The sequence below is a fragment of the Bosea sp. F3-2 genome (genome assembly GCF_008253865.1).
Classification (GTDB): Bacteria; Pseudomonadota; Alphaproteobacteria; order Rhizobiales; family Beijerinckiaceae; genus Allobosea.
The window spans coordinates 4,647,312-4,703,793 of the sequence record NZ_CP042331.1; the positions used below are offsets into that span (position 1 = coordinate 4,647,312).

A 56,482-nucleotide genomic window follows, 5' to 3' on the forward strand; every position below is an offset into this window, starting at 1 on the left:
AGGCGGCGCCGAAGAAGGAGCCGATCAGCGAGCCGAGGCCGCCGATGATGACCATGAACAGGATATTGAAGGAGAGCCGGATCGAGAACACGTCCGCTGCTTCGCCGCCACCGTACCAGAAGAAGATCATCATCGCCCCGGCGACGCCGGCGAAATAGGAGGAGACGGCGAAGGCCATCAGCTTGGCGTTGAGCAGCTTGATGCCCATGAGCTCCGCCGCGATGTCCATGTCGCGCACGGCCATCCAGGAGCGCCCCAGCTTGCCATGAACCAGGTTCGAGGCGAACCAGGTCAGCACCACGACGAGGCCGAGGCAGACGAAATAGCGCGTCTCGGGCGTCGCGGCGGCGCCGGTGACGGGCAGGCCGAACAGCGTGCGCTGCGGCACCTCGATCGCGCCCGAGGCGTTGTAGTTGAACAGCCAGGGCACGCGCACGAAGGCCCATTGCAGGAAGAACTGCGCGGCGAGCGTCGCGACGGCGAGGTAGAAGCCCTTGATGCGCAGCGAGGGCAGGCCGAAGAGCACACCGATGCCGGCCGAGAACAGCCCCGAGAGCAGGATCAGGACGATGATGTTCACGTTCGGGAAGAAGGTGGTCAGCTTGTAGCAGGCATAGGCGCCGACGCCCATGAAGGCGGCGGTGCCGAGCGAGATCAGCCCGGTGTAGCCGGTGAGGATGTTGAGCCCGATCGCCGCCAGCGAGAAGACGAGGAAGGGGATCATCACCGAGGCGATGAAGAAGTCGCTGCCGAAAAAGGGGATCGCGACCAGGGCGGTCGCCAGGATGACGGCGATGCCGATCCTGTCTTCCCGGAGCGGGAAGACGGCCATGTCGGCGGAGTAGGTCGATTTGTACTGGCCGGCCTCGCGGTAGAGCATGGCTACACCGTCATTCCGGGGCGGCGCGAAGCGTCGAGCCCGGAATCCATGAACATTGTCGCTTGCGAAGAGGTCGCGCCGTTTCCGGCACTGCCTGCGGTTATGGGTTCCGGGCTCGATCCTGCGGATCGCCCCGGAATGACGGCGAGGTTCATTGGCGCAAGCATCAGATCCTCTCGATGATCTTGTCGCCGAACAGCCCCTGCGGCCTGAACAGCAGGAAGCCCAGCGCGATGAAATAGGCGAGCCAGCTCTCGATGCCGCCGCCGACCAGCGGGCCCCAGTAGAACTCGCCGAGCTTCTCGCCGATGCCGATGATGAGGCCGCCGACGATGGCGCCGGGGATCGAGGTGAAGCCGCCGAGGATCAGCACCGGCAGCGCCTTCAGCGCCACGATCTCGAGCGCGAAGGAGACGTCCGAGCGCGCGCCCCACATGATGCCGGTGATCAGCGCGACGATGCCGGCGGTGAACCAGACGATCACCCAGATCTGGTTGAGCGAGATGCCGACCGAGAGCGCCGCCTTGTGGCTGTCGGCCACTGCCCGCAGGGCCCTTCCGATGCGGGTGTATTGGAAGAACGCTGCGAGCGCCGCGATCATCAGGGAGGCGATGACCGCCGCGGCGATGTCGATCTTCTGCAGCGAGACCAGCCCGCCGAGGATCTGCAGATCGAGCGCACCCTTTGGCAGGAAGAGCTGCTCGGCGATCATCTGCTTGGGATTGCCGCCGAACAGGGCTTCGCCGAAGCCGATCAGGAAATAGGTGATGCCGAAGGTCGCCATGAACAGGATGATGTCCGGCTGGTTGACCAGCGGCCGCAGCACCACCCGCTCGATGGTGACGGCGAGCGCGAACATGACGCCGAGCGTGATGATGACGGCGAGGAAGGCCGGCACGCCCTTCTCGTAGAGGCCGACCAGGGTCAGCGCCGCGAACACCACCATGATGCCCTGGGCGAAGTTGAACACGCCCGAGGCCTTGAAGATCAGCACGAAGCCGAGCGCGATCAGGGCGTAGAGCACGCCGGAGACGAGCCCTTCCCAGATGGTCTGCACCAGCAGGTCCGGTGCCTGGGCCATCTGCTGGAACGGGTCGACCAGGATGGCGTAAAGGGTGTTGGAGGAATCGAGCCGGATGCCGACGACCGCTGCGACGATGATGGCGGCGAGGATCAGGCCGGTCCGGATCAGCGGGCTGGCGAGCGGGCTCGGGGCGGGCCTGGTGGCGACGTCGCTCATGGCCGTGCTCCTGCTTGACCCGTCATGGTCGGGCTTGTCCCGACCATCCACGACTTCGCGGATCGAATGTCGTGTCCAAGACGTGGATGCTCGCCACAGGGGCGAGCATGACGGCTCGCCACATCGCTCGGGCGGGATGAATGGATCGCGGTCATCAGTGCGCCACTCCCAGATAAGCGTCGATCACCGTCTGGTTCGCCTTGACCTCGTCCGGCGTGCCGTCGGCGATCTTGCGGCCGTATTCGAGCACGACGACGCGGTCGGAGAGGTCCATGACCACGCCCATGTCGTGCTCGATCAAGGCGATGGTCGTGCCGAACTGCTGGTTCACGTCGAGGATGAAGCGGCACATGTCCTCCTTCTCCTCGAGGTTCATGCCGGCCATCGGCTCGTCGAGCAGGAGCAGCTCCGGTTCCATGGCGAGCGCGCGGCCGAGCTCGACGCGTTTCTGCAGGCCGTAGGGCAGCTTGCCGACCGGCAGCTTGCGGATGTGCTCGATCTGCAGGAAGTCGATGATGTCCTCGACGACGCGGCGATGCGCGATCTCCTCCTGCATCGCCGGGCCGTGGCGCAGCGCCTGCCAGAACAAGCCCTTCTTCATCTTGAGCGTGCGGCCGGTCATGATGTTGTCCAGCGTCGACATGCCCTTGAACAGCGCGACGTTCTGGAAGGTGCGGGCGATGCCGCCGGCGGCGGCGCGATGCGGGCGCATCTTGGCGCGGCGCTCGCCCTTGAAGACGATCTGGCCTTCCTGCGGCTGGTAGAAGCCGTTGATGCAGTTGAGCATCGAGGTCTTGCCGGCGCCGTTGGGGCCGATGATGGCGCGGATCTCGCCCTTGCGGATGTCGAAGGAGACATCGGTGATCGCCTTCACGCCGCCGAAGCGCAGCGAGATGTTCTCGACCGAGAGCAGGACTTCGCCCTTGCCGCGGATGGGAGTGCCGGTCACGTTCATCGGCTCCGCGTTCATGCTGCCTTCGCCGCTGCCGGCGCCTCCTGCCCGGTGACGGGATAGATCTTGGCGTCGCGCACCTTGACGCGGGCCGAGATCACGCCCTTGCGGCCGTCCTCGAAGGTGACTTCCGTCGAGATGTCGGCGGCCTCCGAGCCGTCATAGAGAGCCGCGACCAGCGGGGCGTAACGCTCGGCGATGAAGCCGCGGCGGACCTTCTGGGTGCGAGTGAGCTCGCCGTCGTCGGCATCGAGCTCCTTGTGCAGGATGAGGAAGCGCTTGATCTGCGCACCGCCCATCATCGGCTCGGTGGCGAGCGAGCGGTTCACCTCGTCGACGTGCTTGGCGATCATGTCGTAGACGAGATCATGGCCGGCGAGCTCCTGATAGGAGGCGTAGACCACGTTGTTGCGTTCGGCCCAGTTGCCGACGGCGGTGAGGTCGATGTTGAGCGCGACGGTGGCGTAGTCGCGGCCCTGGCCGAAGGCGACGGCTTCCTTGATGTTCGGATAGAACTTCAGCTTGTTCTCGATGTACTTGGGCGGGAAGAGTTCGCCGCTCGCGAGCTTTCCGACGTCCTTGGCGCGGTCGATGATCTTGAGGTGGCCGCCCTCGTCGAAGAAGCCGGCATCGCCCGAGCGGACATAGCCGTCGGCAGTCATGGTCTCGGCCGTCTTCTCCGGGTCCTTGTAGTAGCCGCCGAAGATCGAGGGCGAGCGATAGAGCACCTCGCCATTGTCGTCGATACGGATATCGACCAGCGGCGCCGGCTTGCCGACCGTGTCGGCCTTGATCTCGCCATTGGGCTGCATGGTGATGTACACGCCGGCTTCGGTCTGGCCGTAGAGCTGCTTCAGGTTGACGCCGATCGAGCGGTAGAAGCGGAAGAGCTCGGGGCCGATCGCCTCGCCGGCGGTGTAGCCGACCTTGATGTTGGTCAGGCCGAAGCGGTTGCGCAGCGGGCCGTAGACCAGGAGATCGCCGAGCTTGTAGAGCAGCCGGCCCTTCAGCGGCACGCTCTCGCCATTCAGGATCTGCTCGCCGTAGCGCTTCGCGACGCCGAGGAAGTAGTGGAACATCTTCCGCTTGAGTGCGCCGGCATCCTCCATGCGCACCATGGTCACGGTCAGCATGTTCTCGAAGACGCGCGGCGGGGCGAAGGCGTAGGTCGTGCCGACCTCGCGGCGGTCGTCGATCACTGTGTCCGGGCTTTCCGGGCAGTTGACGCAGAAGCCGGCCAGCATCGCCTGGGCATAGGAGAAGACGTGGTCGCCGACCCAGGCGATCGGCAGATAGGCGATGACCTCGTCGCTCTCGTTGAGCCCGTCGAAGCCGCAGCCAATCTCGGCGGCGACGATGACGTTGTAGTGGCTGAGCATCACGCCCTTGGGCCGCCCGGTGGTGCCGGAGGTGTAGAGGATGATGCCGAGGTCCGAGCCCTGGCCTTGTTCCATCTCGCGGGCGAGCGCGGCCTCGACTTGGGGATCCTTCAGCGCCTTGGCGCCGGCCGCGATCACCGTCTCGATGGCGTGGAGCTTGCTGTGGTCGTAGTCGCGCAGGCCGCGCGGCTCGTCATAGAGCATGTGCCTGAGATGCGGCAGGCGGTCGGTGATCGAGAGCAGCTTGTCGACCTGCTCCTGGTCCTGCACCACGGCGAAGACGGCCTCGGCATGGTCGAGGACATAAGCCATCTCCTCAGCGACACCGTCGGCATAGACCGGCACCGGGATCGCGCCGATCCATTGCGCGGCGCACATCGACCAATAGAGCTTCGGCCGGTTGTAGCCGATGATCGCGACCTTCTCGCCGCGCTTCAACCCGAGATCCTGCATGCCCTTGGCGAAGTTGCGGACATGGTCGGCGACCTCCGCCCAGTTCCAGGACTGCCAGATGCCGAGATCCTTGTGGCGGAAGGCGACGCGCGCGGCGCGCTCCCTGGCGTTGCGCAACAGCAATTTCGGAAAGGTGTCCGCCTGAACGGCGGTGCCGCTTGCCACGATTGCGTTCTCCCTGACGAGCTGCCATGCGTCGTGGCAGCCTCCTGTGAGCCGGTTCCCGGTCTCGTTGTCATGCAAGACTTGCAGCCTGGCACCATCTTCGCAAGGAGGGGCTTGACAGACAATTCTCCTTTTAGTGAGTATCATCCCGCCGAGGTTCGATCATTGGCGCGCGGCGCCGATTCTCGCTCGGATTTCCCTCACATTTCCACGGTTCCTGGGCGGTTTTCAACCGGTGTCGCGGCGTCAATCTTGCGCATGAGACGAAAGTCTTACGCAAAAAATCGGCCCGCAACTCGCATGAGCTGCGGGCCGATCCGGAACCGTCGCGAAACGGTCAGTAGCGGTAATAGTGGTTCCGGCGGTAGCCATGGGCCGGCGCCCAGGGTGGCGGGCCACCATGGCGGCGACCATAGCCGTAGCCGCGATCATAGCCGCGGCCGTGACGGTAATAGTCGCGCCTGTGCTGCCGCTCCATGTTCCGCTGGATTTCCCATTCGCGATGCTCGCGGGTGTGGCGGGTATATTCGGCGGGCAGCCTGTCCAGCGCCTCGGCCTGCGGAATGGATTGCGTTGTAGCGCTAGCCGGCGTGGCCGCGATCGCGGCGAGGGCGAGGCCGGCGGCCATCAAAATTCTACGCATGGTCGTCTCCTTCAGTCGATGGCCGTATTGGATCAGGGGTGGACCCAATGAAGCCTGAACGGGCGGGTTGGCTGCCGTTCAGAAACGCTGACGGTGATAGCTGGCTTCGCGACGAGGCGTCCGACCATGCGCACGGCGATCGACCGTGGCTTTCGCCGGCTGGAGAACGTGGAGGGGATCGACCCATTCGCCCCAAACGCGCCGAGCGATGTCCGATTGGGCGGTAGCGTATTCGGTCGCCTGGTCGTTGACCCGCCTTATGAATACATCGAAGAAGCCAAACATATCGAAAGTTCCTTTCCCAGCTCTGGGCTGTTCGGGAAAGGCAACGCGCGAGACGCGATTTGGTGCCATTCGAGAAACATCAACCTTCGTAGCGGGCAAGCTTGTCGAGGTCGCGGATGGTAATGCTGCCATGTCCCAATTCGATCAGGCCGAGGTCGGCGAGCTTCGCCAGACCCTGATTGGCCATCTGGCGTGAGATGCCAGCGAGCATGCCGAGCTCTTCCTGCGAGATCGCCAGCGTGCGGCCAAGATCGGGGTAGAGGATCGGGTTGAACAGCCAGGCGAGGTTGCGGGCGAGGCGACCGGTCGAATCGAGCGTGCGCTCGGTCTCGGCCAGTGCGATGAACTGGGCGAGGCGCTCGTTGAACTGGTGGACGAGGAAGCGGTTGAACGCGGCCGAATGCTCGAACAGCCACAGGAAGGTCGAGCGGCGCATCAGGGCAAGCCGTGTCTCGCGCAACGCTACCAGCTCGTAGCGCCGCGGCTCGGCCTTGATCACCGTACCCTCGCCGAACCAGGCGCCGGCGCGCATGCCCGCGAGCGTCGCCGTTTTGCCGGATTTCGAGGTGGTGGCCATCTTGACCAGCCCCTCGGCCACGCCGGTCCAGGACTCCAGCCGGTCGCCGACATGGCAGATCGAAGCGCCCTTGCCGTAACTCTTGAAGGAGATGCCGCGCCGCGCTTCCTCGAACTCGTCGTCCGACAGGTCGCGGGACCAGGAGGCGATGGCGCGCAGTTCCTCGGGGGTGATCAAGATGGGGATGGTCCCGGCAATGGAGCGGCTCGCGGGGTAGTATGGGCTGCGACGGGACCCTGACTCAAGTTGAACGAAAGAGGCGTAGTTGAAACGAAAGGGCGCGGGGAACCCTCTCCCGGAGGGAGAGGGCAGGGTGAGGGGATGGCCGCTACCCGACATTGCTGTGAGGTGGTCGCCGGGGCGGTGAGGTTGGCGCTGCGCTGGTCCAACGGCCTACACCTCACCCCTGCCCCTCTCCTTAGAGGAGAGGGGTTTTCCGCGCCTTACTCCGCCGCCTGGGGCAGAGTTGACGCGGTGGAAGCTCCGCCTCGCAACTGTCCGAGCAACACCGCCTCTTCCGCCTTCGCTGCCTTCAGATGCCGTTCCTTAACGTGGCCGAAGCCGCGGATCTTCTCGGGGATGGCGGTGAGGGCGATGCAGACCGCATGGTTCTCAGATGAGAACCGGGTCAGCAGCTCGTTCAGCAGCGTCTCGTACTCCGCGATCAAGCGGCGCTCGGTGCGGCGCTCCTCAGTGTAACCGAAGAGGTCGAAGGCCGTGCCGCGCAGGCCCTTGAGCTTCGCCAGCACGGCGAAGGCGCCCATCATCCAGGGACCGAAGCTGATCTTGCGCGGCAGGCCGGTGTTGGGATCGCGCCGCGCCAGCAGCGGCGGGGCGAGGTGGAACTCGTAGCGCAACGGCTTGCTCTCGCTACCTTCGGTCTCGAAGGTCGCTGCGACCTGCCTGCGGAAGGCGCCGTCGCTGTAGAGGCGCGCGACCTCGTATTCGTCCTTGTAGGCCATCAGCTTGAAGAGATTGCGGGCGACGGCCTCGCTCAGCACGGTTTGGCCGGGCGTGACCGCAGCTTCCCGCGTCTGCACGCGTGCGACGAGATGGCGGTAGCGCGCCGCATAGGCGGCGTTCTGGTAGGCGGTGAGGAAGGCGACGCGACGCTCGATGATCTCGTCGAGCGTCTGGGAGAGTTGGCGGGCCGGCGTCGCCGCCTTGCTCCGCGAGAGGAGCCCGGCCAGTGCTTCGGGATCATGCGCGGCGCGGCGGCCGAGCTCGAAGGCCTGCCTGTTCATGGCGACAGCTTCGCCGTTGAGCTCGATGGCCCTGAGCAGTGCCTCGCGGGAGAGCGGGACCGTGCCGAGCTGCCAGGCATGGCCGAGCATGAACATATTGGCAGCGATGGCATTGCCCAAAAAGGCGACGGCGGCGGCGGTCGCGTCGATGAAATGCGTCTGGTCGCGGCCGGCCGCCGACAGGATCGCGCGCTTCAGCCGCTCGGTCGGCAGCGAGAAATCGGCGTTGCGGGTGAAGTCGCCCGGCAGACTCTCGGCGGTGTTCACGATGACCGTGCCGCGTTCGGCCCGGATCGCGCCGAGCACCTTCTTGGAGCCAGTGACGGTCAATTCGCAGCCGAGCACGAGATCAGCCTGTCCGGCGGTGACGCGGATGGCGTGGATGTCGTCGGGGTGCGGCGCGAGCTTGACGTGGCTGAAGACGGCGCCGCCCTTCTGGGCGAGGCCGGCCATATCGATCATGCCGCAACCCTTGCCCTCGAGATGGGCGGCCATGCCGAGGATGGCGCCGATGGTGACGACGCCGGTGCCGCCGACGCCGGTGACGATCACCGCGAAGCTGCGATCAAGCGCCGGCACGGCTGGTTCGGGAATCTCGCCCTCGCCGAGGGCCACGGTATCGAGCCTGAGGGGATCGGCCTTCTTCGGTTTCGCGCCGTGCACGGTGACGAAGGAGGGGCAGAAGCCCTTGAGGCAGGAGAAATCCTTGTTGCAGTTGGACTGGTCGATCTGGCGCTTGCGGCCGAACTCGGTCTCGAGCGGCTGCACCGAGACGCAGTTCGACTGCACGCCGCAATCGCCGCAGCCCTCGCAGACCAGCTCGTTGACGATCACGCGCTTGTCGGGATCGGGATAGGCGCCCCGCTTGCGCCGCCGGCGTTTCTCGGTGGCGCAGGTCTGGTCGTAGAGCAGCAGCGAGACGCCGGAGGTGGCCGCCAGCTCGCGCTGGACGGCGTCGAGTTCGTCGCGGTGATGCAGGGTCGCGCCCGCTGGCCATTGCGTGCCGGGCGGATATTTGCCGGGGTCGTCGCTGACGACGGCGATGCGCTTCACGCCTTCGGCCGCGACCTGCCTCGCCATCTGGTCAGGCGAAAGATGGCCTTCCGCCTGCTGGCCGCCGGTCATGGCGACGGCGTCGTTGTAGAGCAGCTTGTAGGTGACATTGACGCCCGAGGCGACGGCCCAGCGGATCGCGAGCGAGCCGGAATGGGTGTAGGTGCCGTCGCCGAGATTCTGGAAGACGTGGCCGCGCGTCGAGAATGGCGCTTCGCCGACCCAGTTCGCGCCCTCGCCGCCCATCTGGGTGAAGCCCGCCGTGTCGCGGTCCATCCACTGCACCATGTAGTGGCAGCCGATGCCGGCATAGGCGCGCGAGCCTTCCGGCACGACGGTCGAGGAGTTGTGCGGGCAGCCCGAGCAGAAATAGGGCGTGCGCCTCGCGATCTCCTGCGCTTCAGCGAGGCGGCCCTGCGCTTTCGCGATCTCCTCCAGCCGCGCGCGCAGGGCGGGATCGTCGCAGTATTGCAGGAGGCGGCCGCCGAGGGCGATCGCGATGTCGTTGGGGTCGAGCGCGCCATGGACCGGGAAGAGCCAGTCGCCCTTCTCGTCCTTCTTGCCGATCACCATCGGCTGGTGCGCAGCGCCGTAGAGCTCCTCGCGGACCTGCACCTCGATCAGCGAGCGCTTCTCCTCGACCACCATGATCAGGTCGAGGCCCTCGGCGAAGGATTTCAGCTCGGCCGGGTCGATCGGCCAGGGGCAGGCGAGCTTGAACAGGCGGATGCCGAGATCATTGGCGCGGACCTCGTCGATGCCGAGGTCTTCGAGCGCCTGCTTCACGTCGAGATAGGATTTGCCGACGGTGGCGATGCCGATGCGCGGCTGCTTGCCACCATGGGTGACGATACGGTTCAGCCGGTTGGCGCGCAGATAGGCCAGCATCGCATCGCGCTTGTAGAGATGCATCCGGCGTTCCTGCTCGACGAAATCAAGCTCGCGGCGGATGGCGAGGCCGCCGGGCGGCGGGACGTAGTCCGTCGGCGTGACGATCGCGACGCGATCGAGCGAGCCGTCGATCGAGGCCGTCGATTCGATGTTGTCCTTCACGCATTTGATGCCGACCCAGACCGAGGCGAAGCGCGAGAGCGCGATGCCATGCAGGCCGTAGTCGATGATCTCCTGCACGCCGGCCGGATTCAGGATCGGCATCATCCGGTCGACGAAGACGAACTCGGTCTGGTGGGCGTTGGTCGAGGATTCGGCGGTGTGGTCATCGCCCATCAGGCAGATGACGCCGCCATGGGGATCGGTGCCGGCCATGTTGCCGTGGCGGAAGACATCGCCGGAGCGGTCGACGCCCGGCCCCTTGCCGTACCAGAGCGCGAAGACGCCATCATGCTTGCCTTCGCCGCTCAGCCCCGCTTGCTGCGTGCCCCAGACGGCGGTGGCGGCGAGGTCCTCATTCAAGCCAGGCTGGAAGACGATGTTCGCCGCTTTCAGCGCCTTGCCGGCGCGCATCAATTGCTGGTCGAGCCCGCCGAGCGGGGAGCCGCGATAGCCGGAGACGAAGCCGGCCGTGTCGAGCCCGGCGCGACGATCGCGCTCGCGCTGCATCAGCAGCATGCGGGCAACGGCCTGTGTGCCGGTGAGGAAGACCTCTCGCTTGTCGAGATCGTATTTGTCGTCGAGCGCGACGCTGCGCAGCGCTCCCGCCTGGGTGCCGGATATGCGCGGTGTCTCGGCCATGGTGGCCTCCCGGATCGTCGTTTCCGCCGACGGGCCGGTTGTCCCGGCCTCATGCTCCGCCGTCTTTGCGGCAAATATGTCAGTGATGCTGACATATCGACCGGAGGCGGTCAATTGATCTGGTATCATTCCAGTTTTCGAGGCCCGGTCCAGAGGTTTGCGGGAATGCCCGGCGCGCGCGTGGGGAGGCGCCGCGATTTGGCCCCGTTTGGCGAGGATGGCTGTTGGGGCCGTCGCACGCTCGTCGTCACGGCCGTTGACGATCGCTTAACCATGATCCACGCAAGCGTGCCGGGACTGTGGAGGATTTCGCCTGTGACGCGACGCGTATGTCTGACGGCCCTGTCGGGACTCCTGCTGGCCGCCCTAGCGGTGGGGCCGGCGGCTGCGCATCCGCATGTCTTCGTCAATGCGAAGGCCGAAATCGTCTTCGCGCCGGACGGCTCGGTGCAGGCGATCCGGCATCACTGGAGCTTCGACGAGGCCTATTCCGCCTACATCACCCAGGGCCTCGACAAGAATGGCGACGGCAAGCTGACCTCGGACGAGCTCGCCGAACTCGCGAAGATCAATGTCGAATCTCTGCCCGACGTCGAGTTCTTCACCGTCGCCAAGATCAACGGCCGCAAGCAGGAATTCGGCACGCCCGGCGAGCAGGTCATGTCCTATGACAACAAGGTTCTGACGCTGACCTATACTCTGCCGCTGAAGAGCCCGCCGCGGGCGCGCTCCTTCGGCATCGAGATCGGCGACCCCACTTATTTCGTCGCCTTCACCATCGTCGATGCGCCCGATGCGGTCGTCACCAAGGGCGCGCCGGAGGGCTGCGTGGTGCGGGTGAACCGCCCGCCCAAGCTCGACGACGCCACGCAGAAGCGCCTGGCCGAGGCCGACATCACCGCGACGCCCGATGTCAGCGGGCTCGAGGTGACGACGCGGGCGCTGGTGGCATGTCCGTGACGCCGGCGGATACGGCGCGCCCGGCCGGCGTGTCACTCTCGCGGCGACTCCTCGCCTGCGCGCTGGCGCTGCTCCTTGTCGGGGGCGCGGTCACGCTTCTCGCCGTGCTGATCGCGAGCGTGAGCCCGCCGCCACCGCCACCGTCGCGCAACCCCTTCGGCACGGCTCTGCCGCGCGAGGCGCTGCCGTCCACCACCGGCTTGGGCGCGCTGCTGATCGCCTGGCAGTCGAGCTTCTACCGCGAGCTGACGGCGGCGCTGAAGGCGATCGCGACGGCGCCGGGCGCGCTCTGGGGGCTGCTCGGGCTCTCCTTCGGCTATGGCATCTTCCACGCGGCCGGGCCGGGCCACGGCAAGGCCGTGATCTCCGGCTATATCGTCGCCGACAACCGCAGCCTGAAGCGGGGCCTGGGTCTGAGCTTTGCCGCCGCTTTCCTGCAGGCGCTGGTCGCCATCGCGATCGTGACGGTCGCGACGCTGCTGCTGCGGGTCACGGCGATCCAGTTGAATGCCGCAACCACCGTGATCGAGCAGGGCAGTTTCCTGCTGGTGGCGCTGGTTGGCCTGCTGATGCTCTGGCGCAAGTCGGGGACCTTGATCGCGCTGGAGACGGGCGCGGCACATGATCCGGCGGCTTGCGATCACGTTCATATGCCGGATGCCGATCAGGTCTCGCGGCTCGCTGGCTGGCGGGACATGGCCGGCGTCGTGCTGGCGGCCGGCGCACGGCCCTGCGCCGGCGCGCTGATCATCCTCGTCTTCGCCGCCTCGCAGGGGCTGTTCTGGGCCGGCGTCGCCGCGACCTTCGCCATGGCGCTCGGCACCGCGATCACTACCGGAGCGCTTGCCGCCTTTGCGGTCTTCTTCAAATTCGCGGCGCTGAAATTCGCCGGCGGTGGCAGCCTGCGCTCGGCACGGCTGATCGCCGGGCTCGAGCTTCTCGCCGCCGCCTTCGTCGCCGTGCTGGGCGCGGCGCTGTTCACCGGCCTCTGGCTCGGCGGGATGGGGAGCTAGAGCATTGTGCTTTAAGCTGGAATCGTAAGGCGCAGGCTGGCGCGACGCTTCCCCTCCCCCTTGTGGGGAGGGGATGGGGCGGGGGTCGAAAAGCAAGGGCGATCGACGGGGACGTGTTTTCGGCGCTGCTGCCACGGCGCGATCCTGCAGCCGGTCACCAAGCGGCGCCACCCCCACCCCTATCCCCTCCCCACAAGGGGGAGGGGAAGAGTACGCATCGCCGGCATGGCGGTTCAATTTATCGCATTTTCTTTACGCGAACCGGTATCCACTTCGCTCGAAAATGCTCTATAGCATCGGACCGAAAAGTGGATTCCACTTTTCGGAAAAATCCGATGCGATAACAAATACATAGATCGCCGTCATCGCGTCCGATTGGACGCGCGGCGATCTAGGCTCAGCGAGCCTCGGCCTCGTAGGTGAACAGGGTCGACTTGTCGTCGTCCGGCATGAAATAGGCACGCACGCCCTGTCCGGCCGGCTCGACCCAGAAGGGATTCTGCGTCATCGGCAGCCCGGAAGGCGACCAGAGCTCGACCGGAAGCTGGTAGACGGGCCGGTTGTCGCGCAGATCGACGATCTCGAAGCCGCCGAGACGGAAGATCGGCGCGTCGGGCGCGACACGATAATTGTTGAGGCCGGAGCAGAGCATCCGGCTGCGGCCGATGAAGTGGCAATCCTGATAGTCGATGTAGAGCGCCGGGTTGATGACGCGCAGCTGCTCCGGGGCGGTGCCGGCATTGGTGACCTTGCCCTCGGCGTCGAGCGGCCATTTGTAGAAGCGCCGCGAACCCCAGCTGACGCCGTGCAGCGACTTGTCGTCGGTGTTGTGGACGATGCCGCCGATATGGTCCTTGAAGCGGAAGACTTCGGTCGCCTTCATCGTCGCCGGATCGACCTTGTAGATGATCGACTGGCTGTTGGGCCGGTACTCGGCCACGGGAACCCAGATGTGCTGGCCGTCGAAGTCGATGCCGCCGGGGTGGTAGACCGAGCCCTCGCCGAGCGTGAGATCGCCCAGCAGGCGCCCCTCGGCGTCGAACTTAAAGAGATGGCCCACGCCCTCGCCGGTGTCGCGGTCATAGCCGCCCTGCGGGCTCGGGAAGCGGGTCGTCGGCTTGCGGATATCGACCGAGGAGACGAAGAAGGCGTCGCCGATCTTGACCATGCCCTGCGGGTGGAAGGTCGGGAACTGCAGCGTCACCGCCGCCTTCTGCTGCCACTGCGTCGCGCGGGTCAGCTTCGGGATCGTATCGTTGAGGGCCGGGTCGGCGGCGCGGGCGGAGCCCGCGGCGAGGAGGACGGTGCAGATCAGTCCGGTTGCGAGGCGCGTCTTCATCGGGATTCTCCCAGGTTGTGACGACGCCTTGCCGGCGTTCTTTTTCAGGGTGATGACAGGCTACCCGATCGACGCTGCCTCCGTCGGGCGCAGCGGATCGTTCTCCAGCCGGATCGGCTTGCCATGCGGCGTCGCCTCGGCAGCGCGCGCCCAGGAGGCGGCGAGCGCGTCGACGCCGTCATCCGAGGCGATGCCCTTTTCGATCAGCAGGTGCTCCAGCGCCTCGCACCAGCGCTCGTAATAGTCGGAGCCATCACGACAGCCGCCAGCAGCGAGCGCTTCGCGGATCTCGGCACCGAGCGCCTGCGCCCATTCCTCGGCCGTGAAGACGCCCTTGTTCTGCAGCGCGACGACGAGGGCGAAGGCCTGGGCCTGCCAGGGCTCGGCGAAGATCGGTCCCTCGGCATCGCGCGGGATCGGCGTGTCGGCCGCGAGCGCTAGAGCATTGCTCGAAAAAGTGGCTTCCGGTTTTTCGGAAGAGCAATGCTCCAAATTTTGGACATCGATCACATTGTGATCGATGGGCAGATCGGTTTCAGGCCGGCTCAAGATAGCTCTCCCACGCCTCGATGCTGACGGTGGAGCTCGGGTCGCCGTCGCGGCCCCAGAGCTCGCGGCCGGCGAAGACCACCCTGTAGAGCCACTGCGCCGTCTCGGGCTGTCCCTGCGAGCCGGTATCGGGGAAGACGTGGCAGCCGACGATGCGTTCGATCACGCCCTGCTTGCCGCGGGCATAGCGCGGCAGGCGGGTGTGGTGCTGCGGATGCATGACGATGGTGCGGACCTTGTCGCCCACGGCGAAACGCGCCGGTGTCTCGGCGTTGCGCTCATAGGGAAAGCCGCGGCGCAGCACGCCGGCGACCTCCTCGCCCTCGAGCACGCGCTTTGGCTCGCGGCGCTCAGCCGAAGGCTTGCCGGTCGCGAGCTCGTCCGCTGTCAGGAAGCCGTGCTTGACCAGCACCTTGTCGAGTGCGGCGAGCCAGATCTCGTAATAGGTCGAGGAGAGATATTCCGCCGGCGGCAGGCTCTCGCGGGCATGGCGGATCTCGTCGATGGTCCAGGCGCCCATGGCACCGGCCGCGACGTTGATCGCGAGCACGCGCTTTTCCCAGTCGCCGTGGAAAACCGGTTCGTTCGGCTCCGGCACGACCGGCCCGAAACCCATCTGGCCGCCGAGATCATGGGCGCTGTTCATGCGGCATCCTCCACGGCAGGCAGGCCGGTGCCGATCATCGAATCGCGCGAGACGATGCTCGCCAGCTTCTCCTCGCTCCAGCCCTCGGTGCCGGCCGGGCGCATCGGGATGACGATGAAGCGGGTCTCGGCGGTCGAATCCCAGACGCGGATGCGCTGGCCCTCCGGCAGCGTCACGCCGAAATCGGCGATCGTGCCGCGCGGATCGATCACCGCCTTGGCGCGGTAGGGCGGGGATTTGTACCAGACCGGCGGCAGCCCGAGCACCGGCCACGGATAGCAGGAACAGAGGGTGCAGACGATGAGGTTGTGCTGCTCGGGCGTGTTGAAGCAGGCGACGATGTGCTCGCCGCCGCGCCCGCCATAGCCGAGTTCGGCCACGGCCGCCGTGCCGTCCGCCTTCAGCCGTTCGGCAAAGGCGGGATCGGTCCAGGCCTTGGCGACGACGCGGGCGCCGTCGCGCGGGCCGATCCTGGTCTCGTAGGTATCGATGATGGCGTCGAGCGCGGCCGGATCGACATAGCCCTTCTCGACCATCAGCGTCTCCAGCGCCTTCACGCGCGCCTCGATGGCGGTGAAGTGGTTGTCGTGGTCGTGATCGTGGTGGTGATGTCCGCCCATGGCGAGATCCTCTCAGGCGATCCGGATGCGCGCGGCGCGTTCGTAGCGTACCGCGAAGGCGACGAGCGAGCGATCGGAACCTTTCGGCCCGATCAGCGACAGGCCGAGCGGTGCGCCCTCGCGCTGGGCCACCGGGATAGTAACCTGCGGGAAGCCCGACAGGCCGGCAAGGCAGAGCAGCCGCAAGGCCCGGTTGCGGAAATCCTCCAGCTCCGCCTCTTTCGCCGCGATCAGCGGGGCGACGTCGGGCATGGTCGGCAGGATCAGCACGCCGTCCCGGCCGAGAAGGCGCGTAAGCCTGGCGCGGAAGGTCTTGCGGGTGGCTTCGCCACGCGCGTATTCGGCGTCGGTCACCGCTTTCGAGAAGATGAAGCGCTCCTTCACGCCCGGCCCGAGCGGCGGGGCGAAGCGCTCGATCATGGCGCCGTCCGACAGCCAGGCTTCGCGGCCCTGGATCCAGCGGAAGGCCCAGTAGAGCGCGTCGAGATCGCGCACCAGCTTGACGCCTTCCGGCTGGCCGAGCGCGGGAATCGTGCGCTGCACGACATTGCGCAGGATCGTCTCGGCCTCGGGGATGGCCTGGGCGAACATGTCATCGGCGATGATGAGGCGCGGGGTTTCCGGCAGTTCGGTCCGATCCAGATCGAACAGTGTGTTGGAGACACGGGCGAAGACCTCGCCGTCGCGGGCGAACCAGCCGGGCGTGTCGAGGCTCTCCGCCAGCGGCCAGACCCGCTTCAGCGAGAGCCGGCCATGGGTCGGGCGGATGCCGAAGAGGCCGCCATAGCTCGCGGGAGCCCGCACCGAGCCGCCGGTGTCGGAACCAACAGCGATATCGGCGAGGCGTCCCGCGACCGCCGCCATCGAGCCGCAGGAGGAGCCGCCGGTGATACGCTCGGGCGCCGCGGGATTGATCGGCGAGCCGAAATGCGCGTTCTGACCGTTGAGCGAGAAGGCGAGTTCGTCGGTATGGGTCTTGCCGACGAAGCGGGCGCCGGCTTGGAGCAGGTCCTTCACGATCGGCGCCGTCTTCGTCTTGATGCCGGACTGCGCCAGCACCAGCGGCGAACCAGCCCCGGTCGGGTAGCCCTTGACGTCGAAGAGGTCCTTCACCGCGAGCGTCAACCCGGCGAGGGGCCCCGCGACAGCATGCTTCACCGGCGCGTCGGGATAGGGAACGAAACAGCGGAACGGATCGTCGAAAGTCATCTGGCGTCAGATCCCCCTGGCATCGCCGTCGGAACGCGGGTCGTGCACCGCCTCGACATGGCCCTTGGCGTGCTTCACCAGCATGCCGGCATGGCCGAAGCCCTCGGAATAGGCCAAACCGCTCTCCTCGACCGGATGTCCGGCGGCATCGAGCCGTTCCAGCAACGCGGAATCGAAGCGGCTTTCGAGCTTGAGGCTGGTCGAGCCGGCGCCCCAGGTCTTGCCGAAGAGCCAGCGCGGCGCATCGACCGCCGTGGCGAGGTTCTGGCCGGCGCGGTAGCGGGTCAGGATCTGCGACTGGAACTGCGGCTGTCCGTCGCCGCCCATCGAGCCATAGGGCAGGATGCGCCCGTCGTCGAAACAGGCGAAGGCCGGGTTCAGCGTGTGGAAGGGCTTGCGGCCCGGCGCCAGCGGATTGGCGGCGTTCCGGTCGAGCGAGAAGGAGACGCCGCGGTTCTGCCAGTGGATGCCGGTCGCGGGCAGCACGCAGCCGGAGCCATACTCCCAGTAGATCGACTGGATGTAGGAGACGGCGAGGCCATTGCCGTCGATCGCACCCATCCAGATCGTGTCGCCGTCGCCATTGCGCAGGGGCAGCTTTGCCGCACGTTTCATGTCGATGGCGGCTGCCTCGCGCGCCAGCACGGCGTCGCTCAGGAATTCGGCCGGTTGGCGCGCGAGATAAGCGGGGTCGGTGACATAGCGGTCGCGGATGGTGAAGGCCCGCTTCGTCGCCTCGATCAGGCCGTGATGGTGCTCGAAGCTGTCGAGCTTGGTGGCGCCGAGCCGCTCGAAGATGCCGAGGATCATCAGCGAGGCCAGCCCCTGCGTCGGCGGCGGCAGGTTTGAGACGGTGATACCAGGCAGCCGCAGAGAGAGCGGCGCGACGGCATGTGCGCGATAGCGCTCGAGATCGGTGCGCGTGACGGGGGCGCCGATGCGTTCGAGATCGGCGGCGATCTCGCGGCCGACATCACCGCGATAGAAGTCGTCGAGCCCGGCATCGGCAAGCTGCTGCAGGGCGGCGCCGAGCGCCTCCGGCTTGCGGCGGGCACCGGGCTTGGGCGGCGCACCGTCGATCCAGAAGGTGGAGACGAAGCCGGGCGCGGCCTTCAGCGCCTCCAACTCGTTGGGCTTGTTGCCGAGCTCGGAATCCGAGACCGCATAGCCCTCACGGCAATGGCTGACAGCATCGGCCAGCAATTCGCCGAGCGGCAGGCGTCCGCCGAGCGTGCGCGAGAGGTCGAGGGCGAGCTGCCAGCCGCCGACGGCGCCCGCGACGGTGAGCGCGGCTTCCGGCCCACGTGAGGGGATGGCGTCGTAGCCCTTGCCGCGATAGCGCTCGATTGTGGCAAGCGAGCCGGCCGGGCCGCAGGCCTCGATGCCATGCAGCCGGCCGCCCGGCTCATGCACCAGCCAGAAGCCATCGCCACCGATCGCGTTCATGTGCGGATAAACGACCGCGATCGTCGCTGCCATCGCGACCATGGCCTCGATCGCATTGCCGCCCTCAGCAAGGATGGCTCGCCCCGCTTCTGAGGCGAGGCGATGGGGCGCTGCCACGGCGGCCAAGGCGAAGACAGGCGTATCCAGCATCAGGGCTTTTCAAGCTCCGGAATCATGCCCATCTGGGCCAGAGGCTGTTATGAACCATGGAAGAGGATTTGATGAGGTCAAAACGGCGGAGCTGCAGCGTCGCACTGCTTGCCGATACTAAGGGTATCGGCTGCGCAATGCTCCTCCCATCTCTGCCGTTTTGACCTCATCAAATCCTCTTCCATGGTTCATAACAGCCTCTCGGGGCGCGAATTTGTTGCATGGGGCGGCAAGCTCCGCTAGGTGCCTAGGGCGCATGGCAGCGTGAGGCAGCCTGCGCGCGAAGGAAGGACAGCATGGCCGGACGGCATATGAACTGGCGCAACCTGATCATGGTCTCCTCGTTCGGGATCCTGATCGCCGTCGAGCTCTTCGGCGTGGCGCTGGCGGCCGGCTGGGCGCTGGCCGGCCTGTTCGATCTCGGCACCATCTTCGAATACATCATGATGGCGGTGTTCTCGGTCTTCGCGGCCTACGGCTTGCTCAACCTGATGCGGCGCATGCTCAAGATCGAGCATCTGACCGAGGTCGATTGAGCCTGCGTCATGCTCGGGCTTGACCCGAGCATCTCGGAAACCAGCACCTTTCGCCCTGAGATTCTCGGGTTTGCGCTGCGCTCCGCCCGAGAATGACGGTGCCGCTCAATCACAGATCTTCAGCGTCACCGGGTCGGCCTCAGCCGGCATGTAGTCTCCTATGGGCCGGCACTGGCCTGCCCAGCAGATGCGCCAGTCGGCAGTCGCACCCGAGCGGCGCATCACCACCTCCTTCAGCGGTGGCATGGTCGGGCGCCAGCGCCAGAAGCCGTCGATCAGCTTCGCGCCTTCGGGCGGGTCCATGCCGGCGCCCGAGCCCTCGATCCGCGCCTCGACGATGTCGAGCCCGGCGGGCGTCTCCCGCCAGACCTCTTCCCACAACGTCTTCTGCACTGAATGGCGCCAGCTGAGCGTGATCTCGCTGTGGCCGAGCGCCACGACGAGCGCGCCGGCCGCGAGGCAGAGGCTCATACCAGCACAGTCTCGGCCTTGCGCGCCGAGAGCCAGTGCCGCAGCACGATCGCCGCGGCGAGCGCGTAGCCGAGCGGGTCGCTATAGGCGAACTCGCCGAAGAGCAGCACCGCCGCGCCGAAGCACAGCGCGCGTTCGAGGACGGAGAGCTTTCCGAACAGATAGCCGATCGCGACCATGCCGAAGAGACCGATCGCGACCGTCGCCTTGAAGGTGGCGTAGACGACCGCCGGCCAGAAGCCGATGACATTCGCCATCGGATCGCCCGGTTGCAGCATCAGGGCGGGCGAATAGACGGCGATGAAGGGGATGACGTAGCCGGCGAGCGCCACGCGCATCGCCTCCCAGCCGATCTTGTCGGGGTTCTCCTTGGCGATCGGCGCGGCGGCAAGCGCAGCGAGCGCCACCGGTGGCGAAAGGTCGGCCATGATGCCGTAGTAGAAGGCGAACATGTGGCTGACGATCAATGGCACGCCGAGCTTCTCCAGCGCTGGAGCGGCCAACGCTGCGACGATGATGTAGGTCGGGATCGTCGGGATGCCGGTGCCGAGCAGGATCGACAGGATCATCGTCAGGATCAGCGCCAGGAACAGGCTGTGCTGGCCGAGTCCGATGATCCAGGCGCCGAAGGTGGTGCCGATGCCGGTCTGGGTCATCAGGCCGATGATGGTGCCGACGATGGCGCAGGCGATGCCGACCGGGAGCGCTGTCTTGGCGCTGTCGGCCAGTGCGTCGCGACTGATCGCTAGCGTCGCGCGCCCGCCCAGCGTGAAGGCATTGGCGAGGATCAGCGCCGCGATCAGCCCGGCGACGATGCGGATGTCCATGCCGTCGCGGAAGAGCGCGGCGGCGATCAGCCCGAGCCCGACCCAGAAGATCACCCGCAGCGTCTGCGTGCTGAAGCCTGCCGTGACACCGGCGCCGAGCAGCAGCCCGACCGTCAGCGCCAGCCCCATCGTGCCGGCGAAGAGCGGGGTGAAGCCGTGGAACAGCATGAAGATCAGCACGGCGAGAGGCAGCGCCAGATACCAGCGCTCGCGCAGGGCCTTGAGCGGGCTCGGCAGCAGCGTGCGCTCGATGCCCTTGAGACCGTATTTGCCGGCTTCCAGATGCACCATCCAGAAGGCCGAGGCGAAATAGAGCACGGCGGGGATCGCGGCGGCCTTGACGATCTCGGCATAGGGAACGCCGAGCGTCTCGGCCATGATGAAGGCGACCGCGCCCATCACCGGCGGCATGATCTGGCCGCCCATCGAGGCGGTGGCCTCGACGCCGGCGGCGAAGGCGCGCCGGTAGCCGAACTTGATCATCAGGGGAATGGTGAACTGGCCGACGGTGACGACATTGGCGACGCCGGAGCCGGAGATCATGCCCATCATCCCGGAGGAGACCACCGCGACCTTGGCCGGGCCGCCGCGCGCGCCGCCGAAGATCCCGAGTGAGACGTCGTTGAAGAGGTGGATCATCCCAGCCTTCTCGAGGAAGGAGCCAAAGACGATGAAGAGGAAGATGTAGGTCGCGGAAACGTAGATCGGCGTGCCGTAGAAGCCTTCGGTACCAAAGGAGAGGTGGCCGATGATCTGGTCGAAACCGTAGCCGCGATGGTTGAAGGGGGCGGGCAGGTACTGACCGAAGAACCAGTAGGCCAGGCAGACGCCGCACATGATCGGCAGAGCATTGCCCATCAGCCGGCGCGCCGCCTCGAAGATCAGGACGATCAGCAGCGTGCCGACGATGAGATCCATGGTCGAAGGATCGCCGTCGCGCAGGATCAGGTCGCTATAGAAGATCCATTGATAGAGACCGACGCCGAAGCCGAGGATGCCGAGCGCCCAGCCGAGCAGCCGGCCGGGCGTATCCTTTGCCCGGAAATTGGCGACGAGCCCGAAGGAGAGCAGCAGCAGGAAGCCGACATGGACGCCGCGCGCCGCCTGGCTCGGCAGGAAGTTCCAGGCCGAGATCGCGATCTGGAAGGCGGCGAAGGCGAGTGCCAGGCCATAGGCGAAGAGCCCCGAGCCGCCGGGGCCGAAGCCGGGCGGGAAACCGTGCTCGAAATTGTCGAGGTCGGGATGCTCGATCGGAACCGGGGTGGCGCCGGAGAGAGCCTCTAACTGGTCGGTCTCGGCGGTGGTGGTCATCGTCCAGATCCTGCCGGTGTCATGGTGTCATCTCGCACGCGCCGCGGCACGTCAGTGCTGCGGCGCAGATGCGGGATCGTCTTTAGGTCGAGCGCCTTCTCGTCACGCGGTCCCGTGTCTGCGCGGCGGCATTGCATGCCGCAGCGCGCACGGGATGACACGCGCCTTACGAGCCGGCCTTCAGGCCTTTTTCCTTGAGATAGCGCGCTGCGCCCGGATGCAGCGGGACGGGCATGCCGTCGAGTGCCTTCTCGAGCTTGATCTCCTTGCCGGCCGAGTGCGAGGCGGCGAGATCGCCTAGGTTCTCGAAGATATTCTTCGTCATCTGGTAGACCAGCTCTTCCTTCACGCCTTCATGGGTGACGAGATAGTTGACCACGGCGGCGGTGTTCACGTCGCTGGTCTGGCCGGTATAGGTGTTGGCCGGGATCGGGGCGCTGATGAAGGGCGGGCCGGCCTTGTCGATGACGGCCTTCGGCACCTCGACGACGTTGATCTCGACCGAGGTGGAGAGGTCGCGCAGCGAAGCGACGCCGAGGCCGGCCGATTGCAGCGTGGCGTCGAGCTGGCGGTTCTTCATCAGCTCCACCGACTCGGCGAAGGGCAGGTACTCGATCTTGCCGAGATCCTTGTAGGAGAGGCCGGCGGCGGCGAGGATGGCGCGGGCATTGAGCTCGGTGCCGGATTTCGGCGCACCGACCGAGAGGCGCTTGCCCTTGAGATCGGCCAGCGTTTTTATGCCGCTCTCCTTGGAGGCGACGATCTGGACATAGTTCGGATAGATCGCGGTGACGCCGCGCAGCTTCTTCAGCGGCGCCTTGAAGCCGGCTTCCTCATCGCCCTTCCAGGCGGCGTCGAGCGAGTCGCCGAGTGTGAAGGCGATCTCGCCGCGGCCCTGCTGCAGCAGCACGAGGTTCTCGACCGAGGCCTTGGTTGCCTGCACGGTCGGGCGGATGTTCTGGACCTTCTCGCCGTAGATCTTCGAGAGCGCGACGCCCATCGGATAATAGACGCCCGAGGTGCCGCCGGTCAGGATGTTGATGAAGTCCTGGGCGCTGGCTTTCATCGGGGTGGCGGCGAGCGCGACAGCGGCAGCGAGGCCGGCAAGATGCCGGGCGCGGAGCAGCGATTTCATGATGTCTCCCTGGATGCGTTCCGGCTCGTGCGGCCGGTTGTCGCAGTTTTAGAGCATGCTGGACGGCAAAGTGAAAGCACGACGGCGGCCCCGCGCTTTTCGTCTTTAGCCCAAGCCCCGGACTGGTTTCGCCATGATTGGCTGACTATCTCCGCTTCGCACGGCTGCTCTTCCTCCGGGAGCATGCCAGCCGGGCATCCGGACAACGAGCGATCAGGAACGACATGGACGACCGCGCCGGGCAGGGCAGCAGCCAGAGGCTTCGCCTCGATCGACGGACTCTTCTCGCCGGGGCGGGCGCGACAGCGACGCTGGCGGCGCTCGGGTTCGCGCCGGAGGCGCTGGCGCAGCAGGGGCTCAAGCTCGGTCAGGCCGAGGATTTCACCTTCGAGGCGTTGAAGGCGCGGGCGAAGCAGATGGCCGCGCAGCCCTACCAGCCGCCGCCGAACCCGCGGCCGGACGTGCTGCAGCGGATCGACTACGACGCCCATGGCAAGATCCGGTTCAAGCCGGAGATGGCGCTGTGGGCGAACGGGCCCTCGCCCTGGCCGGTGACCTTCTTCCACCTCGGCCGCTATTTCCAGAAGCCGGTGCGGATGCATGTCGTCGAGGCTGGCCGGGCGCGCGAGATCATCTACGACGAGAGCTATTTCGAGATGCCGGCCGACTCGGCGGCGCGTGGGCTGCCGACCGGGGCCGGCTTCGCCGGCTTCCGCTTCCAGGAAAGCCGCAGCGGTCATCCCGGCCGCAAGGGCGAAACGCTCGACTGGAAGAAGAACGACTGGGTCGCCTTCCTGGGGGCGTCCTATTTCCGTGCCATTGGCGAGCTTTATCAGTACGGCTTGTCGGCGCGCGGCCTCGCCATCGATCCGGCGGTCGCTGGCCGGTCCGAGGAATTCCCCGACTTCACCCATATCTGGCTGGAGACGCCGAAGGACGGCGCCGAATACGTCACGGTTTATGCGCTGCTCTCGGGGCCGAGCGTGGCCGGCGCCTATCGCTTCCGCATGCATCGCGGCAAGGGCGTCACCATGGAGATCGAAACCGCGATCCATCTGCGCAAGGATGTCGAGCGGCTCGGCATCGCGCCGCTGACCTCGATGTTCTGGTATTCCGAGACGTTGAAGCCCACCGCGATCGACTGGCGCCCGGAGGTCCATGATTCCGACGGGCTTGCGCTCTGGACTGGCTCGGGCGAGCGCGCCTGGCGGCCGCTCAACAATCCGCCGCGCACCATCGCCTCGGCCTTCGTCGACAACAATCCGCGTGGCTTCGGGCTGATGCAGCGCGACCGCGAGGTCGGGCATTTTCTCGACGGTGTGTTCTACGAGCGCCGCCCCAGCCTTTGGGTCGAGACGGAAGGCGAGTGGGGCAAGGGCTCGGTTCAGCTCATCGAGATCCCGACCGACGACGAGATCCACGACAACATCGTCGCGATGTGGGTGCCGGAGGGCCCTGCCAGAGCCGGCAATGCCTATAACTATCGCTACACGCTGCACTGGCTCGCCGACGAACCCTTTCCGACCACGCTCGGCCGGGTCGTCGCGACGCGGCTGGGCAATGGCGGCCAGCCGGGGACCATGCGCCCCAAGGGCGTGCGCAAGTTCATGGTCGAGTTCCTTGGCCCGGCGTTGGAGACGATTCCCTTCGGCAGGAAGCCGGAGGTGGTGCTTTCGGCCTCACGCGGCAGCTTCTCCTATGTTTTCGCCGAGGCGATGCCGGACGATATCCCCGGTCATTGGCGTGCCCAGTTCGACCTCACCGTCGAGGGCAGCGAACCAGTCGAGATGCGCTGCTACCTCAAGGCGGGTGATGCGGTGCTGACCGAGACCTGGCTCTACCAGTACCTGCCGTTCTAAACGGGCGCGTCCATTTCGACGATCATCGCGCGGTAGACATGGGCGCCGGCAAGCGGGGCGATGAGGCCGGCAATTCCAGTCGCGCTGCTGAGCAAGATGGCCGCAAGGGGCTCCCCCAACATGTCGATCAGCATCTCATGGTTGCCAAGCGAGCCTAGGAGAGAAAGTGCGCCGAATGGCAGTAGCGACAGGATCAAGATTGCGAGCAGGCGGAGCGTCTGTCCGGACGTCAGTCGGTAGGACGCCAATGGATCGGGATGATGAAGCCCCAGCGCGAGGGCCGTGAAGGCGAGCGTTGTCCGCAATTCGAGAAAGATCGCCACGCCGACCAGCGCAGCCATCGGCAATCCGAAGGCGGGGTGGGCAGAAGCCAGCGGCAGCAAGACCAGAGCCGGCAAACTCAGCAAGAGGCTCAAGTCGAAATAGCGAGCTGTCGTCGGCGACAGGAGATTGAGCAGCTCAATGGGAGCGGATTGTGCTGATACCGCGCTCCGGATGCTGGCGAATATGCAGGGCAACCAGATCATCAGGGTGAGCGCGGCGGCTGCCACCGACGGGAAGGCCGCCGCGACACCGCGCGGATCGACCTCGAGCAAGAAACGCACGAGGCCGTAGTCTACTCCAGCCGTACACAGAAGCGTCACCGCGAGCGCAAGCGGATGCCTCCTGACAAAGCCGAACAGATCGCGCCATGTGGCGCGCACGATCTCAAAGACGGGAAGTTTCATCGCAGTCCCCCAAAGATGCGATGGAACAAATAGAGTACAAATACCCGGTCGAGCGCAAGAGGGCCCGGGTGATTTTTCGACGATTTCGCCGCGCACCGGTTGCATCGGGGAGAGTGTAATACTATAGCATTTCAGGTGATGTCCAAGAGCCACGATCACTCCCACGCCGTCGCGATCGAGCCCGGTTTTTCGCTGCTGCGGATATCCGCGCCGGCGCGGCTCGGTCTTGCGACGCTCGTCGTCGCTTTGCTCTGGCTGGCGACGCTGGTTGTGATCCTGTGATTGAGTCGCGTTCCATGTCCGCCATTCGCCTGACCGACCTGACGCTGGGTTATGACCGCCATCCGGCGGTGCATCACCTGTCCGGCGAGATCGAAGCCGGGAGCCTGACTGCGATTGTCGGGCCGAACGGCGCGGGCAAGTCGACTCTGCTCAAGGGCATTGCCGGGGCGCTTGCGCCGCTGTCTGGCGGCATTGCGCTCGCCAAGGGCAAACGGCTTGCCTATCTGCCGCAATCGGCCGATCTCGATCGTTCCTTTCCGATTCATGTCTACGACCTCGTCGCCATGGGGTTGTGGAACCGGGCCGGCATCTTCGGCCGCATCGGCGCCGGGGCTGCGCATAAGATCGGGCACGCCATTGCGGCGGTGGGTCTGACCGGCTTCGAGGGCCGGCCGATCGGTACGCTCTCCGGCGGGCAGATGCAGCGCGCGCTGTTTGCGCGGCTTCTGCTGCAGGACGCCGATGTGATCCTGCTCGACGAGCCCTTCACCGCCATCGATGCGCGCACCACAGCGGATCTGCTGGAGCTTGTGCGGCGCTGGCATGGCGAGAACCGCACGGTTGTCGCCGTGCTGCACGACATCGAGACGGTGCGGCAAGCCTTTCCGCAGACGCTGTTGCTGGCGCGCGAGGCCGTCGCCTGGGGTGAGACCAGCGCGGTGCTGACGCCTGAGAACCTGCTGAAGGCGCGGCGTATGGTCGAGGCCTTCGACAGCCACGCCGCTCCCTGCCAGCGCGACGCGGCGTAGGCCAGGTTTCATCAATCCTTCCGCAACCCGCGCCGTCATTCCGGGCGCAGCGAAGCGGAGACCCGGAATCCATCGTCGAGGGGTGCGCCTTGTGATGGATTCCGGAGCGGAGCCGCTTCGCGGCTTGTCCGGAATGACGGAAAGTGTTGCCGGCGTTGCTCTACGATCTCTTCATCGGCCCCTTTGCCGAGTTCGACTTCATGCGGCGCGCCCTTGTCGGCGTGGCGGCGTTGTCTGTTTCGGGTGCGCCCATTGGCGTCTTCCTGATGCTCAGGCGAATGAGCCTGACCGGCGACGCCATGGCGCATGCGATCCTGCCGGGTGCGGCGCTTGGCTATCTCGTCGCCGGCTTCTCGCTGCCCGCGATGACTATCGGTGGGCTCGCCGCCGGATTCGCGGTGGCGCTGGCGGCTGGCGCGGTGGCGCGGGCGACGGTGCTCAAGGAGGACGCTTCGCTTGCCGCCTTCTATCTGATTTCGCTGGCGCTTGGTGTCACCATCGTTTCGCTGCGCGGCTCTGCGATTGATCTTCTGCACGTTCTCTTCGGCAATGTGCTGGCGCTCGACGACCAGGTGCTGATCCTGCTCGCCGGCGTCGCGACCGTGTCGCTGCTGTCGCTGGCGGCGCTCTACCGGCCGCTGGTGCTGGAATGCGTCGATCCCGGCTTCCTGCGTTCAGTCAGCCGCTCCGGCGGCGTCGTGCACCTGACCTTCCTTGCGCTTGTCGTGCTTAACCTCGTCGCGGGCTTCCATGCACTGGGGACGCTGCTCGCTGTCGGCATGATGATGCTGCCGGCTGCGGCCGCGCGCTTCTGGACGGCGGACATCACGCGCCTTCTCCTGCTCGCGGCCGGTTTCGGCATGGTCTCCGGCTATGCCGGCTTGGTTGTGTCCTACGCGGCCGGCAGCAGCCTGCCGGCGGGGCCGTCGATCATCCTCGCCGCCGGCGCGATCTATCTCGGCTCGCTCCTGTTCGGCTCGCAGGACGGGCTTGCGCGACGCCTCTTGCCTCGGGCCCATCTCCAGAGATAGAAACGTTATATCGTTTCATTTCATGGAGTCACCAATGCCGAACCGTCGCGCCCTCGTCGCCGGCCTCGCTCTCGGGCTTGCTGTGGCCGCAGCGCCTTTTGGTGCCTTCGCGCAAGAGACCGCGCAAGGGAAGCTGCCGGTGGTGGCGAGCTTCTCGATCCTCGGCGACTTCGTCCGGCAGGTCGGCGGCGATCGTGTCAGCGTGATGACGCTGGTCGGACCGGATGGCGACGCGCATGTCTATTCGCCAACTCCCGCCGACGCGAAGGCGATGGCGGCCGCGAAGCTCGTCGTCGTCAACGGGCTGCATTTCGAGGGCTGGCTGCCGCGCCTCGTGAAATCCTCCGGCACCAAGGCGACGCTGGCCGAGGCAACGAAGGGCATCACGCCGCTCGAGGCCGACGACGACCATGACGACAAGGGCAAGGGGGGCCATGCGCATGCCCACGGCCATGACGACCCGCATGCCTGGCAGAACGTCGCCAATGCGAAGATCTACGTCGCCAACATCCGCGACGCGCTGAGCGCGGCCGATCCGGCCGGCAAGGCGACTTACGAGGCCAACGCCACCACCTATCTCGCCCAACTCGAGACGCTCGAAGGCGAGGTCAAGGCCGCGATCGCGCGCATTCCGTCTGAGCGGCGCAAGGCAATCACCACGCATGATGCCTTCGGCTATTTCGTGAAGGCCTATGGCGTCGACTTCATCGCCCCGCAGGGCGTCTCGACCGAGGCGGAGGCTTCCGCCAAGGACGTCGCCCGCATCATTCGGCAGGTGAAGGCGCAGAAGATCCCGGCCGTCTTCCTTGAAAACGTCACCAATCCGCGCCTGGTCGAGCAGATCGCCCGCGAAAGCGGCGCCAAGGTCGGCGGCCGGCTCTATTCCGATGCGCTCTCCGACGCCAGCGGGCCGGCGGGGACTTACATCCGGATGATGAAGCACAATATAAGCGAGATCGAAAAGGCGCTCGCCGCCGGCCCGGCCTGAGAGACAAATCCGCAGGAACCACGCCGTCATCCCGGACAAGCCGCGCAAGCGGCGCCGATCCGGGATCCATCGAAGGGGCTGCCCTATGATGGATCCCGGCGCTTCGGCCGGGATGACGGTCGCGGATTTGATTTCGGTTCGGGCTAGAACCATTCCTGAATATCGAGCAGGTCAAGCCATGTCCGAGAAAATCCCCGTCACGGTGCTCACCGGCTATCTGGGCGCCGGCAAGACCACGCTCCTCAACCGCATCCTGACCGAGGATCACGGCAAGAAGTTCGCGGTCATCGTCAACGAGTTCGGCGAGGCCGGCATCGATGGCGACCTCATCGTCGGTGCCGACGAGGAAATCTTCGAGATGAACAACGGCTGCATCTGCTGCACCGTGCGCGGCGATCTGATCCGCATTCTCGACGGGCTGATGAAGCGCAAGGGCAAGTTCGACGCGATCATCGTCGAGACGACCGGCCTCGCCGATCCCGCGCCGGTCGCGCAGACCTTCTTCGTCGATCAGGATGTCGGCGACGCGACCCGTCTCGATGCGGTCGTCACCGTCACCGACGCGAAGTGGCTGAAGGACCGGCTCAAGGACGCGCCCGAGGCGAAGAACCAGATCGCCTTCGCCGACGTCATCATCCTCAACAAGACCGATCTGGTGACGCCGGAGGAACTCGGCGAGGTCGAGGCCGCGATCCGCGCCATCAACCCCTACGCCAAGCTGCACAAGGCCGAGCGCTGCGACGTCGATATCGCCGCGCTGCTCGACCGCAACGCCTTCGACCTCGACCGCATTCTCGATATCGAGCCGGATTTCCTCGAGGCCGGCCATCATCACCATCATGCCGAGGATGTCCGCTCGATCTCGCTGACCGTGCCGGGCGATGTCGATCCGGAGAAGTTCATGCCGTGGATCAACGACATCGCCCAGATCCAGGGGCCGAACATCCTGCGTTCCAAGGGCATCCTCGCCTTCAAGAACGAACCGCGCCGCTTCGTCTTCCAGGGCGTGCACATGATTCTGGACGGCGACCTGCAGCGCGACTGGAAGGACGGCGAGACGCGCGAGAGCCGCCTCGTCTTCATCGGGCGCGGTCTCAACGAGAACGAATTGCGCAAGGGGTTTGAAGCCTGCGCGGCTTAAGGGTTTCGGTATTCACCGCCGTCATCCCGGACAAGCAGCGAAGCTGCGCAGAGCCGGGATCCATGCCAGAACCTTCCCCGGAAGTGCTCCGGCATGGATCCCGGGTCTCCCTTCGGTCGCCCGGGATGACGTCGCGGTTTTCATGGAAAACAAGCTGCGCTAGACCGGCCGCATGAACACGACCACCCAACCCGTCTCGCTGCGCGAGCATGTCACTCCGATTGCGGCGGAGACGCATGTCGTCGCTGCCCGCTGGCTGAAGCAGGGGCTCGCGCTCGCGCTCGCCGACGGGCGCGTGCTGCGCTGGCGCGACGGCGCCACCGACAGCGTGGAGGCCCATGCCGGTGGCATCCTCTGCGCGACGGGGAATGGCGAGCGCCTGATCTCGGGCGGCGATGACGGGCGCGTCGTCGCAACCCGGATCGAGGGCGAGCCGGAAGAGCTGGCGAAGGACCCGAAGCGCCGCTGGATCGACGCGATCACGCTCTCGGCTTCAGGCAATATCGCCTGGAACAGCGGCAAGACCGTGCAGGCGCGCGATGAGAAGGGACGCATCCGCACGTTGGAAGCGGCGAGCACGCCGCAGGGCCTTGTCTTCGCGCCGAAGGGCTACCGCCTCGCCATCGCCCAGATGAACGGCGTTTCGCTCTGGTATCCCAACACCGAGGCGAAGCCGGAAGTCCTGGAATGGAAGGGCTCGCATCTCGATGTCGTCTGGTCGCCGGACGGGCGCTTCATCGTCAGCTCGATGCAGGAGAACGCGCTGCATGGCTGGAAGCTCGGCGACAAGCCGGGCCATATGCGGATGACCGGCTATCCGGCCAAGCCGCGCTCGCTGTCCTGGTCGCATGACGGGCTCTGGCTCGCCTCCAGCGGGGCGGACGGGGCGATCGTCTGGCCGTTCCAGGGCGACGGGCCGCAGGGCAAGGCGCCGCGCGAGTGTGGGGTGCGGCGCGCGCGTGTGACCCGAGTTGCCTTCCATCCGGGCGCGCTGGTGTTGGCGGTCGGCTATGACGATGGCTGCATCCTGCTGATCCGGTTGACCGACGGTTCCGAATTGCTGGTGCGGCCGGCCGAGCGTGACAGCGGCATCAGCGCCTTCGCCTGGGACAAGGCCGGCAAGCGGCTCGCCTTTGGTGCCGAGGACGGCGCTGCGGGCGTGCTGGTCCTGCCGAGCTGAAATCGCATGCGCTTGGGTCTCTTCGGCAGGGGCCGTGATGCGAAAGTCGAGGCGAAGGCCGCGGCCGAGCGAGTGAAGGCGCGGGTGAGGGAATTGCTCGGCCTTCCCGAGACGGCGGCGATCGCCGTCAACGAGATCATCTGCGCCGATCCGGCCTGCCCGGGCACCGAGACGGTGATCCTGGTGATGAAGCCGGGAGAGAAGACCCGCGCCTACAAGCTGCAGATGGCGATGGGCGAGGTGACGGCGGAGGCGTTGGCGGAGGTTCTGGGGCCGTAGCAGGACAGCTCAGAGCCCATTCTGCATAGCCGCGTCGTCATTCCGGACAAGTCGCGAAGCGACGCCGATCCGGAATCCATCATAGAGCTCGGCGCTCTCCGATGGATTCCGGGTCTGCGCTGCGCTTGCCCGGAATGACGGGCGTTTTCGTTCGAACTTCAAAATCAAGGCTTGAAGCCGTTTGGCAGGGCCGGCGCCTCGGCCTTGAGCACGATGCCGACGCGGCGGTTGTAGGGCAGATAGGGATTGTCCTTGATCAGCGGCTCGGTGTCGCCCTTGCCGGCGACGGAGAGGAAGCGCTCGTTCGGCACGCCGGCATTTGCGAGGATCTCGCGGACCGCATTGGCGCGGGTGATCGAAAGGCCCCAGAGATCGCCCTCCGGCGCTGTGCCGGGCCGCGGCGTTGCGCTGTGGCCGGAGATGGCGATCTTGTTCGGCATACGCCGGAGCGTTGGGGCGAGAGCGGCGAGAACCTTGCGCATGCGCTCGTTCGGCTGGGCCGAGCCCTCGGCGAACATGGCGCGGCCCTCCTGATCGACGAGCTGGATGTCGATCCCGGCCTCGGAGACCTCGACGAGGACGTTGCGCGAGACTTCCGCGATCTCCGGCATGTCGCGCAGCGCCTGCCGGAGCGAGGCGGCGGCCAGCGCGAAGCCGCGATCGTGGGTCGCCGCGATCAGCCCGTCTTCCTTCTGGTTGTTATGGTTGGGGGCCGTGTTGTCGGAAGCGTCCTGCAGGGGCCGCACATAGGCGTTCTTGATGTGCGTCTTGGTCGGGATGCCATCGAGCTCGACGATGCCGGCGAGGCGCACATCGGTCTGGGTGCCGAAGGCCTCGCGCATCGAACCGGCGACGATCTGGAGCTTCTGCTTGTCCTGGCTCGAATAGGCGGCGACCATGACGAAGAAGCTCATCAGCAGCGCCATCAGATCGGCGAAGGTCACGAACCAGCCGTGACCGCCATGCGCTCCGCCCTTCTTGCGCGCCATCGCCGCTCTTCCTCAGGCTTCCGCGAGTTCGGAACGGTGATGCTGCGGCAGGTAGGCGAGCAGCATTTCGCGCACCAGCGTCGGCGATTTGGCATCACGCATCTGGAGCACGCCATCGATGATCAGAGTGCGGGAGATCTCCTCCTCCTCGAGTTTGACGTGCAGCTTGTCGGCGAGGGGGAGCGTGATCATGTTCGCGATGACCGCGCCGTACAGGGTCGCCAGCAGCGCGGTCGCCATGGCCGGGCCGAGCCTGGACGGATCCGACATGTTGGCGAACATCGTCACCATGCCGAGGATCGTGCCGATCATGCCCCAGGCCGGGGCGCAGTCGCCGATGGCGCGGTAGACCTTGGAACCTTCGTCGAGCCGCTGCAGGAAATTGTCGCGGTCGCGTTCCATCGTGTCGCGGATGAAGTCCTTGTCGTAGCCGTCGGCGATATAGCGCAGGCCCTGGGCAAGAAACGGGTCGGAGACCTCGACATTCTCCAGCGCGACGGGGCCGCTCTTGCGGGCGATCTCGGCGACGCGGGTGATTTCCTCGATCAGCTCGCGCGGATGGCTCGCGCTCATGGTGAAGGCGAAGCGCGCACCCATGGGCAGGCCGTGGGCGATCACCGAAAAGGGAAAGCGCGTCATGGTCGCCGCTGTCGCGCCACCGAAGATGACGATGACGGCGTGCTTGTCGAAATAGGCGGCGAAATTGCCGCCATCGATCATGATCAGGCCGAAAATAACGCCAATTCCGGCAAAGATACCCAAGCCGGTTGCAATATCCATCACTCACCCCGGACCCAGCTGCCGGCGCGCCGGAGCGCGGCATCGCCTTTTCGCGTTCACCATAAGGAGGCTGGTTTGAAGGAAGCGTTAAGGTTGATCGCAGCGAAAGCAGCGGCCGATCCCGCGGCACCCATGCGGAGCAGTCCCGGTTCCGCATCGTGATCTCCGCGTGTTCGAATTTTTGCCGAAGCCCTCATCGTGAGGAAGCGCCGTCAGGCTAAGCCTCGAAGGATGGTCCAAGAGGCTCCGGAACCATCTGGAGCATCCTTCGAGACGCCGCTCACGCGGCTCCTCAGGATGAGGGCTGGAGGATCTGTGAACGGTCCCCAAAACCGCACTCCACTTTTCGGGCCGATGCTTTAAAGCTTGTCGGGATGTCGCTGCTTTCGCTCTATGCCCGTGTCCTCGGCGAACTCGGCCCGGAAAGGCGGCTGGGGCTCATCCTGGCGTTGGCCAATGTCCTGCTGGCCGCAGTCGCCTTCGCCGAGCCGATGCTGTTCGGCACGCTGATCGACCGGCTGACGACGATCCAGATGTCCGGCGGCAAGCTGACTTGGAACAGCATCGACTATCTGATCCTCGCCTGGGTCGGTTTCGGCCTCACCAATATCGGGCTCGGCGTCTTTGTCGCGCTCCATGCCGACAGGCTCGCCCATCGTCGGCGGCTCGCGGTGATGGCTGAGTATTTCGAGCATGCGCTGACGTTGCCGCTCGCCTATCACACCCAGACCCATTCCGGCCGCGTACTCAAGGTGATGCTCGACGGCGCCAGCGCGATGTGGGCGCTCTGGCTCTCCTTCTTCCGCGAGCATTGCGCCTCGATCGTCGCGCTGTTCGTGCTGCTGCCCTTCACCATCTGGAAGAACTGGCAGCTCGGCCTGCTGCTGATCGCCCTCGTCATCCTGTTCGGCTCGCTGACGGCCTTCGTGCTGCGCCGGACCGACCAGCTCCAGCGCAATGTCGAATCTTATCATTCCAGCCTGGCCGAACGGGCCTCGGATGCGCTCGGCAACGTGCCGGTGATCCAGAGTTTCACCCGCATCGAGGCCGAGGTGCGTGGCCTGCGCTCGACCATCACGAACCTCCTCAATGCGCAACTGCCGGTGCTGTCCTGGTGGGCGGTGGCCAATGTCGCGACGCGGGCCTCGGCGACGCTGACGGTGCTGGCGATCTTCATCGTCGGCACCTGGCTCCTGATGCACGGCCAGACCACTGTCGGCGAAATCGTCACCTTCATGGGGTTCGCCACCATGCTGGTCGGGCGTCTCGAGCAGATCGTCGCCTTCGTGAACTTCATCTTCATGCAGGCGCCGAAGATGCGCGAGTTCTTCGAGGTGCTCGACACACTGCCGACCGTGCGCGACCTGCCGAATGCTCCGGACCCCGGCCGGCTCATCGGCGCCGTCGCCTTCGAGGACGTCTCCTTTTCGTATGACGGCAAACGCGCCGCGGTGCGCGACGTCTCCTTTTCGGTCAGGCCCGGCGAGACCATCGCGGTCGTCGGCTCGACCGGCTCGGGCAAATCGACCACGCTCGGGCTGCTGCATCGGGCCTTCGATCCGCAGTCGGGGCGGATCACGGTCGACGGCCTGGATATCCGTGACATCTCGCTGCTCTCGCTCCGACACAATATCGGTGTCGTCTTCCAGGAGCCGATGCTGTTCGCCCGCTCCATCCGCGAGAACCTGCTCGTCGGCAAGCCGGACGCGATCGATGCCGAGCTGATGCAGGCGCTCGACCGCGCCCAGGCGACCGAGGTGATGGCGCGCCAGCCCGACGGTCTCGACACCCTCGTCGGCGAGCGTGGCCGCACCCTCTCCGGCGGCGAGCGCCAGCGGCTTTCGATCGCGCGCGCGCTTCTCAAGAACCCGCCGATCCTGATCCTCGACGAGGCGACCTCGGCGCTCGATGCCGCGACCGAGGTGAAGCTGCAGAAGGCGCTGGAAGAGGTGATGAAGGGACGCACCACCTTCGTCATCGCGCACCGCCTCGCCACGATCCGCAATGCCGACCGCATCCTCGTCTTCGAGCAGGGGCAGGTCGAGGAGATGGGCACCTTCGACGAGCTCGTCGCCAAGGGCGGGCGCTTCGCGGCGCTGGCACGGGCGCAATATCTCGTCAGCGACAAGCCGGCAGCGCTCGCGGAAGGCGAGGCGACCCCGCTGGCGCAGAAGATCATTCCCGGCTGATACGCCGCCGGCTCTCGGAAGGCCTTTCGCGAAGATCGCATGCGACATCAGCCGTTGCGCCGCTGTCGCCTTTCCCGCTTATTAGGGCGCACCCCTCCCGCAACAGAACCTTCCGTGTGACGACGACGATGATGATCCTTCGCCTTGCCTGTGCCTGGGTTTCGGTTGCCGCCTTCCTGCTGTTCGGCGACACCCTGCTCGGCCAGCTCGGCGCGCCGCTGCCGTCGCTGCTTTTGTTTCTTTGGCTGCTCGGCATCATCGTCTGGGCGTCTTTCGGCGTCGTGCACGAGGCCGAGGAACTGGCTGAAAGGCTGGGCGAGCCCTATGGCACGCTGATTCTGACGCTCTCGATCGTCATCATCGAGGTGGCGCTGGTCGGTGCCGTCATGCTGGGCGCCCAGGGCGCGCCCACGCTCGGGCGCGACACGATGTTCGCAGTGCTGATGATCGTGCTCAACGGCGTGGTCGGCGTCGGGCTGCTCATCGGCGGCCTCAGGCATTTCCAGCAGCGCTACAATCTGAAGGGCGCCACTTCCTATCTGGCGGTGATCATCCCGCTCACGGTGATTCCGCTTTTCCTGCCGAATTTCACGACCTCGACCCCGGATGGGACGCTGACCTCGTTCCAGGCGATCGCCTTCTCGATCTTCACGGTTGCCCTCTATGGTGCCTTTCTCGCGCTCCAGACGGGCCGGCATAGCATGTTCTTCCGCGAGCCCGACGAGGACGGCAAGCCGGCATCGGCATTGGCTGCCGCGGAAGACAAGCTGGCTTCGCCGTCTTCCGCGGGTGAATTGCTGCCGCGCGTCGGCCTGCTGCTCGCCAATATCCTGCCGATCGTCATCCTCTCGAAGAGCCTGGCGAAGGTGCTCGATTTCGGCATCGCCAAGCTCGGCGCCCCGGCGGCGCTCGGCGGCATCCTGATCGCCATGGTGGTGTTCACGCCGGAATGCATCGCGGCACTGCGGGCGATAACCGCCAATCAGCTCCAGCGTGCGGTCAATCTGTGCCTGGGCGCGGCGGCCTCGACGCTCGGCATGACGGTGCCGGCTGTGCTGCTGATCGGCGTCTTCACCGGCCAGCCGGTCGTACTCGGCCTGTCCGGGACGAACATGGTCATCGCCGCCATGACCCTGCTGCTCTCGACGCTGACTTTCACCGGCACGCGTACCACCATGCTGGAGGGCGCGGTGCATCTCGCCGTGTTCTTCGTCTTCCTGGTGCTGGTGTTCAGCCCCTGACCCACGGACGATAACCCCGCAGGTAATCGACCCGCGCCGTTCGGCGCGCCATGGTCCTTCGCGACGGCCGGCTTTCGAAGCGCCGCCCACGGAGACGACCATGACTGCCTATGCCATCGCCCATCTGCAGGATGTCCGCCTCGGGGCCGAGATCATCGACTACATCAAGCGGATCGATGCGACGCTTGAGCCCTATCAGGGACAGTTCCTGATCCATGGCGCCACACCCGAGATCGTCGAGGGGCCGTGGCCAGGCGATCTCGTCATCATCGGCTTTCCCGATATGGAACGGGCGCGCGCCTGGTATGATTCGCCCGCCTATCGCGAGATCCTGCCGCTCAGGACGGAGAATTCACGCGGCGTGACGATGCTCGTGAAGGGTGTCGAGCCGGGTTACCGCGCGGCGGACTTCCTTGCCAAGGCCGGTCTGGCCTGATCGCGGTTCAGGCTGCCAGCTCGGCCTCGATGAAGCCGCGCACTTCCTCAGCCGCGACGCCCGGCGCGATGAAGCTCTTGCCGATGCCGCGGGCGAGGATGAAGGTCAGCACGCCGCGCTTGACCTTCTTGTCCTGCGCCATGGCGTTGACGATCTCCTCGGCGCTGCCGGCACCGCCCGGCACCTGCTGCAGCCGGCTCGGCAGGCCGACATGGTCGAGGTGGCGGGCGACGCGCCCGGCATCCTGCCCTGGGCAGAGCCCAAGGCGCTGCGAGAAGCGGAAGGCGAGCGCCAACCCGATGGCGACAGCCTCGCCATGGACGAGGCGGCTCGAATCGTAATTGGTCAGCCGCTCCAGCGCATGGGCGAAGGTGTGGCCGAGATTGAGCAAGGCGCGGTCGCCCTCCTCACGCTCGTCGCGGGCCACGATCGTCGCCTTGGCGCGGCAGGAAACGGCGACGGCATGGTCGCGCTCCGGTCCGCCGGCGATGACGCGGCTCCAATTGGCCTCGCACCAGTCGAAGAAGTCGGGATCGTCGATCAGCCCGTACTTCACCACCTCGGCATAGCCGGCCTTGAACTCGCGCTCGCTCAGCGTGTCGAGCAGGGCGGTATCGGCGATGACGAGCGCGGGCTGGTGGAAGGCGCCGATCAGGTTCTTGCCGTGCGGCGAGTTGATGCCGGTCTTGCCGCCGACCGAGGAATCGACCTGGGCGAGCAGCGTGGTCGGAATCTGCACGAAGCGCACCCCGCGCCGCAGCACCGCCGCTGCGAAGCCGGTGAGGTCGCCGACGACGCCGCCGCCGAAGGCGATGACGAGGTCGTTGCGCTCGATCTTCGCTGCCAGCAGCGCGTCGCAGAGCGCGATAAACTGGCTATAGGATTTCGAACCCTCACCCGGTGGAATGGTGATGCGGGTCGCCGTGATGCCTTCCTGATGCAGGCAGGTCTCAAAGGCGGCGCCGTGCAAGGCAGCCACGCTGGTGTCGGTGACGAGGGCGGCCTTGGCGCCGGGCGCGAAGGCGGCGATCAATGCCGCCGCCTCGCAGAGCTGGTGGCGGCCGATATGGATGTCGTAGGCGCGGCCTTCGAGCGCGACGGGGACGACGATCCGCGCGCCGGCCTTCTTGGTCAGGGTGGCGTTCATGGCGTGTCTTCTCCGGCCGTCAGGCGCAGATAGCCGCCCAATGCGGCAATGGTTTCGCGGACCACGATTTCGTGAGGCTCATCGCTCGACAGGATGGTCAGGTCGGCAAGCGCATAGACGGGCTCGCGCTCGGCCAGCATCCGGCGCAGCGTCCCCTCTGGATCGGCAGTCTGGAGCAGCGGGCGGTTCGAGCGCTTGCGGACGCGGCGCATCAGCACGTCCGGCTCGGCCTTGAGCCAGACCGAGATGCCGAACTGCTTGATCCGCTCGCGCGTCTCGGCGTTCATGAAGGCGCCGCCGCCGGTCGCCAGCACGACGGGCGACTGCGTCTCCAGTATCCGGCTGATCACGCGCCGCTCGCCCTGGCGGAATTCGGCCTCGCCACGCTGCTCGAAGATCTCGGGGATCGTCATGCGGGCCGCCGTCTCGATCTCGACATCGGCGTCGATGAAGGACATGCCGAGCCGCGACGCCAGCCGGCGCCCGACCGAGCTCTTGCCGGAGCCCATCATGCCGACGAGCACGATGGTGCGCCCGCCAAGGGCGGTGCGGAGATCGGCCATGTCCGGGGCGGCGATGGTGGCAGCGGCGGTCATCAATGTATTGTCCTAGGGAGGGCTGTAGCACGCAGCTGCCGGCCACGTCATGCCTCCGTCATGGTTTTTGGCGGCGCTTTGCACGGTGCTGTGGCCTGCCTGCCCTTGCGCGACGCGGATGGCATCGCGGATAGTGCCTCGGTCCAAGATCGCGCGATTGCGAAAGTCCGCCCGAAGTGCCGACGTTATTCCGTTTCCTCGTCTTCGTCGCGGTCATCGCCGGTCTGGTCTTTGGGGGCATGGTGGCGCTGGTCACTTTCGTCCAGCCGGTGCAGCGCGAGATGATCGAGATCGTGCCGCCTTCGAAACTCCAGCCGAAATGAGCCGCCTGTCGCGCCAGCGGCTGAATGCCTTCCTCGACATGTTGGCAGCCGAGCGCGGCGCGGCGCGCAATACGCTCGAAGCCTATGAGCGGGACGTCGAGGACTATCTCGAATTCCTGGGCGGCAAGGTGCTGGGCGAGGCCACGGCCGAGGACATCCGCGGCTGGCTCGCCGATCTGTCGGGGCGTGGCCTCAAGGCCTCGTCGGCGGCGCGCAGGCTGTCTGCCGTGCGGCAGTTCCACCGCTTCCTCTACACCGAGGGGCTCGCCGGCACCGACCCGACCGCCGCGATCTCGGGGCCGCGCCAGGGGCGACCGCTGCCGAAGGTCGTTTCCGTCGGCGATGTCGACCGGCTGCTCGAAACCGCGCGGGAGGCCTGCCTGCGCGAGGGGCCGAGTCCGGCGGCGCGGCTGAAGGCCTTGCGAATGCGCTGCCTCGTCGAGATGCTCTACGCCACGGGCCTGCGCGTCTCCGAGCTGATCGCGCTGCCACGCTCGGCCGCGACGACGCGCGAGCGTTTCCTGATCGTGCGCGGCAAGGGCGAGAAGGAACGGCTGGTGCCGCTGAACGAGGCGGCGCGCCAGGCAGCGCGCGACTGGCTCACGGCCCTGACGGAGGCGGGGCAGGGGGAGGGGCGCTGGCTCTTTCCTTCGGATGGCGAGAGCGGGCATCTGACGCGGCAGGTCTTTGCGCGCGACCTCAAGACGCTGGCCGGAGCGGCGGGGCTTTCAGCTTCGGCGCTGAGCCCGCACGTGCTGCGCCACGCCTTCGCCAGTCATCTGCTGCAGAACGGCGCCGATCTCAGAGTGGTGCAGGAACTGCTCGGCCATGCCGATATCGCGACGACGCAGATCTACACCCATGTCCTCGACGAGCGGCTGAAGAGCATGGTGCGCGATCTCCACCCGCTGTCGGATGGGGAGTGAGGCGCCGCCGTCGCGGCGTCATTCTCGGGCCGCGCTTGCGCGGACCCTAGAATCTCAGAACGAGAGAATCTGGTTTCCGCGATGCTCAGGTCAAGCCCGCGGCTGTCCAGTTGGTTTTGAACACCGTCTTGGAAAGCACAATGGATCGAAGGCTTTCCAGAGAACAGCGACGGAGATGACAGGTGCGGGGAACCCCTCCCCCTTGTGGGGAGGGGCAGGGGTGGGGGTCGAACGACGGGGTTCAACGCTCACCAAGCGGAACCACCCCCATCCCCATACCCTTCCCCACAAGGGGGAAGGGAGGAGCCCGCCCCGGCACCCGCCAGCGCGATGTGAACCGGACAGCCGTGGGTCAAGCCCGAGCATGACGTACAGCGTTCACGCCTCGGAACAGCGAATCTGCTGGACGCGCTTGGGCATCTCGCCGATGGCGGGAATGAACTGGCCGGTGGCCGGGTCGAGGATCATCAGCACGCCGGTGGCGACGGCGAAATAGGCGCCGTGCAGGTGCAGCCTGCCCTTGCTCTCCAGAATCTGGACGCAGGGGAAGGTCCGCAGATTGGCGAGTGATTGCTGGATCGAGGCGAGTTCCAGCCGGTGCAGATAGTCGTCGAAGCTCTCGTTGCGGCCGCGACCGCCGGTGCGCTCGGCCGCCGGTCCGATCAGGGTGATCCACTTGCCGATGAAGTCGCCGGGCGAGAGCGCTTCCTGACTATCGTCGGCGAAGGCGCGGATGCCGCCGCAGCGGCCATGGCCGAGCACGACGATATGCTCGACCTTCAGTGCTTGAATGGCGTATTCGAGCGCGGCCGAGGTGCCGTGGAGCTGATCGTCCGGCGCGAAGGGCGGCACGAGATTGGCGATGTTGCGGGCGACGAACATCTCGCCTGGCCGAGCATCGAAGATGACTTCGGGTGAAACGCGCGAGTCGCAGCAGCCTATCAACATGATCTTCGGCGTCTGGCCGTGCTCGCCGAGCTCTTCGTATCGGCCCTGTTCACGGATGAAACGGTCGTCGAGGAAGGTGCGATAGCCTTCCGTCAGGCGCTGCGGGAACGGCTCTGCAGGCTTGTTCATGGGCTTTCTGGAACAGGAAACCGCGGCTTTCGTCAAGTCTATGTTGCGGTGCGGGATCGGCGAACCCGCCTAGAGTGCGCTGACTTTACACGGAACCACGCGGGTCATCCCGGCTGCAGCGAAGCGGAGAGCCGGGATCCATGCCTGAACCTTGATCGGAAACGCTCCGGCATGGATCCCGGGTCAAGCCCGGGATGACGCCGTGTTTTCGTGTAAACCCAGCACGCTCTAGGTGAGCCTGTCGAGGCAGGCGGCAAGCGCTGCCGCCAAGGCGGCAGCATCGCCTTGCAGAGCCACGGTTTTCAGCCGTGCCGTGGCGCCGCTCGCGATCGAAAGCTGCGAGCGGGGCAGCCGCAGCTCACCGGCCAGCAGCCGGATGAGCGCTGCATTCGCCTCGCCATCCGTCGGGGCGGCGCGGACACGGGCCTTCAGGACGATGCGCCCGTCCGCGAGCGTCTCGACGCCGTCGAGCGCATCGCGCCCGCCGCGCGGCGTCAGGCGGACATCTAGCGCGACCCCCTCCTTCGTTTCCCGCCAGGGCCGGGCGGCCGGGTTGCTCATGAGCCCTCTCACCGGGAAGTGGCGGCCATGCGCAGCCGCCACATGGACATATGGTCGCCGTCGCCTAGTCTGGGGTGTCGGCCCGATGCGGCATAGCGCTTGCGAGGGGCCGTGCGCAACGGAGATACGAGCCTTGACCGAACCCTGCGATCTCAGCGCCGTCGCTGCGCGCGCCCTCATCGGGGCCAAGAAGCTGTCCGCCCGCGAGCTGCTCGAAAGCTGCATCCGCCGTATCGACGCGGTGGACCCAGCCGTGAATGCGATGGTGGCGCGCGACGACGAGGCGGCGCGCAAGGCGGCAGCCGCGGCAGACGAGGCGACGGCGCGCGGCGACCAGCTCGGCGCGCTGCACGGCCTGCCGGTCGGCATCAAGGATCTGGAGAATGTCGCGGGCTTACGCACCACCTATGGCAGCCCGCTCTATCGGGATTTTGTGCCGAAGGAGGATCAGCTGATCGTCGCCTCGGTGCGCAAGGCCGGCGCGATCATCGCCGGCAAGACCAACACCCCCGAATGGGGCGCGGGCGCCAATACGCGCAACGCCGTATACGGCGCAACCGGAAATCCCTTCGATCCGTCGAAGAGCGCGGCCGGCTCCTCCGGCGGTTCGGGCGTGGTGCTCGCGACGGGGATGGTGCCGATCGCGACCGGCTCCGACACCGGCGGCTCGCTGCGCAACCCGGCCGCCTTCAACGGCATCGTCGGCTTCCGCCCGACGCCGGGGCTGGTGCCGAGCGAGAAGCGCCAGCTCGGCTGGAATCCGCTCTCCGTGCTCGGGCCGATGGCGCGCAACGTGCCGGATCTGTGCCTGCTGCTCTCGACCATGGTCTCCGACAACGCGGTCGACGCTCTCGCCACCACGATCCATGGCAAGACGGTGCGGCGGCCTGAAGACTTTGCCCGGCCCGAGACGATTGATCTCGCTTCGCTCAAGGTCGCGCTGACGCCGGATTTCGGCTTCGCCCCCACCGAGCGCCTGATCCGCGAGACCTTCGCCGAGAAGACCGGTGCCTTCAGCCACCTCTTCCATGCGGCCGATGAAGCGACGCCGGATTGCGACGGCGCCGACGAGGTCTTCGAGATCCTGCGGGCCGTCAACTTCCTCGCCAGCCATCTCGACAAGGTGCGCGACACGCCCGAGATGGTCGGGCCCAATGTCCGCGCCAATGTAGAGGAGGGGTTGGGCTATTCCGCGCTCGACGTGACGCGCGCCATGAAGCAGCAGACGGCAATCTATCAGCGCTGGCAGCGCTTCTTCGCGGATTACGACGTCATCCTGTCGCCGGCGGTGACGCTGAGCCCGCGGCCCTGGACCGAACTCTTCCCGGCCGAGATCGACGGCAAGCCGACCCGGACCTACTTCCACTGGCTCGCGCTCGCCTATGCCGTCACCATCGTCGGCCATCCGGCGATTTCACTGCCGGTCGGGCTCGACCGCAATGGCATGCCCTTCGGCCTGCAGATCGTCGGGCCGCGCGGCGGCGACGCCAAGGTGCTGGCGGTGGCCGCTGCACTGGAGGCGGCCCTTGCCGGCGATCCGCTGACGGCGCGCCCGGTTCCGGATCTGGCCAGGCTCGCCAAGGCGCGGCCGATCAGCGAGAGCCCGAATTTCATGGGGTTTGCCTGAGCACTACGCAACGACTGCCAATCATAAGAGGGGAGAACCTATGAAGCGTCGCGATTTTCTCACCGGGACGGCGGCTCTCGCCGTCGCCGGCCCGAGCCTGACCCGCTCCGCTGCCGCGCAGAGCGCCACTGTTCTCAAATTCGTGCCACAGGCCAACCTGACCGCACTCGATCCGATCTGGACGACGGCGACGGTGACCAACAACCACGGCTATTATGTCTTCGATACGCTCTATGGCGGCGATCTGGACCTGAAGCCGCAGCCGCAGATGGCGGAGGGACACGAGGTCTCGGCCGACGGCAAGAGCTGGCGCATCCGTTTACGCCAGGGCCTCTCGTTCCATGACGGTGCGCCGGTGAAGCCGGCCGACTGCATCCAGAGCATGAAGCGCTGGTGCCAGCGCGATCCCTACGGGCAGCTGCTGGCCAAGGTCGTCGAGGCCTGGAACGCGCCGGACGAGCGCACCATCGAGATCAAGCTGACCCGGCCCTTCCCGATGATGCTCGACCTGCTCTCCAAGGCGGACAACCCGCCCTTCATCATGCCGGAGCGTCTGGCGCAGACCGATGCGACCAAGCAGGTGACGGAGATGATCGGCTCCGGTCCCTACAAGTTCGTCGCCGGCGAATTCGTCACCGGCAGCCGCGCTGTCTATGAGAAGTTCGACGGCTACAAGCCCCGCAGCGAGCCGCCGAGCCGTAATGCCGGCGGCAAGGTCGCGAATTTCAAGCGGATCGAATGGCACATCCTGCCGGACCCGGCGACGGCGGCGGCGGCTTTGACCACCGGCGAGGTCGACTGGTGGGAGCGGCCGCTCGCCGACCTGCAGCCGATGCTGGCCCAGAGCCCGGACATCAAGCGCGAGGTCATCGACAAGGCCGGCCGCGGCGCCATCATCCGGCTCAACCACCTGCAGCCACCCTTCAACAACCCGAAGGTGCGCGCAGCCGTCCGCATGGCGGTGAAGCAGGAAGACTACATGCGCGCTGCCCAGGGCGACGACACCTCGATGTGGCAAGTCTGCCGCAATCTCTGGTGGCGCGGCACGCCCTATTATACCGGCGAGCAGGAAGACCTGATGCCGGCCAGCCTTGAGAAGGCCAAGGCGGCCCTCAAGGAATCCGGCTACAAGGGCGAGAAGGTCGTCATCATCAACCCGACCGACTTCCCCGATATCGGCCCGCTCGGCGAAGTGACCTACGAACTGCTCAAGCAGCTCGGCATGAATGTCGAGATGGCGGCGAGCGACTGGGGCACGGTGATCCAGCGTCGCAACAGCCGCGAGCCCGTCGAGAAGGGCGGTTGGAGCATCTTCCACACCACCGGCGCGGCGATTGGCTGGGGCAATCCGGCGCTGTCCAATCTCGTACGCGGCCAGGGCGAGAAGGGCTGGTTCGGCTGGTGGACGAGCGACAAGGCCGAGGGCCTGGCCGAACAATGGCTCTACGCCCCCGATGAAGCGACGCAGAAGAAGACGGCGGTCGAACTCGGCCGGCTGGCGCTGGAAGAGTGCGCGACCATTCCGCTCGGCCAGTTCGTGATCCGCACCGCCTATCGTAAGAACCTGACTGGCATGCTGCCGGGCTCGGCGCCTTATCCCTGGGGGCTGAAGCGGGTCTGACCGTGATTCGTCATGCTCGGGCTTGACCCGAGCATCTCCTGCAAGAGATTCTCGGGTCTGCGCTACGCTTCGCCCGAGAATGACGGCCCGGCGCCGTGCCAAGCCGGCGGGGTCGGCGTCAGCGTTGCGCGGCGACCGCAGCCGACCAGGGTGAGGCGGCGTCGCTCGATCCTTCGGCGCCGTCGCGGTCGACCCGGATGAAGTTCGGGCAGGCGAAGTTGATCGGCATGACGGCGTGTTCGGCCAGCGTCGTCGGGCCGGCCTGTTCCAGCGCGGCCAGAGTCTCGGCCGGCAATCGCGGATCGGCGCTGGTCGAATCGGGGCCGGAGACGTCGATGCGCGGCTGATGCGCCGTGTCCTCGGTCCCCATGCCGAAATCAAGCTGCCAGGCCAGCGTCTGGTAGACGCTGGCGAGGATGCGCCGCCCGCCGGAGGAGCCTGCGGCCAGGCGCGGCCAGCCACCGTCCTTCGGCGTCACCACGACCGGGCACATGTTGCAGAGCGGCCGGGCGCCGGGCGCGATCGCATTGGCGCTGCCGGGGCGCGGGTCGAACCACATCATGCCGTTGTTCATCAGCACGCCGGTCGAGGGCAGGACGACGCGGCTGCCCATCGAGGAGAGCAGGGTGGTGGTCACCGTGACGAGATTGCCCTCGCCGTCGACCACGGTGAGATGGGTGGTGCAGGTGTCGCCTGGCTCCTTCGCGGCCGTCGCGGCGCCGAGGCCGTCGAGGCGCTCGCGATAGGCCTGCCGCATGACGCGCGAAAGCTCAGCGAACCAGGCGGCCGAAGGACCTTCGCCGTCGATGGGCGCGTCAGTCATGCCGGCGATGACGCGCTCCAGCGTGGGGGCGGCGGTCAGGCCACCAGCCGTATGAACGAGGTGGCTGCCGCGCCAGTCGATCGTCGGCGAGGAGCGCAGTTGCGCCTCGCAGCCCGCCAGATCCTGCTCGTCCACGACGCCGCCAGCCGCGGCGATGTCGGCCGCGAGCCGGCGGGCGATGTCGCCGCGGTAGAAGTCGTCGAGGCCGGCTTGGGCCAGCCGTTCCAGCGTGCCGGGCAGTTGGCCCAGCGTCATGAAGCCGGGCGTGCCCTGATAGGGCGGCACCGGCGGCAGCCCGCCGGGCAGATAGATGCGGGCGCTTTCCTCGTAGAGCCTGAGCACCGAAGCCGAGGACGCGATTTTCAGCGTCGTGTACCAGTCGGCCGGCAGGCCGCGCTTCGCGAGCGCGATCGCGGGGGCGAGGATGTCGGCGAGTGGCAAGGCGGAGCCGAAGGCATCCTTCAGCTTGGCGTAGCCCGCGACGGAGGAGGGGATGCAGAAGGAGAGCGGTCCGTGGATGTTGCGGTCACCGACGACCTCGGGCCAGGTGAAGAGGTCCTTCTTCATCTCGCCGGTGAGGGGATAGTCGGCCGGATCGGCGCGCCGTGGTGCGATCGGCCCGAAATCGACGACCTGTGCCCGGCTCTCGCCTGCCTTCAGCACCACCGCAAAGCCGATGCCGCCCAGGCCGCTGTTCCAAGGCTCGACCGCGGCCAGCGCGAAGCAGGCCGCGACGGCGGCATCGGCGGCGTTGCCGCCCTGTTCGAGGATCGCCGTTCCAGCCTCGGCTGCCTCGCGGCTCTGCGAGACGACGATACCGTGCTTTCCGCGAGCGGCAGGCTTGGTCAGAACCCAGTTCTGACTGCGATAGGGGCGGGTGGCTGCGGCCATGCGGGCGACCTCGGGCGATTGCGGAGGCCGCCATACTGCATGCCGCTCATGGCGGCGTCGAATGCGTCGTGGACGCCCGAGAGCCGCGCCACGTGCAGGACAGTCGCCGTCAGAACACGTTGGGGTAGATGTAGCGGACGATGACGCTCTGGATGAAGTAGATGATCAGCAGCAGGATGATCGGCGAGATGTCGATGCCGCCGAGATTGGGCAGCATGTTGCGGATCGGGCGCAGGGCCGGTTCGGTGATGCGGTAGAGCGAGTCCCAGACCGTGGAGACGAACTGGTTGCGTGTGTTGATGACGTTGAAGGCGATCAGCCAGCTCAGCACCGCCGAGGCGATCAGAAGCCACACATAGATCTGCAGAGCGAGCAGAACCACGTCGAGAACGGCACGCATCGATCTTCCTTTTGAGCCAGTCCGGAGAGGGTTCGCGGAATATCCCCTGCTCGCGCCAAAACACATGGCGGAAGTGATTGACATCCACGCGGCGCACGGCCTAGAAGGCCAGCGCCTTGGGGCTGTAGCTCAGATGGGAGAGCGCTGCAATCGCACTGCAGAGGTCAGGGGTTCGAATCCCCTCAGCTCCACCAAGGCTTTCCGTTAGCTTATCCCGAGATTTGCCCCAACACCGCTCGCAGCTCGATTCGGGCTGAGACAAGCCGGAATGGACTTGTCACGCCCTTGGCGGGCCGTGCTCTGGTTACGGCGATTCCGAAGTACCGCTTCTCCTGCGATGGGCCACGCCGCCACTAGCCGCAGCACAGCCATCTAGAAGCCTGCTAGATGGAAAGCGTGTTGCGTTTCATGCCGCGACATCAGGCGATTTTACGGCGAAGGTCATCGCGGTCTGACAAGGTTCGGCAAACTCAGGTGGCGGATAGGGCTATGCGCTATCCCGCATTTGTGAAGGCTAGGTCTGCGGATCTGAGGCCAGGACCGGCTATGGTCGGTGCATCGCGAAGCCGGGGATCACCGAGTGATGGACGCATTCGCCACAACCTTGAGCGCAAACATCGACAGCGGTGCGCGCGAGCGGAAAACGGCTCCATGCGCTAGAAGCTGGCAGCCGACGATCGCATTGCTGCTGACCCTTCTCGGCCCGGCATATGCGGATGCCCAGGAGGGCGCGGCTAAGGACCAGATATCTGGAGCCAAGCCCGCGCCCGAGGCGACGGAGCGGCGGATCGTCATATCGGCCAGTTTACCGGCGCCTTCGGTCACACGGCACGAAATCGCTTTAGCCGACGGCCCTCTGCAGTACACCGCAACAGCAGGCGCGCTTCCGGTGCGTGAGCTCTCGGGGCGAGTCCTCGGAGAGATCGCCTACATTGCCTATCAACGGATATCTGCAGGCGAGAAGGCTGATCAGCGCCGCCGCCCGGTCGTCTTCGCCTTTAACGGCGGACCCGGGGCTGCCTCGGCCTATCTCAATGTCGGAGCGTTCGGGCCTAAACGCGTCGCCTTTGGGCGACCGGGCGACGCGCCGTCCGCTCCGCCGAACTTGGTCGATAATCAGGAGACTTGGCTCAATTTCACCGATCTCGTCTTCATCGATCCAGTCGGCACCGGCTTCAGTCACTTCGCGCCTGGCGTCGACGACGCGCGCGGCACGCTCTGGTCCGTCGGAGGTGACTATCGCTCGCTCTCGCGCTTCATCGTCAACTGGCTGCGAGCAAACGACAGGATCGGCTCCCCCGTCTATCTGGCCGGTGAGAGCTACGGCGGATTCCGGGCGCCCAAAATCGCTGGCGAGTTGCAGACCTCGGACGGAGTCGGTGTCTCCGGCCTTATCCTGATCTCGCCGGTGCTCGACTTCACGTTTCAGCGCGACGCGCGCGACACTCCGCTGAAATGGGCCGTCACCTTGCCTTCATTGGCGGCCACGCATCTAGAGGCAACAAGAGGGTTTTCGCCCGACCGGCTCGCCGAAGCCGAAGCTTATGCTGCCGGAGAATATCTGACCGACTTAATGAAGGGACCTCGCGACCCGCAGGCCCGCGCACGGATCATTGAACGCGTCTCTACCCTCACAGGACTGGATCGGGACCTTGTCGAACGCCGTGGCGGCAAGATCGACAGCGGCACCTTTTTGCGCGAGGCAGGGCGGAAGGAGCTCGCTGTCGGAAGCCCGTATGACGGAGCGGTCGCCGCGCTGGATCCGGAGCCGGACGCCGCTCGGAGCCAGGCTCCGGATGCTGTCCTGGAGGCGGCTACCGCACCGCTGACGAGTGCAATGCTGAACCATTATTCAAATGACCTGAAATGGAGCCCTGACGGGCGATATATGTTGCTCAACAGCGAGGTCAGTCGCCGCTGGAATTACGGATCAGGGCGTGGCGATCGGGAGTCGATTTCGGAGTTGCGGAAGCTTCTCGCGCTGGACCCGCATGTCAGGGTTCTGGTCGCCCATGGGTACTCCGATCTCGTCAGCCCATATCTCGAAAGCAAACTGCTGCTCGATCAACTTCCCGCCTTGGGCGATCCCCGACGGGTGAAGCTATCGCTCTTCGAGGGCGGCCATATGTTCTATTCCCGGGAGACATCACGCGCCGGCTTGCGCGATGCCGCTCGGCAGATCGTGGAGCCTCGCCAGGGGCTTTAGCGACGTGTCGTCAAGTAAATTTGAGAGGCCAATGCACTGAACGGCCGCTGATCCTATACAGCCCTTGAGTTTCCATTCGGCAGCACGCGCAGATCGGCGAGCGTGGGAGCTCCCAGCATTCCCATCGTGATCCTGAGTTCGTTGGCGAGGATGTCGAGGATGCGACCCGCTCCCGCCGCACCGCCGATCGCCACGCCGTAGAGCGGTGCGCGTCCGACGAGAACGCCGGATGCGCCGAGCGCGAGGAAGCGGGCGATGTCGGCACCGCGGCGCACGCCGCTATCGGCCAGGATCTCGAGTCGGCCGGCAGCGGCGTCGGCGATCGCCGGCAGAACCTGGGTCGGGCCGGGGGCGCAGTCGAGATTGCGGGCGCCGTGGTTCGACACGACGATGGCGTCGACGCCGTGCGCCAGCGCCAACTGCGCATCCTCCACCCGCAGGACGCCTTTCAGCACGAGCTTGCCGCGCCAGTGCCGGCGCAGCAGTTCCACGTCCGTCCAAGTCACGTCGGTTGCGAGGCTGACCTCGTCCGACAGCGAGGCGCGGCCGAGCTTCGTGCGGAATGCGTCGGGGTAATGCGCATAGGTCGGTACGCCGCCTGTCGCCAATGCTCGCAGCATCACCGAGGCCGTCCAGCGCGGGTGCAGCGCGACATCGAGCCCCGCTCGCCACGAGGTCTTGAGCGGGATGCCGAAGCCATTGCGGAGATTGTATTCGCGGTTAGGTCCGACGGCGGTGTCGACGGTCAGAACCAGGGTCTCGGCACCGGCCGCCCAGGCGCGATCGAGCAGCGCGAGCATGCGCTGGCGGTTCTTCCAGACATAGAGCTGGAACCAGAGCCGGGCGCCCGACTCCGCCGCGATACGCTCGATCGCGGTGATCGACTGCGTCGAGACACAGAAGGGGATGCCGGCCGCCGCCGCAGCCTTCGCGATGGCGATCTCGCCATCGTACCAGACCAGCCCGGCGACCGCGGTGGGAGCGATCACCAAGGGGAGGGGCTGGCGATGGCCGAGGATCTCCGCCTCGGTCGAGCGCCCGGAGACATCGACCAGTACGGCAGGCGAAAGCCGGATCGCGTCGAGCTGGCTGCGATTGGTCGTGATGGAGATCTCGTCCTCGCTGCCACGGTCGACATATTCGAACAGGCCGCGCGGCAATCGCCGGGCCGCGGCGCGGCGCGCATCGGCGACGTTGAGAATATCGGCGAAGGTTGGCTTGAGAGTCATCGCGGCAGCGTTGTTCCGATACCGCGTTCGCGGGCGCGACCGACGACAAGATGCGCGAGCGCGAGATCCGCGAGGGCGAAGCCGCGGAAGCAGAAGAAGGAACGGGCACCCGGGGCGGTCGGATGGGCGGCGTTCGCAAGCTCGACGAGGTCGTGGCCGAAGCGGACCGTCGTCACCGGGTTGCCGTCGATGTCGTAGGGCGCCTTCGACTGCTCGAGGCTGTCCGTCGCCAGCACGTCGAAAGCCGGCAGGCTCTCGGGGATCCAGCTGCGGCCGATGTCGACGGCGGCAGCGAAGGCGTTCGGCTTCGTTAGGCGGGCGTCGAGGAAGGGCTTCAAGCCCGGAGCGCCCGGCACCATCGAGATGACGATGTCGCTGCGGGCGAGCAGCGTGGCGGCATCTGCGGCGATCTCCGTTGCGAGCCCGCGTTCGGAGGCAGCCTGTGCGAGACGTTCCGCCGAGGGCCGGCTGCGGCTCAGTGCCAGCGCTGTGGTCAGGCCCGGATAGAGAGCGAGGAAAGCAGCGAGATGGGCATGGGCCTGAAGGCCGCAGCCAACGAAGCCGATGGTCCGGGGTGCGGGCGGCGCCATCCGCGCGGCGGCCGCGGCCGAGAGCGCGGCGGTGCGGATGAGCGTGATCTCGTCGCCGTCGAGCACGGCCAGTGGTGCACCGCTCTCGTAATCGCTGACACAGATCAGGGCGTTGATGCCGGGTACGGTGCTGTCCGGGCCGACAGGAGCCATCGAGACCCATTTCAGCGTGGCGATCCCGTTCGCCTGCGAGGCGGCCGTCATTGCCTGAAAACCATGGCCGGGGCCGAGGCCGAGCGCGCTCTTGGGCAGGCTGCGATTGAGGCCAGCGGCATGGTCGCGGAAGGCCTGGAGCACGGCTTCCCGCGCCTCGCCGGGAGCGATGGCGAGGGCCTTCACATCGTTGCGCGAGAGATAGAGCAGGCGCTCGCTCATCGGGCGAATCTCCGGGCGGAATAGGGGGTGGGATCGAAGGGCGGCTCGCGCCCGTCGATCAGCGCGGCGACGAGCTTGCCCGTCGCCGGCGCCTGGGTCAGCCCGGTATGGGCGTGACCGAAAGCATGCACGATATCGGGCGAGCCGGAAGCGAAGCCGATGCAGGGCAGGCCGTCCGGTGTCGAGGGGCGGTTGCCCATCCAGCGGTCGATCTCGGCGGCGTCGAAGCGTTTAGCGCGGCGCCAGTCGGGCGCAGCCGCGGGGTCGGCGAGCTCGACCTGTCCGGCGAGCCTCAGTCCTTGCGGCGTCGAGACGATGCCCATCTGACCATCCGAGGGCATCAGCCCGGCCCCGAGCTCCACGCCGGGTTCAGGGATGACGACGTGATAGCCGCGCTCCGAGATCAGAGGCACGTGGTCTCCGGCGAGCCGGGCCAGACCGGCTGAGCCGATGCCGGCCGCCAGGACGGCGCGCTGGCAGGCGACGGGTCCCTGGTCGGTCGTGACGGCGCTCAACCTGCCGCCGTCCAAGGAGAAGCCGGTCGCGCGAGCCACGATACGTCGTGCACCGCGCGCCTCCAGCAGCTGGGCGAGGGCGGCGCAGTATGCGCCGGGATCGGCAATCTGGCCGGCACCGTCGAGCCGAGCGCCGAAGCGGTAGGTCGGCGACAGCTCGGGCTGCAGGCGGCGCAGTTCGGCTTCCTCGATCTCGCTGAAGCGGACGCCCAACTCCCGGCGCATCGCCCAGATCCGCCTCTCTGCAGCGAAGGCAGCCCGATCCGGATAGACATAGACCAGCCCCTGCTGCCGGATCAGGTGGCCGACGCCAGCCTCAGTGGCATAGGCCTGATGGTCGGTCACGGTCTCCTTGCAGAGCGGGTAGCGGTGCCGCGCGCAGATCGCGATGCGGTCCCAGTCCCGGCCGGCGGCGACGAAGCGAGCGAGCCAGCCGGCATGCCGGGGCAGGTCGCGCCAGCGCACCGTGAACGGCCCCGTCCGGTCGAGCAGGAAGCCGGGCACCTTGCGCCAGAGCCCCGGCAGGGAAATCGGTACGATTGCGCCGGGATTGATCCAGGTCGCGTTGCCGTAGGAGGCCGCTTGCCGGCCACCGGGCTCGCCCGGTTCGATGAGCAGGACATGATGGCCGGCGCGCTGGACCTCCAGCGCCGCGCACAAGCCCACGACGCCGGCGCCGGTGACGGCGACGGTCAGGGGCGCATCCTTCGACATCGCCAGCCTCAGCCGCGATTGTGGAAATGGCTGAGGAAGGTTCTGGTCGCCTCCTGCTTGGGCTCGCCGATCACCTCGCGGGCGGGGCCCTCCTCGACGATGACGCCGTCGCGCATGAAGACCACCCGGTCAGCGACTTCGCGCGCGAAGCCGATCTCGTGGGTGACGATGATCATCGTCATGCCCTCGGCGGCGAGATCGCGCATCACGCCAAGCACTTCGCCGACGAGTTCGGGGTCGAGAGCGGAGGTCGCCTCGTCGAAGAGCATCACCTCTGGCTCCATGGCCAGGGCGCGGGCAATGGCGACGCGCTGCTTCTGGCCGCCGGAGAGCTTGTTGGGGAAGACGTCGACCTTGTCGCTCAGGCCCACCTTGGCGAGCAGCTTGCGGGCGAGCGTCTCGGCCTGCGGCTTCGGCATCGCCTTCACCGAGACCGGGCCTTCCATGACGTTCTGGATGACGGTCATGTGCGGGAACAGGTTGAAGTGCTGGAACACCATGCCGGTATTCGAGCGGAAGCGTGCCTGCTCGCGGGTGGCGGGCAGCTTCGAGCCGTCACCGAAGGAGAAGCTGTCCTCACCGATGCGGACGCGGCCGCCCTCCGGCATGACCAGCAGGTTGAGGCAGCGCAGCAGCGTCGACTTGCCGGAGCCGGAGGGGCCGATTAGCGCGACGACCTGGCCGGCCTCGACCTTGAGGTTGATGTCGCGCAGCACGGTCAGCGAGCCGAAGCTCTTGCGCAGGCCCGAGACCTCGATCTTGTAGCTCATCACCGCGCCCTCAGTTGCTCTGCGCCAGCCGCTTCTCGGCCTGCTTGACGATCGCGGTCAGCGGCAGCAGCACGACGACGTAGATCGCGGCGACCACGGTGTAGACTTCGAGCGCGCGATAGGTGTCCATGGCCGCGACCTGACCCTGATAGAGCAGGTCGGGGACAGCGAGGACAGAGACGAGCGAGGTGTTCTTGAATTGGATGATCGACTGGTTCATCAGCGGAGGGATCATTCGCTTGATGGCTTGCGGCAGCACGATACGACGCATCACCTTTGTCGGGGTCATGCCCAGCGCCAGACCCGCCTCGCTTTGTCCCGGGTCGATCGAGACGATGCCGCCGCGGATGACCTCCGCGTAGAACGAGCCGCCATAGAGCGCGAGAGTGACGATCGAAGCCGTCAGCGCATCGAGCTTGATCCCCGTCATGATCGGCAGCGCGTAGTAAAACCACAGGAGCAGCACGAGCAACGGCGTGAGCCGGAACATCTCGATATAGGCCCATGACAGCCAGCGCAGCGCCGGTGAGCGCGATATCTGGGCGATGCCGGCGACCAGGCCGGCGATCAGGCCGAGCACGACGACCGCAATCGTGAGCGCAATGGTCACGCCGGTTCCGGTGAGGAAGATCCAGCGATAGCCCCAGACGATGTCGAAATTCCAAGTGTAGGACATGCCCTATCCTGTCCGCGCACGGCGCGGCCTTGCGGACGAAAGCCGTTGGCAAGAATCGCTCCGGCTTCCCGCGACGAGGCGCGGGAAGCCGGAGAGCCCTCAGAGCGTGATGCCCGCCGGAATGTCCTCGGGCGTGACGCCGACCTGTTCCAGGCTTTCGACGACGGCGCTGCGGACGAGGCCGAGGCCGCGCGCGTAGACGATCCAGGTGTTGACGAAATCGCGCCAGGTCTTGTCCGGCTCGCGGCGGAAGGCCGCGTTCGAGGTCGAGCCGAAGAAGGGCTGGGGCACGACGACCTTGCCGAGACTCGGATCGGCCTTCACTGCGCGCACGCCGCCCATCCAGAAGATGCACTGCGCATCGACGCGGCCGGTGCGGAGCGCCAGCATGGCCTCGTTGATGGTCTTGAAGCGCGTGATCTGAGCCTTCGGGCACAGGAGCGTCGCGATCTGGTCATGGGCCGAGCCGACGTCGACCGAGATTTTGACCTCCGGCTTGTTCATGTCAGCCCAGTTCTTGGGCTCGAAACCCGGCTTGGCGATGACGACCAGCGCGCTGTCATAGGCGCCGACCGAGAAATCGACCGCCATCGCCCGCTTCGGCGTCGGGTTGAGGCCGAACATGATGTCGATCTTGTCAGCCTGGAGATCGAGCACCGCGTTGCCCCAGGTGGTTTCGACCAGCTCGAGCTCGACCTCCATGTCCTTCGCGAGCGCCGAGCCGATCGTGTAGAAATGGCCGCTCCATTTCCCGCTCACCGGGTCCTTCGTGAACCAGGGCGCGCTGGACGTCACCGCGCCCAGCCGCAGCTTCTTGTTCGCGATGATCCGATCGAAAGTATTCTTGGCCGCCGTCTGGGCGCTTGCTCCGTTGGAGGCCAGCGTCAGCGCCCCGGCTGCAACCGCGCCTGCGCCGATAAGCCCTGCCAAATCCCTGCGTGTCGTCATTTCCCGTTCTCCCGGCGTTATGATGTGATCACCGTTCTCTGGTGAGAGAGGCCTCCGCTTCCCCTGCGGTTCCCGTGATCTGCGCCCCTCACCGAAGGCAGCAGCGGATTTTTGGCGGTGCCGGCCTGGCCGCTCACGTGGCTAGGAGCACCCCCGGATTCATGAGATTTTGTGGATCGAAGAGAGCCTTGACCTTGTTCATGAGCTCGTAGCGCAGCGGATCGGCAAGCCGTTCGAGCTCTTCCGTCAACTTGCGCCCGACACCATGCTCAGCACTGAACGTGCCGCCAAAGCGGGCGGCGACGTCGTGGATGGCGCGCTCGACCTCGAGGGCAAACGCGTCCTGATCGGCCACTGACGCCCAAAAGTCGCGTTGGAACATCAGGATGAAGTGCACATTGCCATCGCCGAGGTGGCAGACCACCTGCGTTATGGCCTGAGGGTAGCGCTCAGCCGCAAGTCTGTCGGCGGCGGCGATGAAGCCGGCCACGTCCGATGACCGTACCGCCACGTCATGGACGATGCCGATGCCTTCCTTCTTGTTGGCTTCGGAAACCGAATGGCGGATGTGCCAGAAATCCGCCGCCTGCTGCTCCGACGTTGCGATGACCGCATCGATCACCTCGCCGCTTTCCAGCGCGGCGCCGACGACCTCTTCGAGGATGGCCTGGAGGTCCGTGGTCGCATCCTCGCTGCCGAGCTCGATCAGGACGGACCAGACCGGAATCTCGGGGAAGGGGAAGCGCGCCCGCTCGGCATGGCGGCGTACCAACTCGAATTGTGAGGCGGAGACCAGCTCGAAAGCCTGAATATAGGAGCCGGCGCGGTCCTGCAGCGCGGCGAGCAGCGCGACCGCGGCTGCGGGGTCGGCGGCGGCGACCCAGGCATGAGCGGTGTTCGGCGTTTGGGGGTGTAACCGCAACGCTGCGCCTGTGATGATACCGAGCGAACCCTCGGCTCCGATGAAGAGATGGCGCAGGACGTAGCCGGTATTGTCCTTGCGCAAAGCCGCGAGGTCCGCCAGCACCCTCCCGTCCGCCAGCACCACTTCGAGCCCGGCGACGAGATCACGCATCGGGCCGTAGCGGACGACGCCGGTGCCGCCGGCATTGGTCGAGATCAGCCCGCCGATCTGGGCGCTGCCCTCACTGCCGAGATGCAGGGGGAACTGGCGCCCGGCCTCGGCGGCGGCGTTGTGCAGATCGCCGAGGACGACGCCGGCATCAACCGTAGCGATGCCGGTCGCACGGTCGATTGCACGGATGCGATTCATACGGCGGAGTGACAGAACGATGCCGGGCTTGTCGCTACGGTCGCTCTCCGGGACAGCGCCGAAGCACAGCCCGGTATTGCCGCCGACCGGAAAGACCGGCTGGCCTTCGGCCGCGCAGAGCGCGACGACCGAAGAGACCTCCTGGGTCGAGGCCGGCTGGACCACCGCGAGCGCTTGTCCGCGCCGGCGCTGGCGCCAGTCGGTGAGCCATGGCCCCATCTCTGTGGGATCGGTGATCAGCCCCTTCTCGCCGACGATGCTGCGAAGCTTCTCGATCACGATCCAGTCTCCACTCAGGCCAGGCTCACGGCTTTAGCCTGCGCGGCAGCGACTTTGAGTTTTGCCAGCGTGTCGGCGCTCGGGCCCAGCAAGGGCAGGCGCACGCCACCGACCGGCATGCCCGCGAGCGCCATATACTCCTTCAGCGGCCCCGGATTGGTTTCGACGAAGATCGAGTCGACGACAGGATCGATCTTGTCCTGCAGCTTCAGGGCTTCCTTAAGCTTGCCCTGACGCGCGAGCTCGAAGATCTGGATCCAGATCTTCG

Annotated in this window: 53 protein-coding genes and 1 tRNA gene (2 of these 54 only partly in view); 20 read left to right on the forward strand and 34 right to left on the reverse strand. The window is 66.4% G+C overall.

Annotated elements, in window-relative coordinates; genetic code table 11:
- The 8 genes from FQV39_RS21465 to FQV39_RS21500 all read right to left on the reverse strand — a co-directional run.
- A protein-coding gene (locus FQV39_RS21465) for a branched-chain amino acid ABC transporter permease (RefSeq protein ID WP_149132141.1) crosses the window boundary here: on the reverse strand, window positions 1-880 show its 5' portion. Its footprint begins 200 nt before the window's first position; only the first 880 of its 1,080 coding nucleotides appear in the window; the start codon lies at window positions 878-880; its stop codon lies beyond the left edge, outside the window.
- Window positions 881-1,046: 166 nt separating this feature from the next.
- Window positions 1,047-1,961, reverse strand: a complete 915-nt coding sequence (locus FQV39_RS21470; RefSeq protein WP_149133966.1) for a branched-chain amino acid ABC transporter permease — start codon at window positions 1,959-1,961, stop codon at window positions 1,047-1,049.
- 313 nt (window positions 1,962-2,274) lie between these two features.
- The gene (locus FQV39_RS21475; RefSeq protein ID WP_210251252.1) at window positions 2,275-3,075 is read right to left on the reverse strand and encodes an ABC transporter ATP-binding protein; all 801 of its coding nucleotides are present in this window, start codon (window positions 3,073-3,075) and stop codon (window positions 2,275-2,277) included.
- A gap of 11 nt (window positions 3,076-3,086) precedes the next feature.
- Window positions 3,087-5,069, reverse strand: coding sequence for an AMP-dependent synthetase/ligase (locus tag FQV39_RS21480; protein ID WP_248313103.1), 1,983 nt, complete (start codon window positions 5,067-5,069; stop codon window positions 3,087-3,089).
- 337 nt (window positions 5,070-5,406) lie between these two features.
- Window positions 5,407-5,712, reverse strand: coding sequence for a hypothetical protein (locus FQV39_RS21485; protein WP_149132144.1), 306 nt, complete (start codon window positions 5,710-5,712; stop codon window positions 5,407-5,409).
- 78 nt (window positions 5,713-5,790) lie between these two features.
- On the reverse strand, window positions 5,791-5,997 hold the full coding sequence (locus FQV39_RS21490) for a hypothetical protein (RefSeq protein WP_149132145.1): 207 nt from the start codon (window positions 5,995-5,997) through the stop codon (window positions 5,791-5,793).
- Between the two features lie 79 nt (window positions 5,998-6,076).
- Entirely contained in the window at window positions 6,077-6,751 is a 675-nt protein-coding gene (locus FQV39_RS21495) for a Crp/Fnr family transcriptional regulator (protein WP_149132146.1), read from the reverse strand.
- Between the two features lie 266 nt (window positions 6,752-7,017).
- The gene (locus FQV39_RS21500) at window positions 7,018-10,563 is read right to left on the reverse strand and encodes an indolepyruvate ferredoxin oxidoreductase family protein (RefSeq protein WP_149132147.1); all 3,546 of its coding nucleotides are present in this window, start codon (window positions 10,561-10,563) and stop codon (window positions 7,018-7,020) included.
- 315 nt (window positions 10,564-10,878) lie between these two features.
- On the opposite strand from FQV39_RS21500, the gene FQV39_RS21505 reads away from it, so the two are divergent.
- On the forward strand, window positions 10,879-11,523 hold the full coding sequence (locus tag FQV39_RS21505; RefSeq protein ID WP_187640009.1) for a DUF1007 family protein: 645 nt from the start codon (window positions 10,879-10,881) through the stop codon (window positions 11,521-11,523).
- Entirely contained in the window at window positions 11,514-12,536 is a 1,023-nt protein-coding gene (locus tag FQV39_RS21510; RefSeq protein ID WP_149132149.1) for a nickel/cobalt transporter, read from the forward strand. The genes FQV39_RS21505 and FQV39_RS21510 overlap by 10 nt, the downstream gene beginning before the upstream one ends.
- Before the next feature lie 397 nt (window positions 12,537-12,933).
- Here the strand turns inward: FQV39_RS21510 and FQV39_RS21515 are convergent, their stop codons facing one another.
- Genes FQV39_RS21515 through FQV39_RS21540 form a run of 6 tightly spaced genes read right to left on the reverse strand, consistent with a single transcriptional unit; the run spans window position 12,934 to window position 18,495 of the window.
- The gene (locus FQV39_RS21515; protein ID WP_210251123.1) at window positions 12,934-13,875 is read right to left on the reverse strand and encodes a DUF6454 family protein; all 942 of its coding nucleotides are present in this window, start codon (window positions 13,873-13,875) and stop codon (window positions 12,934-12,936) included.
- Between the two features lie 60 nt (window positions 13,876-13,935).
- Window positions 13,936-14,424 carry a nitrile hydratase accessory protein gene (locus FQV39_RS21520; protein WP_349238559.1) on the reverse strand — a complete coding sequence of 163 codons (489 nt, stop codon included), beginning with the start codon at window positions 14,422-14,424 and terminating at the stop codon, window positions 13,936-13,938.
- Complete coding sequence (gene nthB, locus FQV39_RS21525; RefSeq protein ID WP_149132150.1) at window positions 14,411-15,070, reverse strand: nitrile hydratase subunit beta; 660 nt, start codon at window positions 15,068-15,070, stop codon at window positions 14,411-14,413. The genes FQV39_RS21520 and nthB overlap by 14 nt, the downstream gene beginning before the upstream one ends.
- Window positions 15,067-15,690 (reverse strand): nitrile hydratase subunit alpha, encoded by a 624-nt coding sequence (gene nthA, locus FQV39_RS21530; protein WP_149132151.1) that lies wholly within the window; start codon window positions 15,688-15,690, stop codon window positions 15,067-15,069. Before nthA ends, nthB begins: the two co-directional genes overlap by 4 nt.
- Window positions 15,691-15,702: 12 nt before the next feature.
- The gene (locus FQV39_RS21535; protein ID WP_149132152.1) at window positions 15,703-16,899 is read right to left on the reverse strand and encodes an amidase; all 1,197 of its coding nucleotides are present in this window, start codon (window positions 16,897-16,899) and stop codon (window positions 15,703-15,705) included.
- Between the two features lie 6 nt (window positions 16,900-16,905).
- Complete coding sequence (locus tag FQV39_RS21540; RefSeq protein WP_149132153.1) at window positions 16,906-18,495, reverse strand: gamma-glutamyltransferase family protein; 1,590 nt, start codon at window positions 18,493-18,495, stop codon at window positions 16,906-16,908.
- A 296-nt stretch (window positions 18,496-18,791) separates the two neighbouring features.
- On the opposite strand from FQV39_RS21540, the gene FQV39_RS21545 reads away from it, so the two are divergent.
- Window positions 18,792-19,031, forward strand: coding sequence for a hypothetical protein (locus tag FQV39_RS21545; protein WP_248313104.1), 240 nt, complete (start codon window positions 18,792-18,794; stop codon window positions 19,029-19,031).
- Between the two features lie 105 nt (window positions 19,032-19,136).
- On the opposite strand, the gene FQV39_RS21550 is transcribed toward FQV39_RS21545, so the two are convergent.
- The 3 genes from FQV39_RS21550 to FQV39_RS21560 form a co-directional block, all read right to left on the reverse strand.
- A complete protein-coding gene (locus FQV39_RS21550) occupies window positions 19,137-19,502 on the reverse strand; it encodes a DUF1850 domain-containing protein (RefSeq protein ID WP_149132154.1) in 366 nt (121 codons plus the stop codon).
- A complete protein-coding gene (locus tag FQV39_RS21555) occupies window positions 19,499-21,640 on the reverse strand; it encodes a TRAP transporter permease (protein WP_149132155.1) in 2,142 nt (713 codons plus the stop codon). The genes FQV39_RS21550 and FQV39_RS21555 overlap by 4 nt, the downstream gene beginning before the upstream one ends.
- 166 nt (window positions 21,641-21,806) lie before the next feature.
- Complete coding sequence (locus tag FQV39_RS21560; RefSeq protein ID WP_149132156.1) at window positions 21,807-22,775, reverse strand: TAXI family TRAP transporter solute-binding subunit; 969 nt, start codon at window positions 22,773-22,775, stop codon at window positions 21,807-21,809.
- A 224-nt stretch (window positions 22,776-22,999) separates the two neighbouring features.
- Here FQV39_RS21560 and FQV39_RS21565 point away from each other — a divergent pair, with 224 nt between their 5' ends.
- Window positions 23,000-24,634, forward strand: a complete 1,635-nt coding sequence (locus FQV39_RS21565) for an OpgD/OpgG family glucan biosynthesis protein (protein ID WP_149132157.1) — start codon at window positions 23,000-23,002, stop codon at window positions 24,632-24,634.
- Here the strand turns inward: FQV39_RS21565 and FQV39_RS21570 are convergent.
- Window positions 24,631-25,362, reverse strand: a complete 732-nt coding sequence (locus FQV39_RS21570; protein WP_149132158.1) for a hypothetical protein — start codon at window positions 25,360-25,362, stop codon at window positions 24,631-24,633. The genes FQV39_RS21565 and FQV39_RS21570 overlap by 4 nt on opposite strands.
- Before the next feature lie 138 nt (window positions 25,363-25,500).
- Between FQV39_RS21570 and FQV39_RS33260 the strand changes: the two genes are divergently transcribed.
- From FQV39_RS33260 to FQV39_RS21600, 7 genes are all read left to right on the forward strand, one after another.
- Window positions 25,501-25,644, forward strand: coding sequence for a hypothetical protein (locus FQV39_RS33260; protein WP_187640010.1), 144 nt, complete (start codon window positions 25,501-25,503; stop codon window positions 25,642-25,644).
- Window positions 25,645-25,658: 14 nt separating this feature from the next.
- The gene (gene aztA, locus FQV39_RS21575) at window positions 25,659-26,393 is read left to right on the forward strand and encodes a zinc ABC transporter ATP-binding protein AztA (protein ID WP_149132159.1); all 735 of its coding nucleotides are present in this window, start codon (window positions 25,659-25,661) and stop codon (window positions 26,391-26,393) included.
- A gap of 200 nt (window positions 26,394-26,593) precedes the next feature.
- Window positions 26,594-27,424 carry a metal ABC transporter permease gene (locus tag FQV39_RS21580; protein WP_149133970.1) on the forward strand — a complete coding sequence of 277 codons (831 nt, stop codon included), beginning with the start codon at window positions 26,594-26,596 and terminating at the stop codon, window positions 27,422-27,424.
- 34 nt (window positions 27,425-27,458) lie between these two features.
- Entirely contained in the window at window positions 27,459-28,412 is a 954-nt protein-coding gene (locus FQV39_RS21585; protein ID WP_149132160.1) for a metal ABC transporter substrate-binding protein, read from the forward strand.
- 178 nt (window positions 28,413-28,590) lie between these two features.
- Window positions 28,591-29,553 (forward strand): CobW family GTP-binding protein, encoded by a 963-nt coding sequence (locus FQV39_RS21590; protein WP_149132161.1) that lies wholly within the window; start codon window positions 28,591-28,593, stop codon window positions 29,551-29,553.
- A gap of 172 nt (window positions 29,554-29,725) precedes the next feature.
- Window positions 29,726-30,733, forward strand: a complete 1,008-nt coding sequence (locus FQV39_RS21595; protein ID WP_149132162.1) for a WD40 repeat domain-containing protein — start codon at window positions 29,726-29,728, stop codon at window positions 30,731-30,733.
- Window positions 30,734-30,739: 6 nt separating this feature from the next.
- Window positions 30,740-31,012 carry a hypothetical protein gene (locus FQV39_RS21600; protein WP_149132163.1) on the forward strand — a complete coding sequence of 91 codons (273 nt, stop codon included), beginning with the start codon at window positions 30,740-30,742 and terminating at the stop codon, window positions 31,010-31,012.
- Between the two features lie 164 nt (window positions 31,013-31,176).
- Here FQV39_RS21600 and FQV39_RS21605 read toward each other — a convergent pair whose 3' ends face one another.
- Window positions 31,177-32,001 (reverse strand): OmpA/MotB family protein, encoded by an 825-nt coding sequence (locus tag FQV39_RS21605; RefSeq protein ID WP_149132164.1) that lies wholly within the window; start codon window positions 31,999-32,001, stop codon window positions 31,177-31,179.
- Between the two features lie 12 nt (window positions 32,002-32,013).
- Window positions 32,014-32,781, reverse strand: coding sequence for a motility protein A (locus tag FQV39_RS21610; protein WP_149132165.1), 768 nt, complete (start codon window positions 32,779-32,781; stop codon window positions 32,014-32,016).
- 374 nt (window positions 32,782-33,155) lie between these two features.
- On the opposite strand from FQV39_RS21610, the gene FQV39_RS21615 reads away from it, so the two are divergent.
- From FQV39_RS21615 to FQV39_RS21625, 3 genes are all read left to right on the forward strand, one after another.
- Complete coding sequence (locus tag FQV39_RS21615; protein WP_149132166.1) at window positions 33,156-34,970, forward strand: glucan ABC transporter ATP-binding protein/ permease; 1,815 nt, start codon at window positions 33,156-33,158, stop codon at window positions 34,968-34,970.
- Window positions 34,971-35,086: 116 nt separating this feature from the next.
- The gene (locus FQV39_RS21620; protein ID WP_248313105.1) at window positions 35,087-36,211 is read left to right on the forward strand and encodes a calcium:cation antiporter; all 1,125 of its coding nucleotides are present in this window, start codon (window positions 35,087-35,089) and stop codon (window positions 36,209-36,211) included.
- A 100-nt stretch (window positions 36,212-36,311) separates the two neighbouring features.
- Window positions 36,312-36,647 carry a DUF1330 domain-containing protein gene (locus FQV39_RS21625; RefSeq protein ID WP_149132167.1) on the forward strand — a complete coding sequence of 112 codons (336 nt, stop codon included), beginning with the start codon at window positions 36,312-36,314 and terminating at the stop codon, window positions 36,645-36,647.
- Between the two features lie 7 nt (window positions 36,648-36,654).
- Here the strand turns inward: FQV39_RS21625 and aroB are convergent, their stop codons facing one another.
- Together aroB and FQV39_RS21635 are read right to left on the reverse strand one after the other, a co-directional pair.
- Window positions 36,655-37,794, reverse strand: a complete 1,140-nt coding sequence (gene aroB / locus FQV39_RS21630) for a 3-dehydroquinate synthase (protein WP_149132168.1) — start codon at window positions 37,792-37,794, stop codon at window positions 36,655-36,657.
- The gene (locus FQV39_RS21635; protein WP_472840604.1) at window positions 37,791-38,393 is read right to left on the reverse strand and encodes a shikimate kinase; all 603 of its coding nucleotides are present in this window, start codon (window positions 38,391-38,393) and stop codon (window positions 37,791-37,793) included. The genes aroB and FQV39_RS21635 overlap by 4 nt, the downstream gene beginning before the upstream one ends.
- 173 nt (window positions 38,394-38,566) lie before the next feature.
- Here FQV39_RS21635 and FQV39_RS21640 point away from each other — a divergent pair, with 173 nt between their 5' ends.
- Together FQV39_RS21640 and FQV39_RS21645 are read left to right on the forward strand one after the other, a co-directional pair.
- Window positions 38,567-38,713 (forward strand): histidine kinase, encoded by a 147-nt coding sequence (locus FQV39_RS21640; protein WP_149132170.1) that lies wholly within the window; start codon window positions 38,567-38,569, stop codon window positions 38,711-38,713.
- Entirely contained in the window at window positions 38,710-39,639 is a 930-nt protein-coding gene (locus tag FQV39_RS21645) for a site-specific tyrosine recombinase XerD (protein ID WP_149132171.1), read from the forward strand. Before FQV39_RS21640 ends, FQV39_RS21645 begins: the two co-directional genes overlap by 4 nt.
- A gap of 378 nt (window positions 39,640-40,017) precedes the next feature.
- Here the strand turns inward: FQV39_RS21645 and FQV39_RS21650 are convergent, their stop codons facing one another.
- The gene (locus FQV39_RS21650; RefSeq protein ID WP_149132172.1) at window positions 40,018-40,716 is read right to left on the reverse strand and encodes a carbonic anhydrase; all 699 of its coding nucleotides are present in this window, start codon (window positions 40,714-40,716) and stop codon (window positions 40,018-40,020) included.
- 228 nt (window positions 40,717-40,944) lie between these two features.
- Window positions 40,945-41,277 (reverse strand): DUF167 family protein, encoded by a 333-nt coding sequence (locus tag FQV39_RS21655; protein ID WP_149132173.1) that lies wholly within the window; start codon window positions 41,275-41,277, stop codon window positions 40,945-40,947.
- A 133-nt stretch (window positions 41,278-41,410) separates the two neighbouring features.
- Here FQV39_RS21655 and FQV39_RS21660 point away from each other — a divergent pair, with 133 nt between their 5' ends.
- Both FQV39_RS21660 and FQV39_RS21665 read left to right on the forward strand, forming a co-directional pair.
- Window positions 41,411-42,904, forward strand: a complete 1,494-nt coding sequence (locus FQV39_RS21660) for an amidase (protein WP_149132174.1) — start codon at window positions 41,411-41,413, stop codon at window positions 42,902-42,904.
- Window positions 42,905-42,944: 40 nt separating this feature from the next.
- On the forward strand, window positions 42,945-44,525 hold the full coding sequence (locus FQV39_RS21665; protein ID WP_149132175.1) for an ABC transporter substrate-binding protein: 1,581 nt from the start codon (window positions 42,945-42,947) through the stop codon (window positions 44,523-44,525).
- 118 nt (window positions 44,526-44,643) lie between these two features.
- Here FQV39_RS21665 and FQV39_RS21670 read toward each other — a convergent pair whose 3' ends face one another.
- Window positions 44,644-46,239, reverse strand: a complete 1,596-nt coding sequence (locus tag FQV39_RS21670; RefSeq protein WP_149132176.1) for a gamma-glutamyltransferase — start codon at window positions 46,237-46,239, stop codon at window positions 44,644-44,646.
- A 109-nt stretch (window positions 46,240-46,348) separates the two neighbouring features.
- On the reverse strand, window positions 46,349-46,639 hold the full coding sequence (locus FQV39_RS21675; protein ID WP_149132177.1) for a YggT family protein: 291 nt from the start codon (window positions 46,637-46,639) through the stop codon (window positions 46,349-46,351).
- Window positions 46,640-46,757: 118 nt separating this feature from the next.
- On the opposite strand from FQV39_RS21675, the gene FQV39_RS21680 reads away from it, so the two are divergent.
- Window positions 46,758-46,833: transfer RNA gene (locus FQV39_RS21680), tRNA-Ala, on the forward strand.
- Window positions 46,834-47,222: 389 nt separating this feature from the next.
- Window positions 47,223-48,845: a S10 family peptidase gene (locus FQV39_RS21685; protein ID WP_149132178.1), complete on the forward strand. Its 1,623-nt coding sequence runs from the start codon at window positions 47,223-47,225 to the stop codon at window positions 48,843-48,845.
- Window positions 48,846-48,898: 53 nt separating this feature from the next.
- Here FQV39_RS21685 and FQV39_RS21690 read toward each other — a convergent pair whose 3' ends face one another.
- The 8 genes from FQV39_RS21690 to dapA form a co-directional block, all read right to left on the reverse strand.
- The gene (locus tag FQV39_RS21690) at window positions 48,899-50,074 is read right to left on the reverse strand and encodes an alpha-hydroxy acid oxidase (protein WP_149132179.1); all 1,176 of its coding nucleotides are present in this window, start codon (window positions 50,072-50,074) and stop codon (window positions 48,899-48,901) included.
- Window positions 50,071-51,039 (reverse strand): ornithine cyclodeaminase family protein, encoded by a 969-nt coding sequence (locus FQV39_RS21695; protein WP_149132180.1) that lies wholly within the window; start codon window positions 51,037-51,039, stop codon window positions 50,071-50,073. The genes FQV39_RS21690 and FQV39_RS21695 overlap by 4 nt, the downstream gene beginning before the upstream one ends.
- Entirely contained in the window at window positions 51,036-52,268 is a 1,233-nt protein-coding gene (locus FQV39_RS21700; RefSeq protein WP_149132181.1) for an NAD(P)/FAD-dependent oxidoreductase, read from the reverse strand. The genes FQV39_RS21695 and FQV39_RS21700 overlap by 4 nt, the downstream gene beginning before the upstream one ends.
- Window positions 52,269-52,276: 8 nt before the next feature.
- Window positions 52,277-53,038, reverse strand: a complete 762-nt coding sequence (locus FQV39_RS21705) for an amino acid ABC transporter ATP-binding protein (protein ID WP_149132182.1) — start codon at window positions 53,036-53,038, stop codon at window positions 52,277-52,279.
- A 10-nt stretch (window positions 53,039-53,048) separates the two neighbouring features.
- Entirely contained in the window at window positions 53,049-53,714 is a 666-nt protein-coding gene (locus FQV39_RS21710) for an amino acid ABC transporter permease (RefSeq protein ID WP_149132183.1), read from the reverse strand.
- A gap of 99 nt (window positions 53,715-53,813) precedes the next feature.
- On the reverse strand, window positions 53,814-54,662 hold the full coding sequence (locus tag FQV39_RS21715) for a transporter substrate-binding domain-containing protein (RefSeq protein WP_149132184.1): 849 nt from the start codon (window positions 54,660-54,662) through the stop codon (window positions 53,814-53,816).
- Window positions 54,663-54,795: 133 nt separating this feature from the next.
- Window positions 54,796-56,214, reverse strand: coding sequence for an FAD-binding oxidoreductase (locus FQV39_RS21720; RefSeq protein WP_149132185.1), 1,419 nt, complete (start codon window positions 56,212-56,214; stop codon window positions 54,796-54,798).
- 14 nt (window positions 56,215-56,228) lie between these two features.
- Window positions 56,229-56,482: the 3' portion of a 4-hydroxy-tetrahydrodipicolinate synthase gene (dapA, locus tag FQV39_RS21725; RefSeq protein WP_149132186.1), read on the reverse strand. Its footprint extends 646 nt past the window's final position; only the last 254 of its 900 coding nucleotides appear in the window; its start codon lies beyond the right edge, outside the window; the stop codon is at window positions 56,229-56,231.

Coding starts and splice junctions, on each gene's coding strand:
- FQV39_RS21470 (WP_149133966.1), bottom strand. CDS start 1,961: ATGGCCCAGGCACCGGACCTGCTGGTGCAGACCATCTGGGAAGGGCTC.
- FQV39_RS21475 (WP_210251252.1), bottom strand. CDS start 3,075: ATGAACGTGACCGGCACTCCCATCCGCGGCAAGGGCGAAGTCCTGCTC.
- FQV39_RS21485 (WP_149132144.1), bottom strand. CDS start 5,712: ATGCGTAGAATTTTGATGGCCGCCGGCCTCGCCCTCGCCGCGATCGCG.
- FQV39_RS21490 (WP_149132145.1), bottom strand. CDS start 5,997: ATGTTTGGCTTCTTCGATGTATTCATAAGGCGGGTCAACGACCAGGCG.
- FQV39_RS21500 (WP_149132147.1), bottom strand. CDS start 10,563: ATGGCCGAGACACCGCGCATATCCGGCACCCAGGCGGGAGCGCTGCGC.
- FQV39_RS21510 (WP_149132149.1), top strand. CDS start 11,514: ATGTCCGTGACGCCGGCGGATACGGCGCGCCCGGCCGGCGTGTCACTC.
- FQV39_RS21515 (WP_210251123.1), bottom strand. CDS start 13,875: ATGAAGACGCGCCTCGCAACCGGACTGATCTGCACCGTCCTCCTCGCC.
- nthB (WP_149132150.1), bottom strand. CDS start 15,070: ATGAACAGCGCCCATGATCTCGGCGGCCAGATGGGTTTCGGGCCGGTC.
- nthA (WP_149132151.1), bottom strand. CDS start 15,690: ATGGGCGGACATCACCACCACGATCACGACCACGACAACCACTTCACC.
- FQV39_RS21535 (WP_149132152.1), bottom strand. CDS start 16,899: ATGACTTTCGACGATCCGTTCCGCTGTTTCGTTCCCTATCCCGACGCG.
- FQV39_RS21540 (WP_149132153.1), bottom strand. CDS start 18,495: ATGCTGGATACGCCTGTCTTCGCCTTGGCCGCCGTGGCAGCGCCCCAT.
- FQV39_RS21545 (WP_248313104.1), top strand. CDS start 18,792: ATGGCCGGACGGCATATGAACTGGCGCAACCTGATCATGGTCTCCTCG.
- FQV39_RS21550 (WP_149132154.1), bottom strand. CDS start 19,502: ATGAGCCTCTGCCTCGCGGCCGGCGCGCTCGTCGTGGCGCTCGGCCAC.
- FQV39_RS21555 (WP_149132155.1), bottom strand. CDS start 21,640: ATGACCACCACCGCCGAGACCGACCAGTTAGAGGCTCTCTCCGGCGCC.
- FQV39_RS21560 (WP_149132156.1), bottom strand. CDS start 22,775: ATGAAATCGCTGCTCCGCGCCCGGCATCTTGCCGGCCTCGCTGCCGCT.
- FQV39_RS21565 (WP_149132157.1), top strand. CDS start 23,000: ATGGACGACCGCGCCGGGCAGGGCAGCAGCCAGAGGCTTCGCCTCGAT.
- FQV39_RS21570 (WP_149132158.1), bottom strand. CDS start 25,362: ATGAAACTTCCCGTCTTTGAGATCGTGCGCGCCACATGGCGCGATCTG.
- FQV39_RS33260 (WP_187640010.1), top strand. CDS start 25,501: ATGTCCAAGAGCCACGATCACTCCCACGCCGTCGCGATCGAGCCCGGT.
- aztA (WP_149132159.1), top strand. CDS start 25,659: ATGTCCGCCATTCGCCTGACCGACCTGACGCTGGGTTATGACCGCCAT.
- FQV39_RS21580 (WP_149133970.1), top strand. CDS start 26,594: ATGCGGCGCGCCCTTGTCGGCGTGGCGGCGTTGTCTGTTTCGGGTGCG.
- FQV39_RS21585 (WP_149132160.1), top strand. CDS start 27,459: ATGCCGAACCGTCGCGCCCTCGTCGCCGGCCTCGCTCTCGGGCTTGCT.
- FQV39_RS21590 (WP_149132161.1), top strand. CDS start 28,591: ATGTCCGAGAAAATCCCCGTCACGGTGCTCACCGGCTATCTGGGCGCC.
- FQV39_RS21595 (WP_149132162.1), top strand. CDS start 29,726: ATGAACACGACCACCCAACCCGTCTCGCTGCGCGAGCATGTCACTCCG.
- FQV39_RS21600 (WP_149132163.1), top strand. CDS start 30,740: ATGCGCTTGGGTCTCTTCGGCAGGGGCCGTGATGCGAAAGTCGAGGCG.
- FQV39_RS21605 (WP_149132164.1), bottom strand. CDS start 32,001: ATGGCGCGCAAGAAGGGCGGAGCGCATGGCGGTCACGGCTGGTTCGTG.
- FQV39_RS21610 (WP_149132165.1), bottom strand. CDS start 32,781: ATGGATATTGCAACCGGCTTGGGTATCTTTGCCGGAATTGGCGTTATT.
- FQV39_RS21615 (WP_149132166.1), top strand. CDS start 33,156: ATGTCGCTGCTTTCGCTCTATGCCCGTGTCCTCGGCGAACTCGGCCCG.
- FQV39_RS21625 (WP_149132167.1), top strand. CDS start 36,312: ATGACTGCCTATGCCATCGCCCATCTGCAGGATGTCCGCCTCGGGGCC.
- aroB (WP_149132168.1), bottom strand. CDS start 37,794: ATGAACGCCACCCTGACCAAGAAGGCCGGCGCGCGGATCGTCGTCCCC.
- FQV39_RS21645 (WP_149132171.1), top strand. CDS start 38,710: ATGAGCCGCCTGTCGCGCCAGCGGCTGAATGCCTTCCTCGACATGTTG.
- FQV39_RS21650 (WP_149132172.1), bottom strand. CDS start 40,716: ATGAACAAGCCTGCAGAGCCGTTCCCGCAGCGCCTGACGGAAGGCTAT.
- FQV39_RS21655 (WP_149132173.1), bottom strand. CDS start 41,277: ATGAGCAACCCGGCCGCCCGGCCCTGGCGGGAAACGAAGGAGGGGGTC.
- FQV39_RS21665 (WP_149132175.1), top strand. CDS start 42,945: ATGAAGCGTCGCGATTTTCTCACCGGGACGGCGGCTCTCGCCGTCGCC.
- FQV39_RS21670 (WP_149132176.1), bottom strand. CDS start 46,239: ATGGCCGCAGCCACCCGCCCCTATCGCAGTCAGAACTGGGTTCTGACC.
- FQV39_RS21675 (WP_149132177.1), bottom strand. CDS start 46,639: ATGCGTGCCGTTCTCGACGTGGTTCTGCTCGCTCTGCAGATCTATGTG.
- FQV39_RS21685 (WP_149132178.1), top strand. CDS start 47,223: ATGGACGCATTCGCCACAACCTTGAGCGCAAACATCGACAGCGGTGCG.
- FQV39_RS21690 (WP_149132179.1), bottom strand. CDS start 50,074: ATGACTCTCAAGCCAACCTTCGCCGATATTCTCAACGTCGCCGATGCG.
- FQV39_RS21695 (WP_149132180.1), bottom strand. CDS start 51,039: ATGAGCGAGCGCCTGCTCTATCTCTCGCGCAACGATGTGAAGGCCCTC.
- FQV39_RS21700 (WP_149132181.1), bottom strand. CDS start 52,268: ATGTCGAAGGATGCGCCCCTGACCGTCGCCGTCACCGGCGCCGGCGTC.
- FQV39_RS21705 (WP_149132182.1), bottom strand. CDS start 53,038: ATGAGCTACAAGATCGAGGTCTCGGGCCTGCGCAAGAGCTTCGGCTCG.
- FQV39_RS21710 (WP_149132183.1), bottom strand. CDS start 53,714: ATGTCCTACACTTGGAATTTCGACATCGTCTGGGGCTATCGCTGGATC.
- FQV39_RS21715 (WP_149132184.1), bottom strand. CDS start 54,662: ATGACGACACGCAGGGATTTGGCAGGGCTTATCGGCGCAGGCGCGGTT.